This window comes from Ochrobactrum teleogrylli, from assembly GCF_037482325.1.
Taxonomy (GTDB): Bacteria; Pseudomonadota; Alphaproteobacteria; order Rhizobiales; family Rhizobiaceae; genus Brucella; species Brucella teleogrylli.
In genome coordinates, this window is record NZ_JBBHKQ010000001.1 from 3,557,351 (window position 1) to 3,613,728 (window position 56,378).

Sequence of the window (56,378 nt, forward strand, 5' to 3'; positions counted from 1 at the left end):
GGATGTTGCTTCATCGAGCAGCAGCACCGGCGCCTTGCGCACGATGGCGCGCGCAATCGAAATGCGCTGCCGCTGGCCGCCGGAAAGCGTTGCGCCGTTTTCGCCAATCGGTGTGTCGTAGCCCTGCGGCTGTTGCAGGATGAAATCATGCGCATGGGCAAGCTTGGCCGCCTTGACGATTTCATCATCGGTCGCATCCGGGCGTCCATAGCGGATATTGTCGGCAATGGTGCCTTCGAACAGATAGGGCTGTTGCGAGACATAGGCCACGGCGTGGCGCAGCGAGCGCTTGGTGACCTTGGAAATATCCTGCCCGTCGAACAGGATCGTTCCCTTGTCGAGATCGTAGAACCGCTGCACAAGATTGATGAGCGTTGATTTGCCCGCACCCGATGCGCCGATGATCGCCGTGGTTTCCCCTGCCTTGGCGGTGAAGCTGACACCATGCAGAACCGGCGCAAGCTCGCTATAGGAGAAATACAGGTTCTCGAACTGGATTTCGCCGGGGCCGGGGTTCAGCGGCACCGCATCGGCGGCATCGCGCTGGTGCGGCTTGATATCCAGCACTTCATAGATCATGCGGGCATTGACCAGCGCCTTTTCCAGCCCGACCTGAAGGCGGGCAAGACGGCGGGCCGGGTCATAGGCCAGCAACATGGCGGTGATGAAGGCAAAGGTTGCGCCGGGCGGCTGTTGTTCGAGGATGGCGCGATAGCCGCTATAGGCCAGAACGCCGGATACGGCGATACCAGCCAGTATTTCGGAAATCGGTGTGGTGCGTTCGGACACCTTGGCGATCTTGTTGCTGCGCCCTTCCGACAGGTCGATCAGATTGCCGATCTTCGCGCGCAGCTGATCTTCCATCGTGAAAGCCTTCACGACGGCAATGCCCTGCACGGATTCCTGCATGGCGCCGAGAAGATGCGAATTGAGGTGCACCAGATCGCGCGTCACCGAGCGGATGCGGCGCGAAATATAGGCGACCGCCAGAATGAGCGGTGGGCCGATCAGGAAGATCGCAACCGACAGCATCGGGTCCATATAGAACATCATCGCGATCAGGCCGATCAGCGAGATGAAATCGCGCGCAATCGACGAAATCGTCATGTTCAGAAGGTCGCGGATGCCGGACACATTCTGGTTGATCTGCGCCGCCAGATGGCCGGAGCGGGTGTCGTTATAGAAGTCGAGACCGAGCTTCATCAGATGGTCGAAGATGCGCTTTTGATAGCGCGCGACCAGATTATTGCCGATCTTGGCAAGCTCGACGGCCTGCACATAGCCAGACAGACCGCGCAGGATGAAGATCGCCAGAAGCGTGCCACAGATGACCCAGATCAGCGGCAGGTTCTGCTCATAGAAGATCTTGTCGATCATCGGCTTCATCATATAGGCAAGCGCGGCGTTCGATCCGCCGACGATCAAAGATGCGATGATGGCGATGATATAGTTTTTCTTATATTCACCGATGTTTTCCGACATCATGCGCCGGATTACGCGGGTCGCTTCGCCCGTGTCGATTTTCTTCTTTTTCTTTTTGAATAGGCTCACGTGCAAAAGCGCTTCATTCCTGAGCTCGGTATGTCCGAGACTGCCGTTGAAAATGCGTTGGTATTAAAACCAAAAACGCGGCGGTGAAAAGGCCGAAAGCCAATTCCCCGACGCGTTTCTATAGCTTTAAGTCGCGTAATTATCCATCCCTGCTATCTGATCCAAAAGTCGCCATGGCGGTCTGCAAATGGCAATTTCTGCGCTTACCTAGGCTCACGTACCTAAAAGTACGCTCCGCTCCGGTTCTCGAAATCACCATTTTCGCCACGGCCTGCCGCTTTTTGATTCAGACACCCTGATCCTCTTGCTGGCGGAACTTAGCCGATGCGCCAGCGCCGCCCGTCCGTCGAGACTTCGAAGCGCGATGGTGCGCAGGCGAAAGCCGACAAGCCGCTCAGCGCCGCCAGCGGATAAGTGATCACGCGGACCGGAATGTCGTGCATGATAGCCTGATGCGGCGCCTTGTCTTCAAAGGCCGCGCGGAAACCGCCAGCCCGCAAGGCTGGAATAATGCGCTGCGGAATGCCGCCCGACAGGTAAACGCCGCCATGCGCCATGAAGACAAGCGCCATGTCGCCCGCCACACGTCCAAGATAGGTCGCAAACAGGTCGAGCGTTTCGCTGGCTTGCGCATTGCTACCATCGAGACCGGCAGAGGTGATGTCGGCGGGCGTTTCCAGCGTCGGTGTCACACCGTCGGCGGTGCAGATTGCCACATAGAGATTGTGCAGGCCGCGTCCGCTCAAAATCTGCTCGGCGGAAACGCGCCCGTCGATCTGCTCAATATGCGGGAAAATCTGATAGTCGCGTTCGCTGCGCGGGCCGACATCGACATGGCCGCCTTCACCCGGAACCGGCACCCAGGCCTTGCGGGTGCGCACCAGACCGGCCACACCGAGGCCAGTGCCCGGTCCGAGTACGACGCGGGTTGCAACCACCTCGTCGGGCTTGCCGCCGATCTGTTCCATATGGTGACCTTCGAGCGACACCACGGCCAGCGCCTGCGCTTCGAAATCGTTGAGCACGGTCACATCCTTGAAGCCGAGATTGGCGATCAGCTTCTTCGGGCGCACAACCCAATCGCAATTGGTGAGGTCGATTTCATCGCCTTCGACGGGCCCGGCAATGGCCAGAATGACCGAGCGCGGCTGCAGCGACGTCTGGTGGAGAATAGCCGTCTGAATGGCTTCATCGATGGTCGCATAATCCGCCGTCTGAAGAACCGGAAATTCCTTCGGGTCGGAGTTAGCATCGACAAGGATCGCAAAGCGGGCATTGGTGCCGCCGATATCGCCGACAAGGACTGGAAACTGAAAACTCTGTTCGGCGTCGATCATGGCCTGCATTCTCTCTCCCTGTCGTTTCTTGTGGCCCTTGGGAGCTTACCAAAGGCTGTTATTTCTTCGCTCGTATCAGTCCAAAGCCTTGATCAGCTTTTCCGCCGTGGCCGGGTTCAACGCCATCGGAATGTCGTAGACGCTGCCAAGCCGCGTCAGCGCCTTGACATCCACATCATGCGGAAGCGGCGACAGCGGGTCGATGAAGAAGATCAGCACTTCAACGGTGCCTTCGGCTATCATCGCGCCGATCTGCTGATCGCCGCCGAGCGGGCCGCTTTTGACGCGCTGGATCGTCAGGGAAGGGCAGGCTTCGAGGATCAGCCCGCCGGTCGTGCCCGTGGCGACGATATCGAAACGCGACAGCGCCTTTTCATGCGCGCGCGCAAAGGCGACCATGTCGTCTTTCTTCAAATCGTGGGCGATCAATGCGATCCGCAGGCGCTCTGTCATGAAGTTGATAACCTTGTCATTCGGCTCTAAATCGTTTTAAACCTATAGCTGAGGCATAGGCTGGTGAAAAGAGGGCTTAGAGAAAATGCCCCGCCGTCAAGCGTCGGGGCATGATAGTTGTTTACTGCACCCCATAGGTCACTTCGGCGACCGAATTGGGAGCCGGACCATCCAGCACAGCGGCACATGCCTTTGGAAGATCGGATACCATGACGGGGCGGGGCTTCTTCGGCGGTTCCTTCGATGGCTTGGCTGGCTTCCACGGCTCATCGGTAAACCACCATGCAAGTGACTTGTCGCAACCGTCGCCAGCGGCCACCTTGGGCTGCGACTTGCATTGCGGCGAGCCGGGCTGGCAGGTCAGGCGCACATGGAAATGGTAGAAGTGCCCCCAATAGGGGCGAACCTTGCCAAGCCAGCTTCGGTCGCCGGTCACCGTATCGCAAAGCTGCTTCTTGATGCCGGGATGCACGAAGATCCGTTCCACTTCCGGATAGCTCGCGGCATGTTTGATCAGCGCCGTGCGGGCAGGGGTCCATTTCTTTTGATCGACGTAAAGCGAATCCCCTTTCAGCATCGACACAGCGGAAACGCTTTCGCGTTCGGCATCGGTGAAGCGCTTCTTAGGCATCGGCGTCAGCCAGATATCGGCGTCGAGGCCGACCTGATGCGAGGCGTGTCCGGTCAGCATCGGGCCGCCGCGCGGCTGCGAAATATCGCCGACAAGCAGTCCCGGCCAGCCATCCTTGGCAGCATCGCGGGAGAGTTTTTCCAGAAGACCGATCATACGCGGATGGCCCCAGCGGCGATTGCGCGACAGGCGCATCACCTGCCAGTTCGGGCCGTCTGTCGGCAGCGCGACAGCGCCCGCAAGGCAGCCCTTGGCATAAAATCCGATCGATTGTGGCGATTGCGCCAGCACGGGCAGCTTTTCCGCACCGAATGCCTGCTTGGCGGGCCTATCATCCGCCATGGCCACGGGCACGAAATCGGGCGCGATCATCGCCGCCAACGAGGCGACGAGGACAAATTTCTTCAGTTTGTTTGCGATCATGGGGCAATTCCATGGTTTGCCAAAGGGTGCTGCGATTGCGAATCAAACAGCGAAACTGCGGGCATTATGCTGTGTGAAATGCTGGCCAGCAATGCCGGTCGGCGGTTTGTGACAACCGACCGGCTTTTCGATCAGCTCCGTTGCAACCTTGCAAGCATGGTCAGGACCACAAGGGGCATGACGGTGCAGAACGCGATCAGCGGCCATGCCGTGTCGCCGGGCAGCAAAATGACGAGGACCGTTCCCGCCTGACTGACCATCAGGCTCTGTATGCAGAAGTAAAGCGCGACAGCCATGCCCGCACTGTCGTCAAAGGCCGCCAAAGCACCGTTTGCCGTCATGGATGCTGTCAAAACAATGCCGATGGCCCCCAGCCACATCGGCGCTATCAGGCTGGCGAAGGATGGCAGCAGCAGCTGTTCGGTGAGGAGCAAAGCCAGCGCGCTGGCAAGGAGCACGACCATGCCCAGCGCCACGCTTTTGCGCACACCCCATTTCCGCGTGTGACGCGACAGGAGGCGCGTGGCGGCAATCATGACAAGGGCAACGCTTGCAAATGCTAGGCTGAATTCCGTTTCCCCGTAGCCGCCTTTTTCGATCAGAATGCGCGGCGCCGTGGAAAAGAAAACGAAGAAGGTGCCCATCGCGGTGCCGAAACCCAGCGTGTAAGTCCAGAACGGGAAATCCTTCAATATTTTCAAGGTATTTGCGTTGTTCGCGCCAGTGCCCTCCGGGCGCGTTTCCGGCCAGTGGCGGTAGGCCCGTCCTGTTGCGATAAGGCCAAGTAGACCGAGTGTCATGAAGATCGCGCGCCAGCCGAAACCGCTGGCGATCAGTGCACCAGCAATGGGGCCAATCGCCGGAACGAAGGACAGCATGGCACTGAAAAGGCCGTAGATCGTCGCGCCTTCCGGGCGGTTGGCATAGACGTCGCGCACCGTGGCAAAAGTTGCGACAAGTGCTGCCGACGCGCCGACAGACTGGGTGAACCGCAAGGCGACGAAAAGCGTGGCGCTATCAGTCGCTGCCAGCGCGAAGGAAGAAAGCGCAAAGACGACCCCGCCGCCAAGCAGCACCGGCTTGCGCCCGATGCGGTCCGACAATGGGCCGAAGATGAGTTGCCCGACGCCCAGCATCACCATGTAGAAACTGAGTGTCAGTTGCACCATGGAAGGCGTCGTTTGCAGAATTGCGGGCATGGAGGGCACCACCGGCAGGTAGATATCCATGGCCAGCGAGGCAAGAATGTCGAAGGGAGCCATCAGCGCAAGCGCGAATGGCAAGGTGAAGCTCCAGGATGGAGTTTTCTGAGGATCAAATGGCATGACAAAGCATCCGCTCGAAGACAATCGGGCGGCAATCTGCCTGCAATGGAAGAAATTGGTCCGGAACAGATGCCGCAACAGGTTGGAAAAGCTGTTGCGGCTTATTTATCTGCTGACTTGCTGTTACCCATCGTTCTTGTCCCGGTTTGAAATTTGTATCAGCGCTTTTACCCGAAGGTGCGCGCGCATGCAATCAGCGCCAGTTTTCGTCGCGCCACATGGCCGAAAAGGCGGTTCTGTAGTCGGGATAAGCGAAGGAATAGCCCAGCGCTTCAATACGCTTATTGGAGACGCGCTTGTTCTCACCATAGAAGGAGCGCGCCATCGGTGTCAGTTCTGCTTCTTCGAACGCCACTTCCGGCGGCGGCGTGACGCCCATCAGCTCCGCTGCATAGGCAACGACATCCTGCGGCGGCGATGGCTCATTGTCGGTAATGTTGAAAATACCGCCCGTATCGGTGCCCGCGAGAAAGCGCAAAGCGCCCGCAATGTCTTCCACATGGATGCGGTTGAAAACCTGATCCTGCTTGACGAGACGTCGCGCCGTGCCACGCTCCAGATTGACGAAAGCATTGCGACCGGGACCGTAAATGCCCGACAGCCGCAGAATAGCCAGCGGCGTTCCATGCCGCTCGCTCAATTCTGTCCAGGCCTGCTCCGCCTCGACGCGTTCTAGGCTGCGGCGCGAAACCGGCTTGCAGGGCGTGGTTTCATCCACCCAAGCGCCCTTGTGATCGCCATAAACGCCGACGGTGGAGAGATAGCCGATCCAGCGAATCGTATTGTCTGGGCGGCGCAGCGCTTCCTCGACCCATGCGAGCGTCGGGTCGCCCGCTTCGCCGGGCGCAATTGAGATCACCACATGGGTTGCCCTGGCAAGCCGTTCCAGAAGGTCGGGCGAGGGCGTTTCACCATCGAACAAGACCGGCGCAATGCCGGATTTCTCAAGGATCGGGAATTTCTGTTCATGACGGGTGGTTCCGTCGATGCGCTCTGTTTCTCCCGTCATCCGCTTGGCAAAGGCTTGCGCCGAATATCCGGCCCCGAACAGGAAAATGCGCATATCAGACTGTCTCCGTATTCCACTCTTCCTGCACCGTAGCATCCTCCTCCGTGGAGGCCAGACGTTTTTGCAAGGCATCGACATGGCCCGGCTCGGCCAGTTGCTTCAAGGCCCAGACTGCGGCACCGCGTACGACAGGTGCGGCATCGCCAAGCAGCGCTTCGATCTGTGGCAAAAGCGTTGTATCGCCGGAATTGCCCGCCGCGATCAGCACATTGCGGATGAAGCGGTCGCGCCCGATCCGCTTGACCGGCGAGCCGGAAAAAAGCGCGCGAAACGCCGGATCGTCGAGCGCCAGCAGGTCGCTGAGACGGGGCGCTTTCAGATCGTCGCGCGCCTTCAGCTTCATTTCGCTGGTTGCCTGCGCAAATTTGTTCCACGGGCAGACCGAAAGGCAGTCGTCGCAACCATAGATGCGGTTGCCCATCACCTTGCGGAACTCCGCCGGAATGGGCCCCTTGTTCTCGATGGTGAGATAGGAAATGCAGCGGCCTGCATTGATGCGATAGGGTGCTGGAAAGGCCCTGGTCGGGCAGGCGTCGAGACAAGCGCGGCAGGAGCCGCAATGATCCCGGTCTGGCTCATCTGGCGGGATTTCCGCCGTGGTGAAGATCGAGCCGAGAAACAGCCATGACCCCAGTTTGCGGCTGACCAGATTGGTGTGTTTGCCCTGCCAGCCAAGCCCTGCGGCTTCCGCCAGCGGCTTTTCCATGACGGGGGCGGTATCGACAAAGACTTTGACATCCTGCCCGGCCCGCGCGGCAAAGCGGCTGGCCACATGCTTCAGCTTGCCCTTGATGATGTCGTGATAATCGCGGTTCTGCGCATAGACCGATATGGCCGCGCGATCCTTCTGGTCGAGGATAGCCAGCGGGTCGGTGTCCGGCCCGTAATTCATGGCCAGCATCATGATGGAGCGCACTTCGGGCCACAGCACGCCGGGATTGGCGCGGCGCTCTTCGGTCTCTTCCATCCAGAGCATATCGGCGTGATGGCCGTCGGCAATATATTGCCGCAGGCGTTCAGGCGCCTGCGGGATAGCATCGGGCGTGGTGAAGGCGACGGCGTCGAACCCCACGGCTTTGGCTTCTTCGATGAGGAAGCGCTTCAGCTTTTCTGTTTTCGAATTAGAAGTCGAGGTCGCCATAATGGGCCACCGGGGCAAGCCCGCGCACGCGATCAGACAGAAGCGGGCGGAAAGCGGGACGCGACTTCATGCGCGCATACCAGTCGCGCGCCGCGCGCGTTTCGCCCCATTCGATTTCGCCGAGATAATCCAGCACGGAAACTGCCGCTGCCGCCGCCATATCGGCATAGCTTGGATGCGCGCCTGCCAGCCAGTCGCGGGTGGCGGCCAGCCAGTCGATATATTTCATATGCTGGCGGATATTGGTGCGGGCTGCGCGGATCGCGGTCGAATCCGGTGCACTGCCACCCATTTCAGCCGCCATCTGCAATTTATAAACGCGCTCGCGGGTGATGTGGCGCGTGACTTCGTTTTCGAATTTCAGCAGGAACCAGTCTACCAGACGGCGCACTTCGGCGCGCTCCATCGGGCTTTCCGGCAAAAGGCGACGGTTGCGCTTCAATGCGCCGCGTGTCTCATCGAGATATTCGGCAATCACCGTTGCGCCCACGACCGGCAGGTCGTTTTCCGCCAGCAGCACCGGCAAAGTGGCGGCAGGATTCAGCGCCAGGAATTCCTTGCGGCGCGACCACGGCCTCTCCTCGATCAGTTCCGCTTCCACGCCATATTCGCCGAGGATAAGCCGCACATAACGCGAGCCTGAAGACATGGGATGATGAAACAGCGTAAGCATGATCGACGCGGTACTCTCGACTGACACAGCTTGAATTGAACGTCCGGAGATTGGCATGGCGTTTGCGCATGCAGCAGGCTATTTCTGCTGCCAAGCGATTCGGCGCCGCCTCAACGGAATATAAAGTCTATAAGACCTATGTTTGCGGGAGACAAGCAATCGCTGGACGTGCTCGTTTTCACCTCAACACCCGCAATCGCGGGCCAGTTCAGATGCCTCCATTGTGCTCATCATTCTAAGGTACTGACTTCATGGATATTTTTAATCTGCTGGAAGCCGCGTTTCTCGGTCTGATCGAAGGTTTGACCGAATTTATCCCGGTTTCCTCTACGGGGCATTTGTTGCTGGTCGGGCATTTTCTGGGCTTTGAATCCACAGGAAAGACGTTCGAGGTGCTGATCCAGCTCGGCGCTATTCTGGCCATTCTGACCGTTTATTCGGCGAAATTGCTCAAGCTTCTGGCGGATTTTCCGCGGGACGCACGCACGCGGCGTTTTGTTTTCGGTATCCTGATCGCCTTCCTGCCCGCCGCTGTCATTGGCGCGCTGGCGCATGGCTTCATCAAAAGTGTGCTTTTCGAAACGCCGATGCTGGTCTGCATCATGCTGATCCTCGGCGGTCTGATCCTTCTCTGGGTAGATCAGCTCAATTTGCGCCCGCGCTATCATGATGTGATGGATTATCCGCTGCCGATGTGTCTCGCCATCGGTTTTATCCAGTGCCTCGCCATGATCCCCGGCGTATCGCGTTCGGGTTCCACGATTGTCGGCTCGCTGCTGCTCGGCGCCGACAAGCGCTCGGCTGCTGAATTCTCGTTCTTCCTCGCCATGCCCACCATGGCCGGTGCCTTCGCCTATGATCTTTACAAGAGCCGCGACATGCTCACGGTCAATGATGGCGCGTTGATCGGCGTCGGCTTCGTGATGGCCTTCATTTCGGGCGTGTTCGTCGTGCGCTACCTGCTCGATTATGTCTCGCGTCACGGCTTCAAACTATTTGCCTGGTGGCGCCTGATTGTCGGCTCGGCTGGTCTTGCCGCACTCCTCATTTGGGGATGAGCAAAAGAAAAGGGGCCGTGAGGCCCCTTATTCATTTCCGACTATCGATATCTCACGCAAAACCGGTCTTGGTATACTGACCGGCCACGCGATAGCGCCAGAGATAGGCGGGCAGAATGGCGTCGACGCCTTCCGGGGTAATGCCCATGCCCTGCAATGTACGACCTTCCTTGATGGCGGCTTGCGAAACCACATTGTCGGATTTCAACAGCCGTATCTGATCCTTGGTGATCGGCGGATTCGGCAGCACGCTGAGAACGGTCGCCTGAAGACCGGCAGCCCACCATGGCAGCGAAATGAGGATGCGCTTGCGGTCGATGACGCGCAGCATGTCCTTCATCCAGTTCTTGAACGGTTGCACATCCGGGCCGCCGAGTTCGTAGATGCCGCCCGGCATCAGCTTGCCATCGACGGCGCGGGCAACAGCTTCCGCCACGTCGCCGACATAGACCGGCTGGAGCTTCGTTTCGCCGCCGCCGATGACCGGCAGGAAGGGCGAGAAGCGCGCCATATTGGCGAAGCGGTTGAAGAAGCGATCCTCGTGACCGAAAATGATCGACGGACGCAGGATAACGCTTTCCGGCAGCACGGAAAGCACGGCGTTTTCGCCTTCAGCCTTGGTGCGCGCATAGTCCGAAGCCGAGTTTACATCGGCAGCGAGCGACGAAATGTGGGTCATCGGAATACCGGCGGCCTTGGCGGCTTCGGCGATGTTCTTCGCGCCCAGCACCTGAACCGTGTTGAAACGCTGGCGACCGCCTTCGGCCAGAATGCCGACCAGGTTCACGACATGGTCGGAACCCTTGACGACCAGATCGACCGAAGCGCGATGGCGGACATTGGCCTGCACCATCTGGATCTGCCCGACATTGCCGAGCGGCGCCATGTAATAAGCCACTTCGGGCTTGCGCACGGCAACGCGCACACGATAGCCACGCTTGGTGAGACTTGCTACGACCGCGCGTCCGACAAAGCCGGAGCCGCCGAAAACGGTGACCAGTTTCGGCCTGTTGTGGACTTCGTTCGGTTCGGTCTTCATCCTAAACTCCTGCATGAAAGCCAGTTGCGCCGCTTGTGAGCAGCAGCCGCAATGTGTCTGTATTGCCGGTGATTTATCGCCTTTTTGCCACAAGGCAAAGGGGACTTGTTGTCACGATCATGATAGCAGGGCTTTTTCCCGCAATTAAAGCGCAATAGAGCTTTGAGATTTCGCTGCTTGCTGTTAAATCGCGCGCATGAGCACACCACTTGACCATATTCGCAATTTTTCGATCGTCGCCCATATCGATCATGGCAAATCGACGCTGGCCGACCGCCTCATTCAGTTGACGGGCGGTCTGGATACGCGCGAGATGAAGGATCAGGTTCTCGACTCGATGGATATCGAGCGCGAGCGCGGCATCACCATCAAGGCGCAGACCGTTCGTCTCAGCTATAAGGCGAAGAACGGCGAAGATTATGTGCTGAACCTGATCGACACCCCCGGACATGTCGACTTCGCCTATGAAGTCTCGCGTTCGCTGGCGGCATGCGAAGGTTCGCTTCTGGTGGTGGATGCTTCCCAGGGCGTGGAAGCGCAGACGCTGGCCAATGTCTACCAGGCCATCGACAACAACCATGAAATCGTGGTCGTGCTGAACAAGATCGATCTGCCCGCTGCCGAGCCTGAGCGCGTCAAGGAGCAGATCGAGGAAGTGATCGGCATCGATGCGTCGCAGGCCGTTCATATTTCCGCCAAGACCGGCCTCGGCATCGAAGATGTGCTGGAAGCCATCGTCACCCAGCTTCCAGCACCGAAGGAAGGCGATCGCAATGCACCGCTCAAGGCGATGCTGGTCGACAGCTGGTACGATTCCTATCTCGGCGTCATCGTTCTGGTGCGCGTCATCGACGGCGTGCTAAAAAAGGGCCAGACCATCCGCATGATGGGCACGGGCGCGAAATATCCGGTGGAACGCACCGGTGTCTTCACGCCGAAAATGGTGCAGATGGACGAACTCGGCCCCGGCGAGCTTGGCTTCATCACCGCTTCCATCAAGGAAGTGGCCGATACGCGCGTCGGCGATACGATCACCGAAGATCGCCGCCCGACCGAGAAAATGCTGCCCGGCTTCAAGCCTGCGCAGCCGGTGGTGTTCTGCGGCCTGTTCCCGGTCGATGCGGCGGATTTCGAAGATCTGCGCGGTGCCATGGGTAAGCTGCGCCTCAACGATGCTTCGTTCTCGTTCGAAATGGAAACCTCCGCAGCGCTGGGGTTCGGTTTCCGTTGCGGTTTCCTCGGCCTGCTGCATCTCGAAATCATTCAGGAACGCCTTGAGCGCGAGTTCAATCTCGACCTCATCACGACCGCACCTTCGGTTGTCTATCGGCTGAACATGATCGACGGGTCGCAGAAGGAGCTGCACAACCCCGCCGACATGCCGGATGTGGTGAAAATTTCGGCCATCCAAGAGCCGTGGATCAAGGCCACGATCATGACGCCGGATGATTATCTCGGCGCGATCATGAAGCTCTGTCAGGAACGTCGTGGCATTCAGGTGGACCTTACCTATGTTGGACCGCGCGCCATGATCACCTACGAACTGCCGCTCAATGAAGTGGTGTTCGATTTCTACGACCGCCTGAAGTCGATCTCGAAGGGGTATGCCTCGTTCGATTATAACCTCTCGGAATATCGCGAGGGCGATCTGGTCAAGATGTCGATCCTCGTCAACGAAGAGCCGGTCGATGCGCTGTCGATGCTGGTGCACCGTTCGGCTGCAGAAAAGCGTGGCCGCGCGCTTTGCGAGAAGCTGAAAGAGCTGATCCCGCAGCACATGTTCAAGATTCCGATTCAGGCAGCGATTGGCGGTCGCATCGTGGCGCGCGAGACCATCTCGGCGCTGCGCAAGGACGTGACGGCCAAGTGCTACGGCGGCGACGTGACGCGTAAGCGCAAACTTCTGGAAAAGCAGAAGGAAGGCAAGAAGCGCATGCGCCAGTTCGGCAAGGTCGAAATCCCGCAGGAGGCCTTCATTCAGGCGCTCAAGATGGGCGATGATTGATTGCCTGCCTTTGCGGGCAGGCAAGTGCGCGCTTTAATGCAAGAACGGTGGTGTTGGATGGTCGCCAGTATCGTAAGGCTTTCCATCACCGCCTTCGTTTAAGTCAGTAATAATTTTATCGACTTTCTTAATTAGCAGAATTCCAAGTCCTTGTATTTTTGGATCGGGTTCGCCTAGCCGAATGAGCCGCTTTGACCTTAGGCAAAGAACGGCAAGATCATCGGGCTTGTTCACTGTATATAGCGCCGGGAATACAGATAATACCGCTCTGACAAGATGATCATCGAGTGCTGGCCGGGCAGTATTCCAAATATGGACCGCAGCAACCTTGTCATCAGTAATCAAACTGAAGTTTGGTTTAAATGTCAGTTTAAACAGAGATTTAGGGCTGTTGTAGATAACGTTGTTGGCCATCACAAACTGCGCTGGGTATTCATTCTTCCATTTTATAAACGCTTGAAGACCGGTTCGAGCCGAATCTCTCTCTGATGCTTTTTTAATATCTTTGAGGCGTTCAATGACCGCCCTTGGATCAGCGTTATTCAGCGCCAACTCTGCACAAAGTCTCCGAACGCTTCCGTGAAAGTCGTAGCCTCCTCCGTCACTAGGATTCAGGCGCTTGCGAATTTCTGTCTTTTGAGGTTTTTCGTTTAAGTGTAGAATTTTAAGAAATGAAGAAATTCCGAAATTGGGCATGAGTGCTCCGTTCTAATATAGATATAATAATAATATAGGGGTGAATTTTACATATTAAAGAGGCTATATTTATATTAAATAGTTCTAATATGTGATATACTAACAGGAGTAAGATTCTAATTGAAGTTAAGCAAGGTGAGATAAGCAGTGTCCGCAAATCCCCGCATCTCCATCACCTACTGCACCCAATGCAATTGGCTGTTGCGCGCTGCTTGGATGGCGCAGGAGCTGTTGCAGACTTTCGGGCAGGATCTGGCGGAAGTCGCATTGCGTCCGGGCACTGGCGGGGTTTTTGAAATCCGGGTGCTGATGCCCGATGGCAACGAGGAACTCATCTGGGAACGCAAGCGCGATGGTGGCTTTCCGGAAGCCAAGGTTCTGAAACAGCGCGTGCGCGATCTCGTCTGGCCGGAACGCGATCTCGGTCATTCAGATCGGCCAGTTAATTCGTGAGGGGATTTTTACCCGATCCTTCGATGAACTCAGGATGAGGTGTCGCTTTGCTCCGCACCTCAGGATGAGGGCGGCGGCGGCACCTCTATTGTAAGCTTCCCTCGTCCTTCGAGACGGTGCTTCGCACCTCCTCAGGATGAGGGAAAACACGGTCAGTCCTCATCCACCACGCGCAGGCGCATTTGGGTAGGCGCGCTTTCCGCCGGTCTTGGCTGCGGGCGTGGCGTTTCCTCGGCTGGCTTTTCGCCAAATTCCAGCGCTTCGATTTTCGCGCCGCGCCGGGTAACCTTGTTGGACGACACCAGAATATCGTCAATATCCTTGTTGGCCTGCACAAAGTGGGTTTGCAGCTTGCGCACACGTTCGTCCAAACGGCCCACATCTTCAATCAGGCGGATCACTTCGCCCTGAATGACATGCGCCTGTTCGCGCATGCGGGCGTCTTTCAGGATTGCCTGAATAACCTGAATGGACAGCATCAGCAGCGATGGCGAGACGATCACGATCCGCGCCCGGTGCGCGCGCTGGATGAGCGCTTCGAAATGCTCGTGAATATCGGCGAAGATCGACTCTGACGGCACGAACAGAAACGCCGTGTCCTGCGTTTCGCCGGTAATCAGATATTTGTCGGAAACATCCTTGATATGGATTTCCATGTCACGGCGGAACTGCGCGACGGCAGCTTTGCGGGCGTCCGGATGTTCCGTCTCGCGTATGGCGTTCCATGCTTCGAGCGGGAATTTGGCGTCGATCACCAGTGACGGCGCTTTATTGGGCATGCGCACGAGGCAGTCGGGGCGGGTGCCGTTGGACAGCGTCGCCTGAAATTCATAAGCGCCTTGCGGCAGGCCGTCAGCGATGATCGCTTCCATGCGTGACTGGCCGAATGCGCCGCGCGTCTGCTTGTTGGCGAGGATCGCCTGCAACTGCACCACCTGTCCGGCGAGCGACTGGATATTGTTCTGCGCCGTGTCGATGACGGCAAGGCGCTCCTGCAACTTGGCGAGGTTCTCATGCGTCGAGCGCGTCTGCTCGGTCATGGTCTGGCCGATGCGATGCGTCATGCCGTCGAGCCGTTCGCGGATCGACTGGTTCAACTCCGCCTGCCGCGAGCCGAAAACCTCCGCCATGGTCTGCATGCGGCCCTGCATCTCTGCCTGTGCCTTCAGGATTTCCGCCATGCGATATTCGGCATCGCGGGCGCGGTCTTCGGCCTGCACTTCGGCAACGGCACGCAGGCGCGCAGAGCGCGACACGGTGATCAGGAAAATGACTAGGCAAAGCACGACCACCACGATGCCAGCCAGAAGAATATCTCCCAGCGTGAGCGATGTGGCACCAAGCTGCAAAAGCGGCTCATTCAGGAGGTTCTGGTTTTCCATGCAACAAGCTTAGCTGATTCGTACTGCCTTGAAGAGATCAAAACGAGAACATTTTGCAAAGCACAATTGACGATTCTGTCTCAAGCGATTACGTGAAGCGCATGTCAGTAAAACCGCTTGTCATCCTTCCCGATCCTGTGTTGCGCCTGGTTTCCAAGCCAGTGGAGCGCTTTGACGATCAGCTGCGCAAATTTGCCGGCGATATGTTCGACACCATGTATGACGCGCCGGGCATCGGCCTTGCCGCCATTCAGGTGGGCGAGCCGATCCGTATGCTCGTCATCGACCTTGCCAAGGAAGGCGAGGAAAAAGCGCCGCATGTCTTCGTCAATCCCGAGATTGTCGGTGTGACGGATGAAGTCAGCACCTATGAAGAAGGCTGCCTGTCCATTCCGGATTATTATGCGGAAGTGGAACGGCCAGCCGCCATTCAGGTCAAATATTTCGATGCCGATGGCAAGCCACATGCGATGGAAGCCGATGGGCTGATGGCCACCTGCCTGCAGCACGAGATCGATCATCTCAATGGCGTGCTTTTCATTGATCATATTTCAAAGCTGAAGCGCGATATGGTCATCAAAAAGTTCAAGAAGCTCGCCAGCCAGCGGGCGTCGAAGAAGGTTCTTTAATGCGTATCGTCTTCATGGGCACGCCGGATTTTTCCGTGCCGATCCTGACCGCTATTATCGGGCAGGGCTATGATGTGGTCGCGGTCTATTCGCAGCCACCGCGTCCGGCAGGGCGCAGAGGGCTGGAGCTGACCAAGTCGCCTGTCCATGAAAAGGCCGAGCAGTTCGGCATTCCCGTCTTCACGCCGAAGAGCCTCAAGGGCGCGGAAGAACAGGACGTCTTTGCGAGCCTTGAAGCCGATGTCGCCATCGTTGTGGCCTATGGGCTGTTGCTGCCGAAGGCCATTGTCGATGCGCCGCGGCTCGGCTGCTATAACGGCCATGCCTCGCTTCTGCCGCGCTGGCGCGGTGCAGCGCCTATCCAGCGGGCCATCATGTCGGGCGATAGCGAAACCGGCATGATGATCATGAAGATGGACGAGGGGCTCGATACGGGCCCGGTCGCCATGGCCGAAAAGGTGGCGATCACGCCGGATATGACGGCGGGCGAATTGCATGATCGCCTGAGCATGATCGGCGCCGATCTGATGGTGCGGGCGCTGGGAGCGCTCGAGCGCGAAAGTCTGGCCTTGCAGCCGCAGGCCGAAGAAGGCGTTACCTATGCCGCCAAGATCGACAAGGCCGAAGCGCGCATTGACTGGTCGAAGCCAGCGAAGGACGTGCATAACGCCATTCGCGGCCTTGCGCCTTTTCCGGGTGCTTGGTGCGAAATGGAAATCAACGGTGCGGTCGAACGGGTAAAGCTTCAGCGCTCGACGCTGGCCGAAGGTTCCGGTGCGCCGGGTACGGTGCTGGACGACCGGCTGACAATTGCCTGTGGCGAGGGCGCGGTGCGGCTCGTCACTTTGCAGCGCTCGGGCGGCAAGTCTTTGCCTGCGCAGGAATTCCTGCGCGGCGCAACGGTTACGAAGGTTTTGTAGGCCCGTGCCGCGCTACAGACTTCTGGTCGAATATGACGGCACGCCCTATGCGGGCTGGCAGCGTCAGGAAAACGGCCACACGGTTCAGGGCGCTATTGAGCAGGCGTTCAAGAAATTCTGCGGTGAAGATCTGGCGTTAAGTGCTGCGGGCCGCACCGATGCGGGCGTTCACGCGACGGCGCAGGTTGCGCATGTCGATCTGACGAAGGATTGGGGCGCGGGCAAGGTGCGCGATGCGGTCAATGCGCATCTGGTCATGGCCAATGAGCGCGTAAGCATCCTCAATGTCGAGAAGACGACCGAGAGTTTCGATGCGCGTTTTTCCGCGCAGGGACGACATTATCTCTATCGCTTCCACAATCGTCGTGCCCCGCTGGCCGTCGATTATCAGCGCGCCTGGTGGGTGCAAAAACGCCTCGACCACGAGGCGATGCATGAAGCAGCGCAGCTGCTTCTGGGTGAACATGATTTCACCACGTTTCGTGCTACGCAATGCCAGGCCAAAAGCCCGGTCAAGACGCTTGATCGGCTCGACATCACGCGCCATGGCGAGATCATCGAAATGCGCGTTTCGGCGCGCTCTTTCCTGCATAATCAGGTGCGATCCTTCGCGGGCAGCCTGATGGAAGTGGGCGTCGGTCGCTGGACGGCGGATGATTTGCAGGCGGCGCTTGAAGCAAGAGACCGCAAGGCCTGCGGACAGGTCGCGCCACCTTACGGTCTCTATCTGATCGGCGTCGATTACGCGTTTCCGTTTTAGAGCGGCTCCGTTAAAACGGAATCGTGAAACCGCTCTATCTATTTGTTTTTACGCATTATCCTGCGTATCGAAGCGGGATCAGAAATCAGTCCAGTGAACTGATTTCCCCGCGTAGGCGCTTCGCACTTTTGCTGGAAATGCTCTAATAAGCATGCGGGTCGAAGCCGATGCCGAAAATCTGCTGAAGCAGCACGGTAAGGAACAGCGACCCGAAGAAGACGCAGGCGAAGAATGGCGCGACAAACGCGTGCTGGCGTTGTAGCGCCACATGGGTCAGCCGATAGCTCAGCACAATCGAAGCGCCGAACATGATCAGCGCGAACAGCGTCGCCACATCGAAGCGCCCGGGAAAAAACAGCTGTAACAGCGTGATCGGCGCAAAGAGCCAAGCCAGCAACGCGCTGCCCCAGTTGGTGGCGATCACATAGGCTGCATAGCGTTTGACGATACCGATCCGCTTGGCCAGCATGCCGATGATGGCCAGTGGTACCATCCACGCCGCCACATCGACGAAGGCGGCCCGCAGCACGATGGCAAAGCGGATGCCCGCTTCCTCGCGTCCGGCGGTGAGGTCGGCGGCATAGGCCACCCAGCTGGCAAAAAGCGGCGGCAGAGCCACCGCTATTGCGAAAAACGAAGACCAGAACCCCTCGGCGGTTATATCGAGATAATCGAGACCGTCGCGGCGACCGAGCATCATTTTCCAGACGCCCCGAAAATATCTGAAAATATCGTCCAGGCTCGGCATGAAGAACCTTATTTACCCAAAGAAGTCAGCGATGAAGCGCTCATAAATCTGTGTCAGTCCTTCGAGGTCGGCAAGGGCCACACGTTCATCGACCATATGCATGGTCTGGCCGACAAGGCCGAACTCCACCACCGGGCAATAATCCTTGATGAAGCGCGCATCGGACGTGCCGCCGGACGTCGACAGTTCCGGTCGCTTGCCAGTCACGGCCTCGACGGAAGCGGTCAGCGTGCCGATCAGCTTTTCATCGCGGGTCAGGAACACATGGCTTGGGCTTTCGCGCCATGTCAGTTCATAGCTGATCGGCGTGTCGCGGCCCGGACGCAGGCGATTGTCGCGCGCTGCCTTTGCGAGGCGCGCGCTGATCTCGGCCTGCAGGCTTTCCGCGGTCCATGTGTCGTTGAAACGGATATTGAACGAAGCCGTTGCCTTGTTCGGAATGACATTGGTGGCCTTGTTGCCAACATCAATGGTGGTGACTTCCAGATTGCTGGCCTGAAAATCCGCCGTGCCCTCATCGAAGGCGGGGTAAAGCAGGCTGTCCACCAGCGTGGTGATGCCGCGCACCGGATTTTCCGCCAGATGCGGATAGGCCGCATGGCCCTGCACGCCCTGAACGGTGATCGTGCCGGAAAGCGAACCGCGACGACCGATCTTGATCATATCGCCAAGCGTGTTGGGATTGGTCGGTTCGCCGACGATGGATGCGTCCCAGCTTTCGCCGCGTTGCTTTGCCCAGTCGAGCAGTTTCACCGTTCCATTGACTGCCGGGCCTTCTTCGTCACCGGTGATCAGGAAGGAGACGCTACCCTTGAGGCTGCCGTGCTTTTCGATATGGCGTGCCACAGCGGCAACGAAACAGGCAACGCCGCCTTTCATGTCTACAGCGCCGCGCCCATACATGATGCCGTTTTCGATGGCGGCTGAGAAGGGCGGGTGCTTCCAGTCGTTTTCATCGCCGGGCGGCACCACATCCGTATGACCGGCAAACATCAGATGCGGCCCATTACCGGATTTGCGCGCATAGAGATTTTCGATGTCGGGCGTGCCCTCTTCGCTGAAGACGGGGCGTTCGACGGAAAAGCCCAATGGCTTCAGCATCGCTTCGAGCGCCGTCAGCGCGCCGCCTTCGGCAGGCGTTACGGATGGGCAGCGGATCAGGGCGGCAAGATTTTCGGCGGGATTGACTGAAAGGCTCATGATGTCGGCTTCTTACTCAAGAATCGTCTGTTGTGTGAGACTAGATCGGGATGCGTCCGGATGGAACCACAAACCTTGGCTCTGACCATGGCAGAAAATTCACTCTTCACGCGCTTTTCCAACCTGGTTGCAATTTGGGAACGAAATTTCCTTGACCGGATGGCCCCTGTCATCGTTAGTTAAAAAAGAGTTGATAACGAGACCCGGGAAACGGGCCGGTCAGCGGGAACTTTTTTCAAAATGGGAAACTGTGTATGCGTTTAATCACCACAACTGTAGCAGGCATGATGGCGCTCTTCGGAGCAACGATGGTTCCAGCCAAGGCTGCACAGTGGAGTGAAGCGGGCGGACTGACAAGCATCCCTTACGGACACAAAGACTATTGCGGGCGCAATCCACGCGATTGCCGCAGCCATAGTGTATTGCCCCCGATGCAGCTGACACCGCAGCGCCTGAAGCTTTTGCAAAGCGTAAGCAGCTCCGTCAATCACCGTATCAAGCCGGTTTCCGATCAGGATAATTACGGCAAGCGCGACTACTGGACCATGCCGGTCAACGGCAAGGGCGATTGCGAGGATTATGTTCTGATGAAGCGCGCGCAGCTGATGGCGCGCGGCATCAGTGCCTCGCAGCTTCTGATTACCATGGTGCAGGGTAGCGAGGCGCATATCGTGCTGACCGCCCGCACCGATCATGGCGATTATATTCTCGACAATATGCGTGACGAGGTTCTGCCGCTCGAGAAGACGTCCTATCGTTATATCAAGATGCAGTCGCCTTCCAATTCCGGCCAGTGGGTTTCCATCGCCGGACGTTCGGTTGCCGTTGCCAATAATTGAACGTTGCCGGAGAGCTCGCTGAGCCTCTCGCAATGAGAGCCGTCGCTGAAGCCGCATCTTTGATGCGGCTTTTTGTTTGCGGGGTTTGCGGTGGATCAAGCCGTCTTTTACCGGCCCCGTTAAAGATTGGGAGCATTCGTACGAACCGGTCTGATGCGGAAGGACAATGCCTTGCTTCATTAAAAATCGCTCATTGTTCACGTTTATTATACAATAAGCTCAAACACACTGTTCGAGATTGGTGAACAAATTAAGGGCTGTAACACGGCCGTGATGGAGAAATCGTAATCCATCATTTTGTTTTTAATTATTTTTTTTGTATTAATTGCAACGATTGTGGCGGGCGATGTGCACAAATCTGTGAAGTTTTTAAAATTTTCGTGACTGGAACTTTTCCCCATTGTTACCCATTTGGGATGTATCGGAACGACGAATTCATACGCCGCTCCATTTTGTTAGGAGATAGAAAATGAAGAAGCTTGTTCTTACCGCTGCTGCCCTTGCCCTGAGTGCCGGTGCTGCTTTCGCTGAAAACCCACGCGTAGGCGAACCTGAAAATCTCTATGCAAATGACCGTACCCCGGTCGCATCGCAGTCCGTTGATTATACCGCGCCCGCAGCGATCAGCGCTCCGGTTTATCGCGATGGTTCTGCCAACCGTTTTGGCGATGCGAACCAGGGCTAATGGCTCTCCGGAGCTATAGCCCGCCCGGTTCTGATGGAGCGGGATCTTTCAAAACACCCGCTTTGCATGTCGTCCCAAAGGTGTCGCCGGTGCAGGTTTTGAAGATCTGCCGGACACCGGAAGGGAAAGCCTCGAAGGCTTAGTCCAACTTGAAAGTCCCTGTTGCCTGAAACAAGGCTTCGAACGGCCAGATGCCGATGATGGGACAACATGATGCGAAGGAATAGGAAAATGAAAAAGCTCGCTCTTGCCGCCCTTGCTGTCGCTCTAAGCGCTGGTGCAGCCTATGCCGAAAATCCTTATGTCGGCATGCCGGAGTCCCAGGTTATACAGGAGAAGGCCTTCAAGACCCCGAATACGGGTCCGCTCTTCGGCACGAAGGGTGATGTCGATTACACCGCAACGGCGACCATTCGCCAGTCGACTCCGGTTTATCATGATGGTTCGGCCAACCGCTTCGGTGATGCTTCGCCTTCCAGCTATGAAAATTAATGCCCCGGTAGCTTAGCAATCTCCCCGGAGGATGGCTGCGAGGCCTCCCCGGACCACGGCCCGGACCAGAGGCTTTGCGCCATCCGAAGGGGCGACCCATCTTGAAGCGCAAATGCTGAAATAAAAAAAGGCGAAGCACCAGCTTCGCCTTCTTGCTTTGTATTAGTCGCGCATCAGTCGCGCAGCAATTCATTGATCGAGGTCTTCGAGCGGGTCTTTTCATCGACGCGCTTGACGATCACGGCGCAATAGAGGCTCGGGCCCCAGTTTTCACCGGGTACGTTCTTGCCGGGCATGGTGCCGGCGACGACGACCGAATAAGGCGGGACTTCGCCATAGAAGACTTCGCCTGTGGCGCGATCGACGATCTTGGTCGATTTGCCGATGAAGACGCCCATGCCGAGCACCGAGCCTTCACGCACGATGCAGCCTTCCACGACTTCCGAACGTGCGCCGATGAAGCAATTGTCTTCGATGATGGTCGGTCCGGCCTGCATCGGTTCCAGGACACCGCCAATGCCGACGCCGCCGGAGAGATGCACATTCTTGCCGATCTGCGCACAGGAGCCGACGGTTGCCCAGGTGTCGACCATGGTGCCTTCATCGACATATGCGCCGAGATTGACGAAGGACGGCATCAGGATGGCGTTCGGCGCGATATAGGCCGAGTGGCGCACGACGCAGTTCGGCACGGCGCGGAAACCGGCCTTTTCGAATTCATTCGCAGTCCAGCCGTCGAACTTGGACGGCACCTTGTCCCACCAGGATGACTGGCCGGGGCCGCCCTTGATGACTTCCATCGGGTTGAGACGGAAGGAGAGCAATACTGCTTTCTTCAGCCATTGGTTGACTTGCCAGTTGCCGTCCGCCTGTTTTTCTGCGACACGGGCCTCGCCGCGATCGAGCAGGATAAGCGACTGTTCGACGGCATCGCGGATTTCGCCACGGGTTGCCGTGCTGATACCGTCGCGCTCGTCAAAAGCCTTGTCGATGGTCTTTTCGAGGGAGGCGAGGTCTGGCTTGGTCATGGGGTGCAGTCTCCGTGAATGGGCAGCGGATGGCAGGCCGGTAGGTGATCCGGCCGATTGTCATGAAAGTGATTAAGCGAAGGCGCCAAATGGGTCAATCATGATCACGGCGCAATTGCGCGCTCTTGATCTCATTCTCGAACAATGTCTGACATGTTTGAGACAGATTAAACATTTGGCCTGAGAATGAGTTTGGTAACAGGTTTTAAGGAGCAGGTGAGAAGCATGAACCCGATGGAGAAGTCTGGCTGGACGCCTTTCCCGAATTCCGAGGAAGCGATCAAGCAGGCAAAAACCGTACCGCAAACGCCCCAGACGGAAGCGCCTGCCTATCGCCTTGCTTTCACGGATGACGATTTTCTGACGCGTCGCGACTTGCGCCCCGTGCGCCTGCAACTTGAACTGCTCAAGCCGGAGCTGATCCTTGCCGACCGCGGCATCAAATCGACGGTGGTGATGTTCGGCGGCGCGCGCATTCCAGAGCCGGGTGGCGAGGCATGGGCGGCCAAGAACGAGGTGCAGAAAAAGAATCTCGAAGCCAATTCGCATTATTACGAGGAAGCGCGTAAATTCGCGCGGATTTGCTCAGAATATTCGGCCACGACCTATTATCGCGAATTCATCGTGGTGACGGGCGGCGGACCGGGCGTGATGGAAGCAGGCAATCGCGGTGCCGCCGACGTCGGTGCACCGACCATCGGCCTCAATATCGTGCTGCCGCATGAACAGGCACCGAACCCTTATGTGACGCCGGAGCTCTGCTTCAACTTCCATTATTTCGCGATCCGCAAGATGCACTTCCTGATGCGCGCAAAGGCGATCTGCGTGTTTCCGGGCGGCTTTGGCACAATGGACGAACTATTCGAGGCGATGACGCTGATCCAGACCAACCGTATGGAACGCATGCCGCTGATCCTGTTCGGCAAGGAGTTCTGGACCAAGGCGATCAATATCGAATTTCTGGCCGAGCAGGGTACAATCTCGCCAGCCGATATCGAGCTTCTGAATTTTGTCGAAACGGCGGACGAAGCCTGGGAGCAAATCAAGGATTTTTACAAGCTCTGATCGAAGGTTAGACAGAGTTTTAAGGCAAATAGAAGGCCCGATCTGTTTTCAGGTTGGGCCTTTTTGTAATGAAAGAATGCTGCCGTAGATGTGTATATTATTTAAAAGTAATTATAAATAATAATCATATGTTCTAATATGGAACAATTGATATTGCTGGAGTTAAAAATAAATTTATAATAAAAATACATGGTTTTGTGAGGGGTATCATGTATTCTAATATTATAATTAAAGGATCTATTCCCGTAACATATCCTATTTGTATTTAAGAGGTCGCAATGGAAGCGATCCTTAAGAATGTTTCCGGGTTGCTGCTCGGGATGATGGTCTTTGTTTGCCCGGCGCATGCCGCTGATGTGAAACAATCGGGTCTGCCGCTTGATTTCGGTGCGCTTGCTGGCGATGCCTTCGCCACTGCCGTGTCTGCGAATGGGGCGGTCATAGCGGGCAGGGCGCAGACATCCGGTGGCATTTCGGCGGTATCGTGGGCCGGGGGGATCGCCACGCCGACCGTCCTTTCTGTGACGGGCGGCAGCAATTCCGTCGTCAATGCCGTCTCGGCGGATGGCACATTCATTATCGGGCGGGCGACGATTGGCGCTGCGCAACACGCTGTGTCGTGGGCGGATGGCGCGACAATGGCCACCGACCTTGGAACGCTGGGGGGCGATTTTTCAGATGCTGTTGCCTTGTCCGCTGACGGCAGCATCATTGTCGGCAATTCCACAACGTCGGATGGCAAGAACCGGGCAGTGAAGTGGACGAACGGTGTAACATCTCCAGTCGATCTTGGAACGCTCAACAACAACACATCCTATGCCAAGGCCGTTTCCGCCGATGGGATGGTAATTGTCGGTTATGCGGAATATGCGCCCAATGTTTCTCATGCCGTGTCCTGGATGAACGGGGCGCTGACGCCGACCGATTTGGGAACGCTTGGTGGTGCAACGTCGACCGCAAATGTCGTATCCGCGAACGGGCGCGTCATCGCAGGACAGTCGGAGACGAGCAACGGAGAACTCCACGCCGCGTCATGGACTGATGGTGCCTTGTCGCCGTCTGATCTCGGCACGCTTGGCGGCTACTATTCTGATGTTCTCACCCTGTCAGCTGACGGTTCCGTGCTTGCGGGCGTATCCAACAATGAGTTCGGCGAATTCCGTGCGGTATCCTGGCGGAACGGCGCGACCACGCCGACCGATCTTGGCACGCTCGGCGGGTATTCATCCGACGTTGCGTCTATCTCGGCTGACGGTTCAATCATCGTCGGGTCTTCGACCACAACGGAGGGCAATTCCCGCGCGGTTTACTGGGCAAATGGCGCCACCGTACCAACCGATCTCGGCACACTTGGCGGTGTGTCGTCGACGGCCATGGCCATGTCGGCTGATGGCACGGTCGTGGTGGGCACCTCGACGCTGGCATCCGGAGTGTCGCATGCGGCAGTCTGGAAACTGCTGATTTCGTCTCCGCCGGTGACGACACCAAAGCCCGATCCAGACCCGGGCGAGACGGGGCCGCCGCCTGTTACCGGAACGCCAACACCGGAGCCGGGTTCGGGCGGAACCGAGCCTGAAACCCCAGGGTCGGAAACCGGGTCCGGTTCTCAGCCGGGATCGCCACCCGATGGGCAAAATCCTCCGCCATCGGTTACCGAAACGCCTGCGCGAGAGACCGGCGCGGGAGGTTCCGAACAGGAGGCACCGGCGGCAGAAACCGGGTCGCCGCCGATACAATCGGTCGCCGTTGATGTGACCAACACGGCGAAAACTGTTGCTGCGCTGGCCGGGGATACATTTTCGGTGATGGAATCGCAGCGTGGAAAACTGGGGCGCTTGCAACGCTCTTGCGACGTCGCAAAGGCGGGGGAGAGCTGCTACTCGCTGTCAGCGGATATCGGGCGTTCGGGCGAGACCACCGATGCGCTTGACTGGATTTCCATGGCGCATGCCTTTACCGATAATTTTCTGGCGGGCATCACCGTGGCGCATTCTTTTTGGCGCGATATGCCGGATAGTTTCGACCGGGATAATGACAATATTGGCGGCGGTTTCTATGCCCGCTGGCGTGCGCCGACGACGACGGGCCACTGGTATCTGCAAGGTTCGGTTGCCGCCAGTCGCTACGATGTCGAGCGCACGCGGCAGATGCTGGATTATACCGAGGCTGGCATGGGCGAGAGCACGATCAAAGGCTGGGGTGCGTCGCTGGAAGCCGGGCGCTCGCATGAACTCTCCAGCGGTGCCGTCTTCGGCTATTATGCCGGACTGCGTTACAGCGATCTGAAGATGGACGGTTATACGGAAACCAACGCTTATTTCCCGTTCACCTATTCGGCTGTGAAGTCGCGCCGCACTGCGGTCTATCTCGGGGCAAACTATGCCATGCCGTTAAGCGACAAGGTGCGGTGGCTGATCAATGCAGAGATCGAACAAGACATCGCGCATGATGATCCGAGCGTGACGGCAAGTGCCGATTATATCGGGGCGCTCAGCTTCGATGCTGATGTGGCGCATACGCGTGGCAGCCTGTCGACCACTTTATCCTATGCGTTCAGCGAGGTTTTAAGTGTGGGCGTGACGCCTTATCTCGCGCGCACCGTAAACCGGGATATGGCCTATGGTGCGAGCATCGATGTTACGGGCAGATTCTAACCGGGAGGCAGGGGCTATGCTTCCGCCTTTTCCGGAACGGGAGACCGAGTGTCCTCCTCTCCCTGATAGGGGCGAGGGCGATGAACCAGCGTGACCAGCACCACCGAGATGATCATCAGAAGATACCATGAGCCGAGCTTGCCGAGCGAAACCGGCACCCAGCCATTGTGCTGGTTGGGGTAGAGCCAGGCCTTCGACCATGTGCCGATATTTTCCGCAAACCAGATGAACAGCGAGGTCAGCAGGAAGGCGACGAGCAGAGGCATTTTGTGCCGAAAACGAAACACGCGATAATGCATGCTGGTGCGCCAGAACAAGGCGAATGTCAGCGCAAACAGCGGCCAGCGAATATCCCAGATGAAATGATGGGCGAAGAAATTGACATAGATCGCGGCTGCCAGCACCAGCGTTGTCCAGAGCGGCGGATAATGGTTCAGTCTGATATCGAAGATGCGGTTGATGCGCGCCATATAGGAGCCGACCGCCGCATACATGAAGCCTGAAAACAGCGGTACGCCGCCAATACGGAAGAAGTTTTCTTCAGGATAGACCCACGAACCCGCATGGGTCTTGAACACTTCCATCGCCGTGCCGACGACATGAAAAATCAGGATGACCTTGGCTTCCTCCCATGCCTCCAGCTTGAAGACGAGCATGGCAAGCTGGATGGCGACAGCGGAAAGGAACAGAAAGTCATAGCGGGTGACGATACTGGCGATACCGCCGATGCCGCTTTCCGGCCAAAGCCAGCGGGTGAGGATGATAAGGCCGAGCATGGCACCGCCGAACAGGCATGCCCATGCCTGTTTCAGCCCGAAGACCAGAAATTCGATCAGCCCGTCGGTCAGGTGATTGCGCGGCAGCCGGTCGAGGACGCGGTGGGCCGCCGCATCGATTGATTTTTCGAGGCCGGTAAAATGCCTATCTGCCTGCAATAATTTGTTCCAGAAATTGGGTCAGGTTATCCGTCACATAATCGACCTGATCGGTAAATTCCGGGTCGCTTTCCCATATTTCCGAGAAGGTCGGCTCAAAATTATTCGGCACCACCAGCACGGTTTTCATGCCAAGCGCTTTCGGCACGACGAGATTGCGCGCCAGATCTTCAAACATCACGGCCTTGCCAGCATCGACGCCGAAAGCGCCGAGGAAGCGGTCATAGGTGACGCGTTCAGGTTTTGGCATCAGCCCCGCAGCAACAATGTCGAAGATATCGTCGAAATTATCCAGAATGCCGAGCTGGCGCGCCGCGCGTTCCGCATGGCCGCGATCGCCATTGGTGAAGATGAAGCGACGGCCCGGCAGCGACTTGATCGCTTCGCCGAGCGCCGGATCGGGCTTCAGCCAGCTATAGTCGATATCGTGAACCTTTTGCAGAAAGTCGTCCGGGTCGATCTGGTGGCATTCCATCAGGCCTTTCAGCGTGGTGCCATAGTCGAGATAGAACTGTTTCTGGATGCGGCGAGCTTCCTCGCGTGGCAATTGCAGCAGGTTTTCGACATAGCTCGTCATCTTCACGTCGATCTGCGAGAATAGATTGGCGGCGTGGGGATAGAGCGTGTTGTCGAGATCGAACACCCACTCAGTGACGTGCTCAAAGGCTGGGGTGAAGGCCGAAGGATTGGAACTATTGGTCATGGGTCTTTATGGCACGATGAGCGTGCCGGCGCCATGTTCGGTGAAGAGTTCCAGCAGGACGGAATGCGGCGTCTTGCCATTCAGGATGACAACGCCTTCCACGCCACGGCGGATTGCTTCGATGCAGGTTTCGACCTTCGGGATCATGCCACCGGAAATCGTGCCGTCCTTGATGAGCGCCTGCGCATCGGCAACGGAGAGTTCCTTGATCAGCTTCTTGTCCTTGTCCAGCACGCCCGGAACGTCGGTCAGGAACAGAAGACGGGTTGCGGCCAGCGCGCCTGCGATAGCGCCTGCAAAAGTGTCGGCATTGATGTTGTAGGTGTGGCCATCACGGCCCGGAGCGACCGGTGCGATGACCGGGATCATCTCGGAACGCGCCAGAAGGTCGAGCAGGGTGCGGTCGACTTCCGCCGGCTCGCCGACAAAGCCCAGATCAAGCACTTTCTCGATATTGGAATCGGGGTCGATGACGGTCTTGTGCGCCTTCTGCGCGAAGACCATGTTACCGTCCTTGCCGCACAGGCCGATGGCCCATTCGCCTTCGGCATTGATCAGAGCGACGATTTCCTTGTTGATGGAACCGGCCAGAACCATTTCCACCACTTCGACGGTCTTTTCGTCGGTGACGCGCAGGCCGCCCTCAAAACGGGATTCGATGCCAAGCTTGGTGAGCATGGCCTGAATCTGCGGGCCGCCGCCATGCACCACAATCGGGTTGATGCCCGATTGCTTCAAAAGCGCAATATCGCGGGCAAAGGCCTTGCCGAGCTCCGGATTGCCCATGGCGTGGCCGCCATATTTCACGACGACATGCTTGTTCTCGTAGCGCTGCATATAGGGCAGGGCGGCGGAGAGGAGTTGTGCTTGCATTTCGGGATTATCAAGGGTCGTCATCGCGGGCTCCATGGCTGGCGACAGGGCAGAAGAGGCAGGCTTTTCTAGACCGGTTTTGATTCAAATGGAATCCGCGAAAACGGTCTCGCTGCTTATTTTTCACGAATAGTTTGCTGGAAACGGCTTCTTATGTATGTGCCTATGTTCTATCCAAAATATGATTTTATAGTTTCACGGTTCCATGAAGAAAGTTGTTTCGATGCGCCGATTTATTTTGACCGCTGTGGGGTCACTCTTTGCCCTCAATGCCGCCCAGAATATTGCGATGGCGGCATCCTCCACTCAAACCGTGGTCTTTGTTAGACACGGCGAAAAGCCGGAAAACGGGTTGGGCCAGTTGAACTGCCGTGGCCTGAATCGCGCGCTGAAACTGCCCGCGATCATCGCAAAACAGTTCGGCAAACCGGCTGCGATTTTCGCGCCCAATCCGTCGGAGGAGAAGGACGACAAGGGCGGAACCTATGCCTATGTGCGTCCGCTCGCCACGGTCGAACCGACCGCGATTTCGCTTGGCCTGCCGGTGGATACGCGCTTCGGTTTCGAAGATATCGACAAGCTGGAAGAAGCGCTGGAAGCGCCTGCCTATCGCAATGCAACTGTTCTGGTTGGCTGGGAGCATAAGCAGATCGTCAAGCTGGTGCGCGACATCGTCAAGGAGAACGGCGGCGACAAGCATAGCGTGCCCAAATGGTCGGGCGACGATTTTGACAGCATCTATGTGCTGCGCATTACCCGCGACGGGGCAAAGACCAATGTACAGTTCGAGCGCCGCAATCAGGGACTGAACAACCTGCCGGAAACCTGTCCTCTCTGAGGACAGGTCAGGCTGAAATCATGACTCTTTGATCACCAGAGCCACAGCTGCGCGCAAATCGTCGAGGCCGAGGCCCTTTTCCGACGAGGTGGCGATAATGCCGGGGAAGCAGGCTGCACGACGGAAGGTGAGCTTGTGCGTATCCGCCATCAGGCGCGGTACGCCTGCCGGTTTGATCTTGTCGATCTTGGTCAGCACAATCTGATAGGACACGGCGGCCTTGTCGAGAAGGTCAAGCACTTCGGCGTCGTTCTTCTTGATGCCGTGGCGTGCATCGATCAGCACATAGACGCGCTTCAGTGTGGTACGTCCGCGCAGATAGTCGAAAACGAGTCGCGTCCAGGCATCGACATGGGCTTTTGGCGCTTCGGCAAAACCGTAGCCCGGCATATCCACGAGGGCCAGCGGCGGCAGGTCGCCGTTTTCGCCGGAATAACCGTCCGGCACGAAATAGTTCAGTTCCTGCGTGCGGCCCGGCGTATTGGACGTGCGCGCAAGGCCCTTCTTGTTGACCAGAGCATTGATCAGCGATGACTTGCCGACATTGGAGCGTCCGGCAAAGGCGATCTCCACCGGACCTTCCGGCGGCAGGAATTGCATCGACGGCACGCCACGGATGAAGATCCATGACTTCTTGAACAGCGCACGGCCTTGCTCGACCAGTGCCGCCTGTGCCGCGCGGGTCGCATCTGCCGCTGCCTGAGCCGCATTGATTGCCGCCTGCTTCTTATCCTGCTCGCTCAATGTTCTTATCCTGGTCGCTTTATTCTGTCAGTGACACGCATCAATGGTATGGGCCGCATTGTCAACATGACGGCATAAAAAACCCCGCCTAAGCGGGGTTTTTCAGATTTTACTTTTTGGCCTCTTTCGGCTTTCGCTTGAAGAGGTCCCTCAGATTGTCCCAAAGCTCGATCTTGACGCCCTGACGCTTCATGATGATGCCCTGCTGGGTGATCGAGAGCAGGTTGTTCCATGCCCAGTAGATCACGAGACCAGCCGGGAACGAAGCCAGCATGAAGGTGAAGATAATCGGCATCCAGGTGAAGATCGCAGCTTGCGTGGGGTCTGGCGGCGTCGGGTTCATGCGCATCTGCAGGAACATTGTGATGCCCATCAGCAGCGGCCAGACGCCGATCATCAGGAAGTGCGGCACGGCGAAAGGCAGAAGGCCGAACAGGTTGAAGAGCGATGTCGGATCGGGCGCTGCAAGATCCTGAATCCAGCCAAAGAACGGCGCATGGCGCATTTCGATGGTGACGTAGAGAACCTTATACAAGGCAAAGAACACCGGAATCTGCACCAGCACCGGCCAGCAGCCTGCAAGCGGATTGATCTTCTCTTCCTTGTAGAGCCGCATCATTTCCTGCTGCTGCTTCATCTTGTCGTCCGCGTATTTCTCGCGGATTTCCGTCATCTTCGGCTGAACCAGCTTCATGCGCGCCATCGACTTGTACGACTTGTTGGCGAGCGGGAAGAACAGGCCCTTGAGCAGAACGGTGACAACCAGAATGGCGACGCCGAAATTGCCCGAGAACTTGTAGATCCAGTCGATGAGGTAGAACATCGGCTTGGTGATGAAGTAGAACCAGCCCCAGTCGATCAGCAGTTCGAACTGCTTAATGCCGAGCTGCTTTTCGTAAGCCTGAATCTGGGTGACGACCTTTGCACCGGCGAAGACCTGGTTCTTCAGCGAATGCGACTGGCCAGCCTCAATGGTCATCGGCGCGCCGAGGAAATCGGTCTGGTAGCGCGGGCGATCATTGGTGAAGTGCGAGAAGCGGCCGGTGAACTTTTCGTCCTGCGGCGGTACGAGCGTTGCAGCCCAATACTTGTCGGTGATGCCGAGCCAGCCGCCCATGACGTCCTTGAACGAGATGTCCTTGTCGTCTTCGACCTTGGAATATTTGATTTCCTGCAGGCCGTCCTGACCCATAACGCCGATCAGGCCTTCATGCAGAACATAGGTAGCGCTGGCATGTTCCGGCTGGTTGAAGCGGGTTACGCGGCCATAAGAGGCCAGCGAAATCGGTGCGCCGGTATTGTTGGTGATCGTGTCGTCAACGGAGAACATATAGGCGTCGTCAACCGAGATGACGCGCTTGAAGGTGATGTTCTTCTCGTTGGTATAGGTCAGCGTGACCGGCGTGGATGGAGTCAGCTTGTTGTTGCCTTCCACGGACCAGACCGTGTTCGGACCCGGAACCGGGCCGGTCGTGTCATTGCCGGTGAAGCCGAGCTCAACGAAATAGCCCTGCTTCAGCGCCGATGGCGCGAGCAGTTCGATATTCGGAGAATTGTTGTCGACGGTTTCGTGATAATTCTTGAGGAAGAGATCGTCGAGACGCGCGCCGGTCAGGTTGATCGAACCGCGCAGAGAAGGCGTGTCGATCTGAACGCGCTCAGTCTGAGCGATTGCGGCTTCGCGGGTCAGCGTGCCGCCTGCGGCTGCCACATCACCATGGCCGGGAATTGTGCCCGAAGCGGCTGGCGCCTGTGGCGTATCGCCCGCACCGTTGCCTGCCTGGCCACCCTGGGCTGCCTGCTGGGCCTGCCGCTGCTGCTCCTCAATGCGTGCCTGCTCCCGCTGGGCTTCCGTTTTCGGACCCAGATAAAACACTTGCCACAGCGTCAGTATGAGGATGGACAGGGCAATGGTGATGAAGAAATTGCGTTTATTTTCCATTGACGGGTCCTGATTCCGGTCTTTCCGTTCGGCGTTTCCCTTCGCCTTTCCGCTCGCCCTTCGCCTTGATGCGGCGGGTGAGTTCATCGGTCAGTCGCGAAAAGGGCGCAGTGAGAGCTTGCTCGCGCGCTACGATCACATAGTCGGTCGAAGGCGCCATGTCACGCCCTGCGTGACAACGTACCGCTTCTCTCAGCCTGCGGCGGATGCGATTTCGTATCACGGCGTTGCCGTTCTTCTTGGTGACGGTGAAGCCGGCGCGGGGCTTGTCGCCAATTTTGGCGGCTGCCGATTCCTCTTCCGTCCGCACGCGGACTTCGAGAAGAAATAGCGGGCCACGCCGCTTTTCACCGTTCCTTAAAGCCAAAAACTCCGCTCTCTTACGAAGGCGGAGTATTTGTTTCGGCTTTTTCATGTCTTTGTTCACCGCGCTTGGCCCTGCTGTTATTCAGGCTCTGGCGGCCTGCAAATGGCTGCTTTCTGCGCTTCCGGTGCTCATGTACCTTAAAGTACACTCCGCTCCGGTCCTCGCAAGCCGCCATTTTCGTCTCGCCATAGCCAGAATCTCAACAGGCCCGGATTGCGCGGGCAAAGATTAAGCGGAAAGCCGCTTACGGCCGCGCGAACGGCGAGCGGCGAGAACCTTGCGGCCGCCGGTGGTAGCCATGCGTGCACGGAAACCGTGACGACGCTTGCGGACGATCTTGGATGGCTGATAAGTGCGCTTCATTTTTTTAATACCGCGGTGTGCGGCCCTTCTTAATTCTGTTTTTCAGTGGAACATGATCTGGTCCGAGACCGGTTACCCTTATTCGGGATCATGCTCTATTGAACAGGAGCTGGTTCTTTTCCCTGCGGCGGACAGCATAAACCATCCGTAGACCCGCGCGGGCGAACGTGACGCGGCTTATAGGGGGAGGGGCCTCAAGAGTCAATCCGCAGATGCGATCAAAGCTGTGCTTCGATAGAAGCTTTGTCGATGATCGACCAGACCCCTTTGATCAGTCCCTTCTCGAAGGTGTAAAAGACGTTTTCGGCGAAGCTGATCCTGCGGCCATTGACCGGCAAGCCGAGAAAGACGCCAACGGGCGTGCAATCGAAAGCCAGACGGACTGCAACTGTCGGTGGTTCGCAGACCAGCAGGTCTATACTGAATTGGAGATCGGGGATCGCCTTGAAATCCTGCTCCAACATGGCGCGATAGCCCGCCAGTCCGAAAGCTCTGCCATTATGCGAGACCGCCTGATGGACAAAGTGGCCGAGATTTTCCCAGTCCTGTCCGTTCAGGCAGGCGATGTAATCGCGGTAGATGTCGGCAAGCGGCTTCTCCATGGTCGGTCCTCCTGTTTTCGAATTTAAGCGATCACGCATGGCAACGCCATTGCCAAACGGCACTTGGGCTTCCATAAGAGAGCGCACATTTTTTCCAATGCGGAACACTTTCCGCAGCAGCATTCAGAGGAGTTCACCATGAGCATCCGTCGCATCGGAGTTGGTCCACGCATGAGCCAGGCCGTGGTCCACGGCAACACCGTTTATCTCGCCGGTCAGGTGGGTGAGCCCGGCGCAAGCGTGACCGATCAGACCAAGGCCGTTCTGGCCGAAGTGGACCGCCTGCTCAAGGAAGCCGGTTCGGACAAGTCGAAGATTCTTCAGGCGATCATCTGGCTCGCCGACATGAAGGATTTCGCCGAAATGAACGCTGTCTGGGATGCCTGGGTCGATCCGGCCAACACGCCAGCTCGTGCAACCGGTGAAGCAGCCCTTGCAACGCCGGACTACAAGGTCGAAATCATCATCACCGCTGCGATCTGATCCCAGCGCGAATGCTTGAGAAAGCCCCGCTGCGAAGCGGGGTTTTTTATTCGCGGATGCGTTGCGAGAAGCCGTCGCGTCCGCCTGCCTGCGCTTTTGCGTCGATGGATGCGCGCTGGCGTACTTCTTCCAGCGAACCGCCATTCTCGATCCAGCCATTGTCGAAAAGATAGCCGGGCAGAAAGCCTGACAGCAGAATGCGATAGTCGAACGGGAATGTTGGATCGAGCAGCCGCGCCATGTCGAAGATCATGGTCGTGCAGTTGGTGGTCAGCGTGTTGTAGAATTCCGCCTTTGCGGCCAGCTGGTTGCCGCGCTCGACATAGGACAGGAACAATTGTCTGGCCGGGCCGGGCGGCAGTTTGACCTGATAGCGGTAGACGTCTTCCTTGCGGATATTGGTGCGCAGATAGATGATGTCCCGTTCCTCGGCAGCGATCATCGCCAGCTCGAATTCCCGGAAAAAGCCGCCAATAGACGAGAAGACCTCATGATGCTCGCGGCGGATTTCGCCGGAGAAGACCACATGACGCCCATCCGCAAAGCCGAATGAAAGCAGCGTGTGAGCGATGGCCGGGCTCGACCAGTAGGACAGGTAGATATCAACCGAAGTGATCTTGCTGAGATCGTAGGTTTCGTCTTTCCAATTTTCGGTAAAGTCTTCCGTCGTGCGCCATTCGAAATCGCGAACATTGGTGAGCGTGACGATATCGCCATCCACCTTGCCGGTAACGATGCGCGCGACGTCCGGCGCCCACATGCGGTCGAGGGAAGGGCGGATGGTCGTCCACCAGCCGAGGATGATGAGCGCGAGGAGGCAGAAGAACAGCCGTTTGCGCCAGCAGGAGAAGCGCCTTTCCCCGGCTATGGTCCAGAGGGTGAAGAGCAACCACAGCGCGATGATCGCCTGGCGAACAACGCTGCCGAAGGGCAACTGATACCACATCGCCAAACTCGCCCAGATCGCAAAGATAAGAGCGAAAAGGATGAAGATAAACTTGCCTGCGATGCGAACGGGCGCCGATTTCAAAATAGACGTCATGGGCCTCAGTGCTCGCCAGTTGTGGTAATCAATGTGGAATTGGCGGCGATACTGACATGATTTGCGGCGCAATGTCATTGCTTATCCAAAAAATGGATAAATTTAGTTCAGTACATTGGAATCTGTAAAAAGAAGCTCTTCTATTAGCCGTTACTTCTTTAAGGCGACAGCCTCTCCACGCGGGCGCGGCGCGGATGTCTTTCGATTGCGCCTGTAGGGACGCACCAGCCGCCACAGCAGCAGCGCTGCGACGATGGCGGCATAGATGATCGGCTCTGCGGGCCAGCTTTTCACGGATAGGATGAAATGGATCGCACCGCCTGCAATGGCGACATAGACGAGCTTGTGCAGGCTGGTCCAGCGGCGTCCGAGCCGACGGATCGACCAGTTGTTGGATGTCAGCGCCAAAGGCACCAGCAGCACGAGACTGATCATGCCGATGGTGATGAAAGGGCGGCGGAGAATATCGGCGACGATAACCGGAAAATTCAGCGCCTGATCGAGCACCATATAGGTCGCGAAATGCATAAGCGCATAATAGAAGGCGAGAAGACCGAGCGCCCGGCGATAGCGCAGCAGGCTGATGCCGGTCAGGTCGCGGATCGGGGTGACGAGCAATGTCAGGATCAGCAAGCGCAGCGCCCAGAGACCGAGCGTATGTTCGAACGTCTTGACCGGATCGGCACCAAGGCCGCCGGTCGCGCCAAGATAGAAGGTCCAGACAGCCGGAACAAACCCCGCCGCATACAGCAACCAGACCTTCCAGCCATCAGTCTTGCGACGCGTCGGCTTTTTCGCGCCCCCTTCGGTTGCACCCATTCTCTCGGCTGCCATGTCAGTAATTCGCCTTCAGGTCCATGCCGGTATAAAGCGACGCGACTTCGTCCGCATAGCCGTTGAAGGGCAGGGTCGGGCGGCGGCTGGAAGCGAAGAAACTGTCCTCGCCGATGCGCCGTTCTGTCGCCTGGCTCCAGCGGGGATGATCGACCGCCGGGTTCACATTGGCATAGAAGCCATATTCATTGGCGGCCTGCTGCTGCCACGAGGTGGGCGGCTGCTTCTCGACAAAGGAGATACGGGTAATGGCCTTGATGCCTTTGAAACCATATTTCCACGGTACCACGAGCCGGATCGGCGCGCCATTGGCGTTGGGAAGCGTCTCGCCGTAAAGGCCGACCGCCAGGATGGTCAGCGGATGCCGGGCTTCGTCCAGTCGTAACCCTTCGACATAGGGCCAGTCCAGCACCTGAAACAGCCCCTTCTGGCCGGGCATTTCCTCCGGGCGCACGACACCGGTGAAGGCGATATATTTGGCAGAGCCGAGTGGCTCCACCTGTGACAGCAGGCTTGCCAGCGGAAAGCCGATCCACGGGATTACCATCGACCACGCCTCGACACAGCGCATACGATAGATGCGCTCTTCCATTGGCATCTTGTCGATCAACTCGCGCATGTCGAATTCTTTCGGCTGCTTAACCAGCCCATCGATGGTCAGCTTCCAGGGCAGCGGCTTGTAATCGCTGGAATTGGCGGCTGGGTCGCTCTTGTCTGTGCCGAATTCATAGAAATTATTGTAGCTGGTGACATCGGCCTTCGGGGTCAGCTTTTCATCGACCTTATAGGCGGATGCGACAGCCTTGAGCGGGTCTGCAAATGCCGACGACGCAAAACCTGCGGTAGCGAGCGCGCCGAGGCCCGCCATAAACTGCCGACGGTGCAGATAGAGGTTCTTCGGTGTCACCGCATCATAAGTGAGACGGGCATGCGAAAGACGGCTGAATTTAAAGCTGCTCATGGGCGTTGATCTCTTTCTCCCGCATAATAGCTGATTTTCTCGCCAAACACGTGAAAAGCAAGGAGTTTTCATCGCTTCGGTGTGGCTCACGCTTTAGTGATGGCGAATAAGTCTCGCAATGGAGATGTAACAGAATTGTAACAGGACGTAATTTTTCGTGCATTTCGCCACATTCCTGCTAAATCTCTGCTGTTAAGAGAGTTCCATTCGCCGCGAAGGCCGTGCTCAATCGCCTTGTTGAGGGGCCACTTTCAAACCTTCGTTAACGTCTCGTTGGCTATGTAGAGATCATGGTAAAGAAGATGTTTATTGCCGCTTTGGCGGCTGCGCTTATGGTATCGACCGGCTCGGCTTTCGCTGAGGGGCAGCCTGTGGCTGTTTCCACGAAAGGTCAGGGCAAGGCACTGAGCGGTATTGCCGCTTCAATGAAAGAAGAAGAAGGCGCCCCGAAGCTCGGCGAAGGCGTCACCATGCGCGAGAAGAAGATGGATACGGAAATTACGCCGGAACAGAATTTCTCCCGCAGCAGGCAGTTCATCCACCGCTTCTATACGCCGGAAAAAGCGTCCAACGAACTGGTTATCCTGCTGCACGGTTCGGGCGGCAATGAAACCAGCCTTGTCCCGCTGGCGTCTAAGATCTGGCCGCGCGCCACGCTGCTCGGCATTCGTGGTCGTGTCATGCAGGACGGCGGCACGCGCTGGTACAAGCGCATCACGCCTGTCAAGTTCGACCAGAAGGATATCAAGCTCGAAGCCAATGCCTTCGTGACGTTCCTGACGCGGCTTGCCGACGACAAGGACCTCGACCTTACGCACGCGACTTTCGTGGGCTATTCGAACGGCGCCAATCTCCTGGCGGCAACCATGATGCTGCATCCTGATCTGGTGAAGCGTGCCGTGCTGATGCGCTCGATGCCGGTGCTGGACAATGCGCCGGTTGCCAATCTGAGCAAGACGCGCGTGCTGACGATCACCGGCGAGGAAGACAAGCTCTACTCACCCTTTGCGCCCGCGCTTTCCGCGCTTCTGCGCTCCAGCGGCGCGCGCGTCGATGCGCGCACGATTGATGCCGATCACATGCTCGGCGACAAGGATGCCGCCGCAATCAGCCAGTGGGTCGCGTCGCTTGGACCAGACGGTGCGCCTGCGGTGTCAATGCGCAGACCGTGAGTTAGGGGAGTAGGGGAATAGGGGAGTATGTTGGGCGAGAAGCGCCTGACACTCTTTTAAAACCTATTCCCCTACTGCCTTACTCCCTTATTCCCCTAATCCCTTAAAGAGACGACGCCACAATCCCCCACTTCGGAACCGAAAGCGAGGCGGTGGCCCTGATCGTCCCAGCCCATGCTGGAGATGGCCCCCTTGCCGGGGCGGCGCAGCAGAACTTCCTTTTGATCGGCAAAACGAACTAGCATGATCATGCCGTCATTATAACCAATGGCGACGATATCCTCGACCGGATGGCAGGCAACCGCCGTTACCATGCTGTCGCCGCGCAGGCCAAGCTCAAGCGGGGCCTTACCCATCGGGCCGTCCTTGCCCGCAAAAGGCCAGACGATGGCCGCAGGCGCGCCGGATGTTGCAAGCCACTTGGCCTTCACGCTCCACGACCAGTCCTTCACCTTTGCCGGATAGCCGGTCATGCGCATGTGCTTGGCGTCTTCCAGACGCCAGCCATGCAAGGCATTTTCCTGCATCGAGGTGATCAGAAAGCGGCCATCGGGCGAGAAAATGACGCCGATATGCGCGCCTTTCCATTCCAGTTCGACGGGCTTGGCGGCGGTGCCGGTCCAGATCAGTGTCGCCCCGTTGTAGCGGGCAATCGCAAGCCGCTGGCCCTTCGGCGCAAAGGCAATGCCTTCAACGCTGCGTTCCTGCGTGTATTCCTGCACCTTGCCGTCAGAGCTGCGCACCCAGGCCGAACGGCCCGATGCAAAGCCGACCGTACCGCCGGGACCGGCTGCAACAGCCGTCATCCATTTGCGCGGGACCTTGGCGAGTTCGGTCACCGTGCCGCTGGCATCGGTGCGGCAGACGCGACCGTCTTCGCCGCCGGTGATGAGCGACTTGCCGTCAACGGCAACCACAGCGCTCAACAGTCCGTCATGGGCCGTCGAACTCTGGTTGCCGTTATCCAGCCGATGGATCGTCCCATCAGCCATGGCAAAGAAAGGAACGTCGCCGATGAAGCGCGCATGAAGACAATGACCTTCGAGGTCAAACGGGGCAACTGTAGGCATCAGTGTCCAGTATTTCTTATTTGACTTGGCAGTTTTCGAAACCGGCTTTCAATTCTGCCGGGTCGAGTTCGCGTCCGATGAAGACAAGACGGCTTTCCCGCTTTTCTTCCGGCTTCCATGCGCGCTGGTGATCGCCTTCGATGATCATGTGAACGCCCTGAACTACATAGCGGTCCGGATCGTCCTTGAAAGCGATAATGCCCTTGAGGCGCAGAATGTTCGGCCCCTGCGTCTGGGTGATGTTCTGAATCCACGGGAAGAATTTCGCCGGATCGATATCACCGGCCCGCAGCGAAACAGACTTAACCGTCACATCGTGGATCGGCGAGGCATGATCGTGGTGGTGATGATCGTGGTCACAGTCCGGGCCGCAGACATGATCGTGGTCATGGTGATGATGATCATGGTCGTGATCATGCGCATGGTGGTGGTGCCCGTGGTGGTCATGATGATGGTGGTCATGCCCGTGATCATGGTCGCAATCCGGGCCACAGACATGATCGGGATGATCATGGTCGAGGAAATGCGGATCGTTTTCCAGCACGCGCTTCAGGTCGAAGGCGCCACGGTCCAAAACGCGCTCAAGCGGGATCGAGGCGCGCTCGGTGCGATGGATGATGGCATGCGGGTTGATGGCGCGGACCGTTGCTTCGATCGTGGCCAGTTCCTGCGGCGTCACCAGATCGGTCTTGTTGATCAGCACCACATCGGCAAAGGCAATCTGGTCTTCGGCTTCGCGGCTGTCCTTGAGGCGCAGCGGCAGATGCTTGGCATCCACGAGGGCGACAACGGCGTCGAGGCCGGTCTTGGCGCGCACGTCGTCATCCATGAAGAAGGTCTGCGCGACCGGAACCGGATCGGCAAGGCCGGTGGTTTCCACGACGATGGCGTCGAAACGGCCCGGACGGCGCATCAGACCTTCCACCACGCGGATCAGGTCGCCGCGCACGGTGCAGCAGATGCAGCCATTGTTCATTTCGTAGATTTCTTCATCCGACTCGACGATCAGGTCGTTGTCGATGCCGATCTCGCCGAATTCGTTGACGATAACGGCATAACGCTTGCCGTGATTCTCGGTCAGAATGCGGTTGAGAAGGGTGGTTTTGCCCGAGCCCAGATAGCCGGTCAGAACGGTAACGGGAATGCGGCCAGCTTCAGTGGTCGCCTCTGCTGTGGTTTGGGCTTCAGCCTGGCTCATGATCATGCCTCTAGACGTTGCGGCCCCGGATCGGTCGGTGCGCAAAGGCGCATGCCGGGACTTCGGATCGGACATTTCATATAAGGGAACGACGACAGTAATGCCATATGCAATGCTATATTATTACATATGCCCCTTCACATTCGCGCCATCGGTATGAACCCTAGGATTTGAACCGCACCAGATCGAAGCGATGGACATCGCGCAGCAGTTCGACAAAGCCGGATACGGCATTGGCGATCAGCTTTTCGCCTGCTTCCGCCGTTGCTGCGGCAGCGTTGCCTGCAACGCCTTCCGGGTTGAGATCGTGCATCTTCCAGCCAAATGCGTGCGGACCATAGGCGCGCAGGAACTTGAATTCCTCGGCGTAGCGTGACTGGGCGTTGCTGAAATTGCGTGCTTTCGACATATCCACCAGATCGGGCCGCAGCGCCAGCATCACCGAGGTTTCGATAAAGCCGCCATGAATATCGAGCGCCTTTTCTTCCGGCGTGATCAGGCCGTCCGGCAGGCCGAAGCGGGTCCAGCTGGTCGCGACTGCGAGCATGCCGAGCCGGACGCGCAATTCGGTCGCCACGATGGTCATCAATGGCGAGTTGCCGCCATGGGCGTTCAGCATGACCAGCTTGCGGATGCCGCCCGCATGCAGGTTTTCGCCGATGCCGATCCACTGGTTGACCGCTTCCGAAAAGGCAAGGCTCTGTGTGCCTTCGGTATCCATGTGTTCGATGGAATAGCCGACTGGCTGCACCGGCAGGAAATTGACGTTTAGACCAGCCGGTATCGCCTCGCCAACCCGCGCGGCAATGCCTTCCGCGATGATCGTGTCCGTCTCGAACGGCAGGTGAGGGCCATGCTGTTCGTGTGCGCCAAGGGGCAGGACGACAATCATATCGCTGTTCTGATCGCGCAGTTCCGTCATATTTTCCTCACTGTTTTTTTCTGGTGGTCGAACCTAACGTCGGTTCGCCGGGGGGGCAACCCAAGCGGTAAAAACACCGCCCCTCACTTCAGCGAAATGTTTTTAACCTTGTTGTTTCATAAGTCGGACAATATTTTACGCTATAAACATCTCCGGCAATGTCGATCGAGCGACAGAATGAAGTCGCAACAAAGGGTGAGGTGGCGATGAACAAGGACAATAAAGCGGTTGTACTTTATCGGCTGCAATCCGTGGCGCGTCTTTCAAGAACAGTTCTGGCCACACGGCTTCTGGAACAGGGACTTTATGCCGGACAGGATGCGGTCATGCTGCAACTGGCCGCTGAAGACGGTCTCACACCCGGCGTGCTTGCGCAGCGGCTTGGCGTGCGCCCGCCAACCATCACCAAGACGATTGCCCGCCTGCAAGGACAGGGTTTTGTCGCCAAGCGTGCTTCCGATACCGACCAGCGCCAGTCGCATGTTTATCTGACGCAGGCGGGACTTGAGACGATCAAGGCCATCGAGAAATCCATTCGCAAGACCGACAAGGACATGCTGAAGGGCCTCGACAAGAAAGAGCGCAAGACGTTCCTGAAAATGCTGGGTCGTATGGAAGGCAATCTGGCGCTGCGCGGTCTGTCGCGTGTGGCGGAAGAACCGTCCGCCGATGCCATTGACGACGACGAAGCTGAATAAGCGGCGGCGGTTTCAGCTTGATGCCAAAAATACTTTCAATTCAATAATTGCAATGGCATAACCGTTTTAATGATGACGCCCTTGTGACATGTGACGCGGGGCTTTCGTGGCATGGACCGTTGGGGGAGGCGACTTGGCCCAGAAAATCAAGCTTTCGACCATCGCTGATGCGCTGGGTGTTTCGACGGCTACCGTTTCGCTTGCGCTGCGCGACAGTCCGCTTGTTGCCGACCAGACCCGTGAGAAGATCAAGGAACATGCCCGCGCCATCGGTTATATCTATAACCGCAGGGCAGCGAGCCTGCGCACGTCGCGGTCGGGGATTGTCGGTGTCGTGGTGCACGACATCATGAACCCGTTTTTCGCGGAAATTCTGAAATCCATCGAATCGGAACTCGACCGGTCCCGCCAGACCTTCATTTTGTCCAACCATTACGATCAGCTGGAAAAGCAGCGCACCTTCATGGACACGCTTTTGCAGCTTGGCGCCGACGGGGTGATCATGTCGCCCGCCATCGGTACGCCGCCGGAAGATATCCAGATCGCCGAGGATAACGGCCTGCCGGTCGTTTTCATCGCGCGCAGTGTCGAGGGCGTTCATGCGCCGGTGTTTCGGGGCGATGACGCTTATGGCGTCGGTCTTGCCACCAATCACCTGATTTCGCTTGGTCACAAGCGCATCGCAATGATCGGCGGCACCGACCAGACTTCGACCGGTCGCGACCGTTATCGCGGTTATGTTCAGGCGATGGAGAAGGCCGGGCTTGAAGTGCGCGACGACTGGCGCATCGCGGGTCCGCGCACCAAACAGGGCGGGTTTGAAGTCGCGCCGCAGTTCCTCGCCTTGAAGGACAAGCCGACGGCTGCCGTGTGCTGGAACGACCTGACCGCAATCGGCCTGATGAATGGCATCGCGCGCGCCGGGCTTGTGCCGGGCGACGACATATCGGTCACCGGCTATGACGATCTGGAAGAGGCGGCGATTGCAACGCCTGCGCTTACGACCGTCTGGAACGGCCAGCGCGAGGTCGGACGCCGCGCCGCCCGCGCTTTGCTCGATCAGCTGAACGGTGTCGAGGTTGCCTCGACGCAGGAACTCATCAAGCCGGAACTGCATATAAGGCAATCGACGTCCAAGCCCAAACAGCCCTGATTTCCACGCTCCGGGTCCGGTTCAAGCTGACCGGCTACCGGTCTCCCACGAACTGCGAAATGCCCAGAGGAATATTGTCATGACCAAGCGCGACGCAACCGTTCTGGTGCTCGGTAACTTCAACGATTATGCCGTCGAACGCCTGTCGGGTGAGTTTTCGGTACGCCGCATCCCGCGCGGCGACGCGGCGCTCGTTGATGCGGCCTGGGCTGGCGATGTGCAGGGCATTGCCAGCATGTCCACCGTGGATGCCGCGCTCATCGACGCTTTGCCCAATCTGAAGATCATCGGCAATTTCGGCGTCGGTTATGATGCCGTCGATGCCAAACATGCCGCCACCCGCAACGTGATGGTCACCAACACGCCGGACGTACTGACCGACGAAGTGGCCGACACGGCGCTCGGCCTTTTGATCGATACGGTGCGCGAATTGTCGAAGTCGCAGGAATTCCTGCGTGCGGGCCGCTGGGAAAAGGAAGGCCGCTATCCGCTGTCGAAGCTTTCGCTGCGCGGACGCAAGGTCGGCATTTTCGGCCTTGGCCGTATCGGCAAGGCGGTCGCCCATCGTGTGGAAGCGTTTGGCCTGCCGGTTTCCTACCATAACCGCCGCAAGGCGGAAGGTGTCGCTTACGATTATTATCCAAGCCTGCTTGAGCTGGCCAAGGCGGTCGACACGCTTATTCTGGTTGCACCGGGTGGTGCGGAAACGGCCAAGGCGGTCAATGCTGACGTGCTGCAAGCACTCGGTTCCGATGGCGTTCTGATCAATGTCGGTCGCGGCTCGCTGGTCGATGAAGACGCGCTGGCCAAGGCTTTGAACGACGGCACGATTGCGGCTGCGGGACTGGATGTTTTCTCCAACGAACCATCCGTGCCGCAGGGCCTGCTCGATGCACCGAATACGGTTTTGCTGCCGCATATCGCATCCGCATCGCACAAGACCCGTCAGGCCATGGCCGATCTGGTGATCGATAATCTCATTGCGTGGTTCGATACCGGCAAGGCGATCACGCCGGTGCCGGAGACGGAATCCGTTAAGGGAGTAGGGGAGTAGGGCAGTAAGGGAGTATGTGAAGAAAGTGCTTGATAGACGCCTCGGCGTCACGCACCCTATTCCCCTATTCCCCTATTCCCCTATTCCCCTATTCCCCTATTCCCCTATTCCCCTATTCCCCTATTCCCCTATGCTCCCGCACCGCCTCGCCAAACGCCTCGAATATCTTCCGCGAGGGGGCATCGGACTGGACCCAATATTCCGGGTGCCATTGGACGCCGACGACAAAACCCTTGGCGTCCTTGACGGAGACGGCTTCCACGGTGCCGTCTTCGGCCACGGCTTCCACTTCAAGGCGCGGCGCAAGCCGGTCGATGGCCTGACGGTGCACCGAGTTCACCTTTACGCTGTCTTCTTTCAAAATTGCGCCAAGGCATGAATCCGGCTTGATCCGGATCGGGTGCTGGATCGCGAAACGCTCGGCCTGGCTTTCGGATTGCGGCGCACGGTGATCCATCCGGCCCTGCAATTCCTGAATTTCGGTGGCCAGCGTGCCACCCAGCGCCACATTCAATTCCTGAATGCCGCGGCAGATCGCCAGTACCGGCACGCCTTTTTCAATGGCCGCGCGGATCAGTGGCAGCGAGGTCGCGTCACGCGCATCGTCATAGGGTTCGAAGGCCGCACTCGGCTCGACACCGTAGAGGGCAGGGTTGACGTTGGATTTCGAGCCGGTGATCAGCACGCCATCCACCGCGTCGAGAATGGCGTCGAGATCCATCTTGTCGCCGAAGCTTGGCACCAGAAGCGGCGTCACTTGCGCGACATCGATGGCCGCAGCCAGATATTGATCCGGCGCTGCATGCCAGGTGTAATTCTCGAAAGGTTTGACGTCAGTCGGTACGGCAATGAGGGGGCGGGACTTCGACATAGCACTCAAATCCATGAATTTGGCTCTCAGCCTTCTGCAATAGAGCACATCCTCAAAACTGTGAAACAGTTTTCGGATAAGATGTGCGTGAATGAAGGCTTCTGCAATTGGCAGGAAGTGTCGTCTTTTCATCACGCTCGCGCGGCTTTTGTGTATTGTCTTGATTTGAAGCGTTTTTTGCCTCTATGCACGGGTTAAATGCCGTTATGAATGTCCTGGAGCGGTTCCGGTTAAGACGATTTGTGGAACCGCTCTATCTATTTGTTTTTGAGCATTATCCTACGCATCGAAGCGGGATAAGAAATCAGTCCAGCGAATTGATTTCCCCGCGCAGACGCTACGCACTTTTGCTGGAAATGCTCTAATAGGGGTGAAAATGGATTGGCAGTTGAGGGGATGCATGACTGACGATCAGCTTTTTTCCGTCCGGGGCAAGGTCATTGCCGTGACGGGAGGTTCCTCGGGTCTGGGCCTGCGCATGGTGCATGTGCTGGCGGGCCATGGAGCAAAAGTGATCTCCATTTCGCGCACGCATGCCGGTGAAAGCCTGTGTCCGTCGGGCGGCGAAGTTTTGGAAATCATGGCGGATGTAACCCATCCTGACGAAATCATACGCGCCTTCGATGAAGCCGAGCAGCGTTTCGGGCCGATTACGACCCTGTTCAACAATGCCGGTGTGGCCCATATGGCGCGGGCGCTTGATACGACACGCGATATGCTGGAGCATATTTTCGAGGTCAATGTGGCTGGCGCTTTCTTCGTGGCGCAGGAAGCCGCGCGCCGCATGATCGCTCATGGCGCAGGCGGTTGCATTATCAATACGACCAGCATTCTGGGCGACAGGCCGCAGAAGGGTGCGGCGGCTTATTCCATGTCCAAAGCCTGCATTACCCAGATGACGCGCGCGCTCGCGCTTGAATGGGCCGGGCACGATATCCGCGTCAATGCGATCTCTCCGGGCTGGTTTCCGACCCGAATCAACGAGGAACAGCTCAGCGGACCCGCCGCAGGCTACTTCAAAGGGCGTAATCCACTGCGCCGCCTTGGCGAACCGCAGGATCTCGACGGCGTGGTGCTGATGCTGGCCTCGGATGCCAGCCGCTATATGACCGGCACAATCGTCAATGTGGATGGTGGGCACAGTCTCTGAATGTGTCCATCCGAGCTAGCGATTTATCCGGCTCTGGCGGGCTTTCATCCGGGTTTCCTCCAGTGCCTGTGAAATCCCGGCGATATTCTCTAGTTTTGCTGTAGATCACCCGTGAAGAGCTGATGCCGGGAAAGGCGAAATACAGCCCGTTTTCGCGCTCTGCTTTCGCGGTCAAATTGTTTGAGGCTCGTCGCTTTAAAAGCTTATGGTTGTATTGCTGTTCTCCAGCTTGCAGATAAGTTGTTCCCGTAAAAATAGTTGGGATACATCTTATGGTGGCGGTGGTAACAGCTTGTGGTTTCATTTCGCGAAAGATATTTTTAAGTCATTAGTGCAATAATCGCCCTCACGATACGGACACAAGCAAGGACATGTGGCGAAGCCGTAAACCTGACATACCTGCAGACGTGCGGCTTTCTTTCATGCGATCACTTTATGGTAATCGCACTACGCTCTGGTTTGGCTTGCTGGCCCATGTGGTGGCCTGTGTCGTCATTTATGTAAAAACACTCGACTGGCATTTCATCGGCTTTGCCGGGCTTTTTGCTGTGGTCGCTCTCGGTCGTCTCTACGACATGCGGCAGTTCGATCGCGCCAGGCTCACCCAACTCACATCCGCCGATCTCGACCGCTGGGAATTGCGCTATCTCATAGGCGCTTCGCTGGTCTGCGCAACGCTCGGCATGTTGTGCTTCTTCTCGATCTTCGTGCTGCGCGATCCCTTTGCCGAACTGGCGAGCCTGACCATCTTGCTGGCTTCCGTCGTTTCCATCGTCGGGCGCAATTATGCCTCGGCGAAGGCGGTCGTTCTGATGTCGATCTGCACGCTCATTCCGGTTCTGGCCGGGCTCGTGCTTGCGGGGACTCCCTTTCACATCATTATCGGCCTGCTGCTGATCCCGTATTTCCTGTCCAATATCGAGATGGCGAACGGCCTGCGCGAATTTCTCTTCGCTGCCGTCATGGGCAAGCGGCGCCTGTCGATTGTGGCCGGTCGGTTCGATGCCGCGCTCAACAATATGCCGCAGGGCCTTCTCATGCTCGACGGCCAGAGCCGCATTGCGGTCATCAACAACAAGGCCAAGGCGATGCTGCGGATCGCCGAACACACCAAGCTGCACGGGCGCAGGTTGGAAGTGCTGCTGCGCTATTGCGCGCGGGAAGGGCTGTTTCCGCACAACGACATGACCAATGTGCGCGCCCGCATGACCGATCTCGTTGCCGGGCGCAAGACACGCGACATTTTTCAACTTTCCGGCGAGCGCTATATAGAATGTATCGGCAACCAGACTGTTGGCGACGGCGCGGTTCTCATGTTCGAGGACGTGACGCAGCGTGTCGAGGCAGAAGCCCGCATTCAGCATATGGCGCGGTTCGATGGTCTGACCGGCCTTCCGAACCGTAATTATTTCGAGACCATGGTGCGCACGCTGCGCGCCCACCAGCCGTCGGACAGTTTTGCCGCTCTGGTCGTCATCGACATCAACCACTTCAAGCATGTCAACGATACGCTTGGCCATCACACGGGCGATGTGTTGTTGCGGCTGTTTGCGGAGCGGCTTTATTCGCTCGACCAGCAGCGCTTTGTGGTGTCACGATTCGGCGGCGACGAGTTCGTGGTGTTTGTGTTCAATCTTCAGACGCAAGCCGAAATTACCGGCGTGATGGATCATATCACCTCGGTCGTGTCCGGCGTTTATGATCTTGATGGCGATCATGTGCATATCGAGATCAGCGCCGGTATCGCGATTGAGAATATCGCAAGCTGCGATGTCGGAAATATGCATATCAATGCCGATCTGGCGCTTTACGAAGCAAAAGGTCATGAAGACCGGCAGTGGGCGGTTTTCGTCGGCGCGATGGATACCAAATATCGCAGCCGCCAGAAGCTCAAGGCCGATCTCCGACAGGCCATCGGGAATAATGAAATCAAGGTCGTCTATCAGCCCATCGTCAGTGCGCAGTCTCTGCGCATTGTTGCTTGTGAAGCACTGGCGCGCTGGGAGCATCCGGAGCTGGGCAATGTGCCGCCTGCGGAATTCATCCCGCTGGCTGAGGAAATGGGGATTATCACCGATATCACCCGCTTCATGCTGGAACAGGCCTGCATGGATTGCCTGACCTGGGGGGACCGCATCGGTGTTTCCGTCAATCTGTCGGCCATCGACCTGAAAAGCAGCGAGATTGCCCGCGATATCGCCGCCGCCTTGCAGAAATCCGGGTTGCCTGCACACCGTCTCGAAGTCGAGGTGACGGAAAGCGCGATCATTGCCGACCGCAACAAGACATCCATGGTTCTGCAGCGGCTGAAGAATGCGGGCATCAACATTGCGCTCGACGATTTCGGCACGGGCTATTCCAGCCTGAGCTATCTCAACACGCTGCCGCTGACTAAGGTGAAGGTGGACCGTTCCTTTGTGCGCGACATCACTACCGACCGCCGGTCGCTGATGCTGTTGCGTGGTGTGACGCAGCTCTCGCACGAGCTTGGTCTCGGCGTGACCGTCGAAGGCGTGGAGACCGAAGAACAACTGGCGCTGATCCGCGTTGCCGCCGGTGCCGATCTGGTGCAGGGTTATCTTCTCGGCATGCCGCTGCCCGCCGACACGATCGGCTCGATGACGACGAAATCCGTCACATGGCGCGAGGGCGGCCGTACGGTTGCCTGATCCTTTTTAGGTCGGGACCGTGCGCCCCGTGACAATTGCGCGCGACGGATGCGCTGAACTTCGCTTCAAGAATGAAAAACAGGTTGCCGGACCGGTCATCGAATTATGGCAAACACGGCAAGAGGCCCTGAAATGCGCTTCAACGCGCATTTATCATCCGGTGGCCCACAAAAACGCTGTCTCGATGTGGCGAATCTGTGGCAATATTATGTCTCAAAAATGGCGCGGGGGCGTATATGCGGTTGAACTTATACCTTTACATGAAGGGAAAGCTGCTTATTCTGCGCGCTGAATTGAAGTGCATGATTTGCATGATTTGGTGGTGCGGAAATCGCTTATATGACTGATTCAGCTGTTTCGGGGGAGAAGCCGCCGCTATCCAATTTTGCGCGACAGCTGCTGCATTTTCTGGATCGTGTCGAGTATCGGCGAATTGTCCATGCGGAGGATCTGGAAGAGATCGGTCGGCTTCGTTATCGTTCCTATCGTACCCGCAATGTGATGGACGAGGCCGAAGTACCGTCCATCATCGATGATATCGACCGGGACAGCCACGCTTTCGTCTATGGCGTGCATGTTGACGGGCAGCTTGTCAGCACATTGCGCATTCATCACATCACGCCCGATCATCGCAAGGGAACGAGCTATGCTCTGTTTCCCGATATTCTCGATCCGCTGCTCAATAGCGGCATGCATTTCGTCGATCCGACCCGCTTTGCCGCCGATCCCGAATTGCTGAGCGAATATCCGGCCATCCCCTATATCACACTGCGCATCGCGGCGATGGCGTCAGAATTCTTCGTGGCAGATCAATGCCTTGCCTCGGTGAAACCTGAGCATATGGCCTTTTACAAGCGCATCTTCGGCACGACGATGATGGCCGATGCGCGCGAACATGCGGGCTATGGCATCAAGGTCGGGCTGGGTGCAGCGCCGATCCGCAATATTCGCGATGCGGTTGCGGTGCGCTTCCCGTTCTTCAAGTCATTACCACGCGAGCGGCAGGCGATGTTTGCCGATATGCGGGGCGGCTCCGTGCCGCTGACCATCATGGCGACCGCGAAATATACCGGCCTCGGCGCATAAACTGTTCTAAATATTTAAATGTAGCGCATCGCGTGAATTCGATTTACGAACACTACGGAACCGCTTCACGCGGAGAGAGGGTTGGCTGCGACGAAAAGACTTGCCGTAGAGGCCGGGCTTTTATTGCAGACACGTTGAAGATTGCAGGTGTTTTCGCTTAACATCATGGATGTTGGGTGGAAAATCTGAATGGGTGGAACGAAAATGGCAGAACATCATACGACGGCTCCGGCTGAACTTGGCGCACCGATGGACTATGCTGAGCATGAGAAAACTTATGCCGGTTTCACGGGCCTGGTTAAATGGGGCACGGTGGCGCTTGTCGCCCTTATGATTGCCATGGCGTTCGGCTTTTTCGCTGGTGGTTTCTTCTCCGCGACCATTCTATTTGTCCTAGTCTGCGTCGCCGCCTGGTTCATCCTCTAGCGCATTGACGCGGGCTGGATGACGACATCCGGCCTTGCGAAAATGCAGCAAGATCTAAGAGCGAACCGGGATTAACCCCGCATGATTTGATCGAATGCCTTGGCGTGGGTTACCATGCCGAGGTTTTATGCATGTCTTAGCACTACAGTCGCATTCTTCGCCATGCCGGGCTGCAACCCGCAATTTCCTGCGCACCGGTGCTCGCGTACCCAAAAGTACGCTCCGCTCCGGTGCTCGAAAAACACTCGTTTCGTCACGGCCTGACGAATTTGCAACTGTCGCGTCAATATCAGTTCTTATGAAAGAGTCTCATTTGAGAGGCTCGCAATTCTGCCCGACCGCAAGGCCGGATCAAGCCCGGATCAAGACCATGAAAGGGAAACCAGCTTGGCCCAGACGTTATTTATCCCGCTAGAGAGTGACCCCAACGAGACACGCGTTGCGGCATCGGCGGAGACGGTGAAGAAATTCATCGCGCTCGGCTTCGATGTCGTTGTGGAAAAAGGCGCCGGTGAGAAATCGCGCATCCCCGATGCCGAGTTTACGGCAGCGGGCGCCCGCATCGGCACGGCGGCGGATGCCAAAACGGCAGACGTTGTCCTCAAAGTGCGCCGTCCTACGGATACGGAACTCAAAGGGTATAAATCGGGCGCGGCGCTTTTTGCCATGCTGGACCCTTATGGTCATGAAGACGCGGTGGCAGCACTTGCCAAGGCTGGCATTTCGGCTTTCACGATGGAATTCATGCCGCGCATCACCCGTGCGCAGGTGATGGACGTGCTATCGAGCCAAGCGAACCTTGCCGGTTACCAGGCGGTGATCGACGCGGCGGAAGTCTATGACCGCGCCATGCCGATGATGATGACGGCAGCGGGTACGGTTCCAGCCGCCAAGGTGTTCGTGATGGGGGCAGGCGTTGCGGGTCTTCAGGCCATCGCAACGGCACGACGTCTCGGTGCGGTCGTGACGGCAACCGACGTTCGCCCGGCCGCCAAGGAACAGGTCGCCTCGCTCGGCGCGAAATTCATCGCCGTCGAGGATGATGAGTTCAAGGCTGCCGAAACCTCTGGCGGTTATGCCAAGGAAATGTCGAAGGAATATCAGGCGAAGCAGGCCGCACTCGTCGCCGACCATATCGCCAAGCAGGATATCGTCATCACCACGGCGCTCATTCCGGGCCGTCCGGCCCCGCGTCTGGTGTCCAAGGAAATGGTTGCTTCCATGCGTCCGGGTTCCGTGCTGGTCGATCTCGCGGTCGAGCGCGGCGGCAATGTCGAAGGCGCTGTCGCCGGTCAGATCGCCGAGGTCAATGGCGTCCGGATTGTTGGTCATCTCAACGTTTCGGGCCGCATTGCCGCGAGTGCCTCGCAGCTTTATGCACGCAACCTGATCGCTTTCGTGGAAACGCTGGTCGACAAGGAAACCAAGCTTCTCAAGATCGATCCAGAAGAAGAACTGGTCAAGGCGACGCTTCTGACCCATCAGGGCAAGATCCTGCATCCGGCTTTCGCCAAGGCCGATGCCGCGCCTGCTGCTGTCGCTGAAAAACCGGCTGCAAAGCCGAAAGCCGCACCAAAGCCGAAGGTCGCCAAGGCAGAAGTCGTTGGCGATGCAGCGAAACCTGCTGCGCCGAAAGCGGCGAAAAAAGCGCCTGCAAAAGCACCGAAGGCTGCTGCAAAGTCTTCGTCTTCCCCCAAGTCTCCAGTTGATGGAGGAGAGGCATAATGGCCGAAACTAGTCTCGATAAAGCTCTTGAGAGCTTGAACCAGGCCGCGGATGCCGTCCGTCAGGCTGCGGAAAATGCCGGTGGTCTGGGCGATGCTGCGGCGGCTGCCGCGCATGCCGCATCGGGCGGCGCGATCGATCCGTTCGTGTTCCGCTTTGCGATCTTCATCCTGTCGATCTTCGTCGGCTATTACGTGGTCTGGTCGGTTACGCCTGCGCTGCATACGCCGCTGATGGCCGTGACCAATGCCATTTCCTCGGTGATCGTGGTGGGTGCGCTTCTGGCGGTTGGCCTTTCTCTTTCGGGCTGGGCAACCGGCTTCGGTTTCATTGCGCTCATTCTGGCGAGCGTCAACATTTTTGGCGGCTTTCTGGTCACCCAGCGCATGCTCGCCATGTACAAGAAAAAAGAAAAGTGAGGCTGAACCATTATGAGCGTTAATCTCGCAGCCTTCCTTTATCTCGTGTCCGGCGTGCTGTTCATTCTGGCGCTGCGCGGCCTGTCGCATCCGACGACCAGCCGTCAGGGCAATATGTACGGCATGATCGGTATGGCGATTTCCATCGTCACCACGCTTCTGCTAGCGCGTCCAAGCTTCGGCGGTCTGGCACTCATCGTCGTCGGCATCGCCATTGGCGGCGGTATCGGTGCGGTCATCGCGCGCCGTATCGCCATGACGGCCATGCCGCAGCTTGTTGCCGCGTTCCACTCGCTGATCGGTCTTGCCGCCGTTCTGGTGGCCGCTGCCGCACTTTACTCGCCGCATTCCTTCGGTATCGGCGAAGTGGGCCAGATCCATGGTCAGGCGCTGATCGAAATGTCGCTGGGCGTCGCCATTGGCGCGATCACCTTCACCGGCTCGATCATCGCCTTCCTCAAGCTTGACGGTCGCATGTCGGGCAAGCCGATCATGCTGCCGGCACGCCATGTCATCAACGCGGCTCTTGCCGCAGCCATCGTGCTGCTGGTTGTTGTGCTGGTGAATACCGAAAGCCATTTCGTGTTCTGGCTGATCGTGCTTCTGTCGCTGGTGTTCGGCGTGCTGATCATCGTGCCAATCGGTGGCGCGGATATGCCGGTCGTGGTCTCCATGCTCAATTCCTATTCGGGCTGGGCAGCGGCAGGCATTGGTTTCACGCTTGGCAACTTGGCGCTGATCATCACCGGCGCGCTGGTCGGCTCTTCGGGCGCGATCCTGTCCTACATCATGTGCAAGGGCATGAACCGTTCGTTCATCTCGGTCATTCTCGGCGGCTTTGGCGGCGATACGTCTGGCGGCTCGGCTGGCGAGGTTGAACAGCGTCCGGTCAAGCAGGGTTCTGCCGACGATGCGGCCTTCATCATGAAGAACGCTTCCAAGGTCATCATCGTGCCGGGCTATGGCATGGCGGTGGCGCAGGCCCAGCACGCGCTGCGTGAAATGGCTGACAAGCTCAAGGCGGAAGGCGTGGAAGTCAAATACGCCATCCATCCCGTGGCTGGTCGTATGCCGGGCCATATGAACGTGCTTCTGGCCGAGGCCAACGTGCCTTACGATGAAGTGTTCGAGCTGGAAGACATCAATTCGGAATTCGCGCAGGCCGATGTGGCTTTCGTGATTGGCGCCAATGACGTCACCAATCCGGCGGCGAAGACCGATCCGAAGTCACCGATCTTCGGCATGCCGATCCTTGATGTCGACAAGGCTGGCACGGTTCTGTTCATCAAGCGCGGCATGGGCTCCGGCTATGCGGGCGTGGAAAACGAACTCTTCTTCCGCGACAACACCATGATGCTCTTCGCCGATGCGAAGAAGATGGTGGAGAGTATTGTGAAGGCGTTGGATCATTAAGGGAAGGGAATAGGGGAGTAGGGGAATAGGGGAGTATGTTTGACTTGCAAATATACGGACCGTATTGCCTTACTCCCTTACTCCCTTACTCCCTTACTCCCTTACTCCCTTAACATCGCATCCTGCAAAGCGCGCAGTTCGGCGATCTTCGATCCGGGCTGCGGGGCAGCATTGGCGTAGGTGATGAGTTCGCCCTTCTTAATGGGCGCGATGACCGAGCCGTTCTGGAGCAGGCCGCAGGGAATGGCCTTTGCCGCACGTGCTTCCGGCGTCGTCATGATCCACGAGCGATAGCAATATTGACCAATGGCATCGAGATGGTCGCCGGGCCGCAAATCCTTCTTGGCAACCGCGCAGACTTCCGCCACCGGCTTCGGCAGCGGCACCATGTCGGTTTTGCCGTGCAGCACCACGCGCGCCACGGTCAGAGGCACTTCCAGCGAGGTGAGGTGGAAAGGGCGGTGGAAGGTGAAATACGGGCCTTTTCCCATTTTCAAATCTTCCAGACGCTCGACAAGGCGCGGATGCTCCATCTTGGCAATGACGAAGACGCCGGGCGACACGCCGCGCCCGATGGAATAATCGACCACACCTGATTTGTTGAGAACGCCGCCGTCTTCCTTCGGGATCAGGGTGCGATTCAACTCGTCGATTGCGGCCTTGGGGCCGTGCATGCCCGCAATGTCGGGCACAAGCCCGGTGGCGTTGGCGATGGCCGCCATTTCAACCATGGTCTTGGAACCGTCGACGAATTCGACCAGCAGGCGGACATTCATGTTCCGGCGGTCTGCTTCTTCCTGATAATCGTCGGGGATCGCATCGAAATTAAGCGGATTGTTCTTGCCCTTGCCAGCCGCGACAACCTTGTGCCCCATGGCGGAAACGAATTCGATCAGTTCCATGCAGGAAGAGGGTTCGTCGCCGGCGCCCAGCGAATAAATCACGCCCTGCTTGTCGGCCTCGGCCTTGAGATAGGGGCCGATGGTGACATCGGCCTCGACATTCATCATCACGAGATGCTTGCCGTTGCGAATGGCCTTGATGCCGGTTTCAGCGCCCACTTCCGGAATGCCGGTGGCGTCGATGACGACATCAATCAGCGGGTTGGAGAGGATCAGGTCATTGTCGCCGGTGACGGCAATCTTGCCGCTCTCAATGGCGCGGGTCATCGCGGCTTCGCTGTTGGCTTCCTGCGCATTGTCTTCATCGCCATAGGCGGTGCGCACGGCCTTGAATGTGTTGGGCAGCCTGCGGGCGGAAAGTGCGCCGACTTCGATGCCCTGCATCCGCGCCACCTGCGTGACGATATCGGTGCCCATTTCGCCAGCGCCAATCAGACCGATGCGGATCGGCTTGCCGGTTTCAGCCCGCGCTGCAAGATCGCGTGCCAGTCCAACCAGTGCCACATTTGTCGTCATGAAACTCTCCGCAAAATGTCAAAGCCACACAGGCGAGATAAATTTGTCACGCTTGTGTTGATATAGGTGCGTAATAGACGAACAGTCTCTATATCAACACCGACAGGCGCGCACCCCCAATCAGCGCGACAAAATATGCATCCCTTTATAGGGCCACTGGAGCCAAAATGAGCAGTGTATCCCCCTTTGATCTTGTGATCTTCGATTGCGACGGCGTTCTCGTCGATAGCGAAGTTCTGTCCTGCCTCGCTTTCGAGCGGGTCTATGCCAGCCACGGCATGGAGCTGCCGCAGGGCACGGTGGCCAAGGGCATCGGCATGAAACAGGCCGATATCATGAAGATGATCGAGGATATGACCGGCCATCGCCTGCCAGATGGCGTCGATGGCGAGTTCTGGCCAGCAACGCGCACACTTTTTGCGGAATCGCTGGAGCCGACCGTGGGTATCGCCAATTTCCTGCGCGAACTGCCGCAGAAGCGTTGCGTGGCATCGTCCTCGCACCCGGAGCGTATTGCGTTCAGTCTGGAGAAGACCGGCATCAGCCATTATTTCGGCGATGCGGTTTATTCGTCCAGCATGGTGAAGCGCGGCAAGCCTGCGCCCGATCTGTTCCTGTTCGCCGCCGACAAGATGGGCGTCGATCCGGCGCGCTGCGTGGTGATCGAGGATTCGCCCTTCGGTGTCGAAGGCGCGATTGCAGCGGGCATGACCGCCTTTGGTTATACAGGCGGCGCGCATACCTATGACGGCCATGCCGAGCGTCTGTCGTCCAAGGGTGCGCATCAGGTTTTCACGCATTGGGATGATATCGCCCGGGAAATTCTGGTTGCTGCCTGAAGTTTATAAGGTAAACAAAGGGCAAATCAGTTCAGCAGGAATAGCCAGCCAATGAAAGACGCAATCACGCTCGACCAGTTGCGCGAAGCAATCGGCACGGAAATCGGATGTTCCGAGTGGCGCGAAGTCACGCAGGAAATGATCAACCAGTT

56 protein-coding genes (2 of these 56 running past the window's edge) are annotated in these 56,378 nt (G+C 57.6%); 26 read left to right on the forward strand and 30 right to left on the reverse strand.

Going from position 1 to position 56,378, the window contains the following annotated elements; genetic code table 11:
- The 8 genes from WIX40_RS16655 to WIX40_RS16690 all read right to left on the reverse strand — a co-directional run.
- Positions 1-1,551: the 5' portion of an ABC transporter ATP-binding protein gene (locus tag WIX40_RS16655; RefSeq protein ID WP_339440724.1), read on the reverse strand. It extends 306 nt beyond the left edge of the window; 1,551 of the gene's 1,857 nt are visible here — the first part of the coding sequence; it begins with the start codon at positions 1,549-1,551; its stop codon lies off the left edge, out of view.
- Positions 1,552-1,868: 317 nt separating this feature from the next.
- On the reverse strand, positions 1,869-2,897 hold the full coding sequence (locus WIX40_RS16660) for a glucokinase (protein ID WP_339440725.1): 1,029 nt from the start codon (positions 2,895-2,897) through the stop codon (positions 1,869-1,871).
- Positions 2,898-2,963: 66 nt separating this feature from the next.
- Entirely contained in the window at positions 2,964-3,341 is a 378-nt protein-coding gene (locus WIX40_RS16665) for a methylglyoxal synthase (RefSeq protein ID WP_109369659.1), read from the reverse strand.
- 121 nt (positions 3,342-3,462) lie between these two features.
- Positions 3,463-4,395 (reverse strand): penicillin-insensitive murein endopeptidase, encoded by a 933-nt coding sequence (gene mepA, locus WIX40_RS16670; RefSeq protein ID WP_339440726.1) that lies wholly within the window; start codon positions 4,393-4,395, stop codon positions 3,463-3,465.
- A gap of 131 nt (positions 4,396-4,526) precedes the next feature.
- Positions 4,527-5,720 carry a CmlA/FloR family chloramphenicol efflux MFS transporter gene (cml, locus tag WIX40_RS16675; protein ID WP_339440727.1) on the reverse strand — a complete coding sequence of 398 codons (1,194 nt, stop codon included), beginning with the start codon at positions 5,718-5,720 and terminating at the stop codon, positions 4,527-4,529.
- Between the two features lie 193 nt (positions 5,721-5,913).
- Positions 5,914-6,783 carry an SDR family oxidoreductase gene (locus tag WIX40_RS16680; RefSeq protein WP_339440728.1) on the reverse strand — a complete coding sequence of 290 codons (870 nt, stop codon included), beginning with the start codon at positions 6,781-6,783 and terminating at the stop codon, positions 5,914-5,916.
- 1 nt (position 6,784) lies between these two features.
- Positions 6,785-7,930, reverse strand: a complete 1,146-nt coding sequence (gene queG, locus WIX40_RS16685; protein WP_339440730.1) for a tRNA epoxyqueuosine(34) reductase QueG — start codon at positions 7,928-7,930, stop codon at positions 6,785-6,787.
- On the reverse strand, positions 7,911-8,603 hold the full coding sequence (locus WIX40_RS16690; protein ID WP_140026149.1) for a glutathione S-transferase family protein: 693 nt from the start codon (positions 8,601-8,603) through the stop codon (positions 7,911-7,913). Before WIX40_RS16690 ends, queG begins: the two co-directional genes overlap by 20 nt.
- A gap of 251 nt (positions 8,604-8,854) precedes the next feature.
- On the opposite strand from WIX40_RS16690, the gene WIX40_RS16695 reads away from it, so the two are divergent.
- Positions 8,855-9,661, forward strand: coding sequence for an undecaprenyl-diphosphate phosphatase (locus tag WIX40_RS16695; RefSeq protein WP_109369654.1), 807 nt, complete (start codon positions 8,855-8,857; stop codon positions 9,659-9,661).
- A 52-nt stretch (positions 9,662-9,713) separates the two neighbouring features.
- Here WIX40_RS16695 and WIX40_RS16700 read toward each other — a convergent pair whose 3' ends face one another.
- Positions 9,714-10,700 (reverse strand): complex I NDUFA9 subunit family protein, encoded by a 987-nt coding sequence (locus tag WIX40_RS16700; protein WP_339440732.1) that lies wholly within the window; start codon positions 10,698-10,700, stop codon positions 9,714-9,716.
- A 196-nt stretch (positions 10,701-10,896) separates the two neighbouring features.
- Here WIX40_RS16700 and lepA point away from each other — a divergent pair, with 196 nt between their 5' ends.
- The gene (gene lepA / locus WIX40_RS16705) at positions 10,897-12,705 is read left to right on the forward strand and encodes a translation elongation factor 4 (RefSeq protein WP_339440734.1); all 1,809 of its coding nucleotides are present in this window, start codon (positions 10,897-10,899) and stop codon (positions 12,703-12,705) included.
- Between the two features lie 33 nt (positions 12,706-12,738).
- On the opposite strand, the gene WIX40_RS16710 is transcribed toward lepA, so the two are convergent.
- Complete coding sequence (locus tag WIX40_RS16710) at positions 12,739-13,401, reverse strand: hypothetical protein (RefSeq protein ID WP_339440735.1); 663 nt, start codon at positions 13,399-13,401, stop codon at positions 12,739-12,741.
- A 147-nt stretch (positions 13,402-13,548) separates the two neighbouring features.
- Here WIX40_RS16710 and WIX40_RS16715 point away from each other — a divergent pair, with 147 nt between their 5' ends.
- Positions 13,549-13,854 (forward strand): Rdx family protein, encoded by a 306-nt coding sequence (locus WIX40_RS16715; RefSeq protein WP_140026145.1) that lies wholly within the window; start codon positions 13,549-13,551, stop codon positions 13,852-13,854.
- A gap of 152 nt (positions 13,855-14,006) precedes the next feature.
- On the opposite strand, the gene WIX40_RS16720 is transcribed toward WIX40_RS16715, so the two are convergent.
- Complete coding sequence (locus tag WIX40_RS16720) at positions 14,007-15,236, reverse strand: DNA recombination protein RmuC (protein ID WP_339440736.1); 1,230 nt, start codon at positions 15,234-15,236, stop codon at positions 14,007-14,009.
- Positions 15,237-15,337: 101 nt separating this feature from the next.
- On the opposite strand from WIX40_RS16720, the gene def reads away from it, so the two are divergent.
- From def to truA, 3 genes are read left to right on the forward strand one after another with little or no spacing between them, the layout of a single operon-like run.
- A complete protein-coding gene (def, locus tag WIX40_RS16725; RefSeq protein ID WP_109370294.1) occupies positions 15,338-15,865 on the forward strand; it encodes a peptide deformylase in 528 nt (175 codons plus the stop codon).
- Entirely contained in the window at positions 15,865-16,785 is a 921-nt protein-coding gene (gene fmt / locus WIX40_RS16730) for a methionyl-tRNA formyltransferase (RefSeq protein WP_339440737.1), read from the forward strand. The genes def and fmt overlap by 1 nt, the downstream gene beginning before the upstream one ends.
- A gap of 4 nt (positions 16,786-16,789) precedes the next feature.
- The gene (gene truA, locus WIX40_RS16735; RefSeq protein ID WP_109369647.1) at positions 16,790-17,545 is read left to right on the forward strand and encodes a tRNA pseudouridine(38-40) synthase TruA; all 756 of its coding nucleotides are present in this window, start codon (positions 16,790-16,792) and stop codon (positions 17,543-17,545) included.
- 142 nt (positions 17,546-17,687) lie between these two features.
- Here the strand turns inward: truA and WIX40_RS16740 are convergent, their stop codons facing one another.
- Together WIX40_RS16740 and dapE are read right to left on the reverse strand one after the other, a co-directional pair.
- Complete coding sequence (locus WIX40_RS16740) at positions 17,688-18,293, reverse strand: hypothetical protein (RefSeq protein WP_339440738.1); 606 nt, start codon at positions 18,291-18,293, stop codon at positions 17,688-17,690.
- 12 nt (positions 18,294-18,305) lie between these two features.
- Entirely contained in the window at positions 18,306-19,493 is a 1,188-nt protein-coding gene (gene dapE / locus WIX40_RS16745; protein ID WP_339440739.1) for a succinyl-diaminopimelate desuccinylase, read from the reverse strand.
- A 287-nt stretch (positions 19,494-19,780) separates the two neighbouring features.
- Here dapE and WIX40_RS16750 point away from each other — a divergent pair, with 287 nt between their 5' ends.
- From WIX40_RS16750 to WIX40_RS16760, 3 genes are all read left to right on the forward strand, one after another.
- The gene (locus tag WIX40_RS16750) at positions 19,781-20,332 is read left to right on the forward strand and encodes a transglutaminase-like cysteine peptidase (protein ID WP_109370293.1); all 552 of its coding nucleotides are present in this window, start codon (positions 19,781-19,783) and stop codon (positions 20,330-20,332) included.
- A gap of 469 nt (positions 20,333-20,801) precedes the next feature.
- Positions 20,802-21,017, forward strand: coding sequence for a hypothetical protein (locus tag WIX40_RS16755; RefSeq protein WP_109369644.1), 216 nt, complete (start codon positions 20,802-20,804; stop codon positions 21,015-21,017).
- 231 nt (positions 21,018-21,248) lie between these two features.
- Complete coding sequence (locus WIX40_RS16760) at positions 21,249-21,509, forward strand: hypothetical protein (protein WP_109369643.1); 261 nt, start codon at positions 21,249-21,251, stop codon at positions 21,507-21,509.
- A 173-nt stretch (positions 21,510-21,682) separates the two neighbouring features.
- On the opposite strand, the gene dapD is transcribed toward WIX40_RS16760, so the two are convergent.
- Positions 21,683-22,537: a 2,3,4,5-tetrahydropyridine-2,6-dicarboxylate N-succinyltransferase gene (gene dapD, locus WIX40_RS16765; protein WP_109369642.1), complete on the reverse strand. Its 855-nt coding sequence runs from the start codon at positions 22,535-22,537 to the stop codon at positions 21,683-21,685.
- Positions 22,538-22,762: 225 nt separating this feature from the next.
- On the opposite strand from dapD, the gene WIX40_RS16770 reads away from it, so the two are divergent.
- A complete protein-coding gene (locus WIX40_RS16770; protein ID WP_109369641.1) occupies positions 22,763-23,602 on the forward strand; it encodes an LOG family protein in 840 nt (279 codons plus the stop codon).
- Between the two features lie 278 nt (positions 23,603-23,880).
- On the forward strand, positions 23,881-26,256 hold the full coding sequence (locus tag WIX40_RS16775; protein ID WP_339440741.1) for an autotransporter domain-containing protein: 2,376 nt from the start codon (positions 23,881-23,883) through the stop codon (positions 26,254-26,256).
- Between the two features lie 14 nt (positions 26,257-26,270).
- On the opposite strand, the gene WIX40_RS16780 is transcribed toward WIX40_RS16775, so the two are convergent.
- Genes WIX40_RS16780 through argB form a run of 3 tightly spaced genes read right to left on the reverse strand, consistent with a single transcriptional unit; the run spans position 26,271 to position 28,791 of the window.
- Positions 26,271-27,191, reverse strand: coding sequence for a DUF817 domain-containing protein (locus WIX40_RS16780; RefSeq protein WP_339440743.1), 921 nt, complete (start codon positions 27,189-27,191; stop codon positions 26,271-26,273).
- Entirely contained in the window at positions 27,178-27,894 is a 717-nt protein-coding gene (locus WIX40_RS16785) for a pyrimidine 5'-nucleotidase (RefSeq protein ID WP_339440745.1), read from the reverse strand. The genes WIX40_RS16780 and WIX40_RS16785 overlap by 14 nt, the downstream gene beginning before the upstream one ends.
- A gap of 6 nt (positions 27,895-27,900) precedes the next feature.
- On the reverse strand, positions 27,901-28,791 hold the full coding sequence (argB, locus tag WIX40_RS16790; RefSeq protein WP_109369636.1) for an acetylglutamate kinase: 891 nt from the start codon (positions 28,789-28,791) through the stop codon (positions 27,901-27,903).
- A gap of 199 nt (positions 28,792-28,990) precedes the next feature.
- Between argB and WIX40_RS16795 the strand changes: the two genes are divergently transcribed.
- Positions 28,991-29,605 carry a hypothetical protein gene (locus WIX40_RS16795; RefSeq protein WP_339440746.1) on the forward strand — a complete coding sequence of 205 codons (615 nt, stop codon included), beginning with the start codon at positions 28,991-28,993 and terminating at the stop codon, positions 29,603-29,605.
- A gap of 18 nt (positions 29,606-29,623) precedes the next feature.
- On the opposite strand, the gene yihA is transcribed toward WIX40_RS16795, so the two are convergent.
- The 5 genes from yihA to WIX40_RS16820 form a co-directional block, all read right to left on the reverse strand.
- Entirely contained in the window at positions 29,624-30,268 is a 645-nt protein-coding gene (gene yihA, locus WIX40_RS16800) for a ribosome biogenesis GTP-binding protein YihA/YsxC (RefSeq protein WP_235858999.1), read from the reverse strand.
- A gap of 190 nt (positions 30,269-30,458) precedes the next feature.
- On the reverse strand, positions 30,459-32,291 hold the full coding sequence (gene yidC, locus WIX40_RS16805; RefSeq protein WP_339440747.1) for a membrane protein insertase YidC: 1,833 nt from the start codon (positions 32,289-32,291) through the stop codon (positions 30,459-30,461).
- Positions 32,281-32,706 (reverse strand): ribonuclease P protein component, encoded by a 426-nt coding sequence (gene rnpA, locus WIX40_RS16810; protein WP_121538857.1) that lies wholly within the window; start codon positions 32,704-32,706, stop codon positions 32,281-32,283. Before rnpA ends, yidC begins: the two co-directional genes overlap by 11 nt.
- Before the next feature lie 180 nt (positions 32,707-32,886).
- Positions 32,887-33,021, reverse strand: coding sequence for a 50S ribosomal protein L34 (gene rpmH, locus WIX40_RS16815; protein ID WP_006467565.1), 135 nt, complete (start codon positions 33,019-33,021; stop codon positions 32,887-32,889).
- A gap of 218 nt (positions 33,022-33,239) precedes the next feature.
- On the reverse strand, positions 33,240-33,623 hold the full coding sequence (locus WIX40_RS16820) for an ester cyclase (RefSeq protein ID WP_140026321.1): 384 nt from the start codon (positions 33,621-33,623) through the stop codon (positions 33,240-33,242).
- 138 nt (positions 33,624-33,761) lie between these two features.
- Between WIX40_RS16820 and WIX40_RS16825 the strand changes: the two genes are divergently transcribed.
- Entirely contained in the window at positions 33,762-34,106 is a 345-nt protein-coding gene (locus WIX40_RS16825; RefSeq protein WP_140026322.1) for a RidA family protein, read from the forward strand.
- Between the two features lie 46 nt (positions 34,107-34,152).
- Here the strand turns inward: WIX40_RS16825 and WIX40_RS16830 are convergent, their stop codons facing one another.
- The 3 genes from WIX40_RS16830 to msrP all read right to left on the reverse strand — a co-directional run bounded on the left by WIX40_RS16830 (position 34,153) and on the right by msrP (position 36,943).
- Positions 34,153-35,148, reverse strand: a complete 996-nt coding sequence (locus WIX40_RS16830; RefSeq protein ID WP_339440758.1) for an Lnb N-terminal periplasmic domain-containing protein — start codon at positions 35,146-35,148, stop codon at positions 34,153-34,155.
- 150 nt (positions 35,149-35,298) lie between these two features.
- Positions 35,299-35,967, reverse strand: a complete 669-nt coding sequence (gene msrQ / locus WIX40_RS16835; protein WP_140026342.1) for a protein-methionine-sulfoxide reductase heme-binding subunit MsrQ — start codon at positions 35,965-35,967, stop codon at positions 35,299-35,301.
- Between the two features lie 16 nt (positions 35,968-35,983).
- A complete protein-coding gene (msrP, locus tag WIX40_RS16840; protein WP_339440760.1) occupies positions 35,984-36,943 on the reverse strand; it encodes a protein-methionine-sulfoxide reductase catalytic subunit MsrP in 960 nt (319 codons plus the stop codon).
- Between the two features lie 290 nt (positions 36,944-37,233).
- Here msrP and WIX40_RS16845 point away from each other — a divergent pair, with 290 nt between their 5' ends.
- Positions 37,234-38,115, forward strand: coding sequence for an alpha/beta hydrolase (locus WIX40_RS16845; protein WP_109369629.1), 882 nt, complete (start codon positions 37,234-37,236; stop codon positions 38,113-38,115).
- A gap of 95 nt (positions 38,116-38,210) precedes the next feature.
- On the opposite strand, the gene WIX40_RS16850 is transcribed toward WIX40_RS16845, so the two are convergent.
- The 3 genes from WIX40_RS16850 to WIX40_RS16860 all read right to left on the reverse strand — a co-directional run bounded on the left by WIX40_RS16850 (position 38,211) and on the right by WIX40_RS16860 (position 41,305).
- The gene (locus WIX40_RS16850) at positions 38,211-39,185 is read right to left on the reverse strand and encodes a WD40 repeat domain-containing protein (RefSeq protein WP_339440762.1); all 975 of its coding nucleotides are present in this window, start codon (positions 39,183-39,185) and stop codon (positions 38,211-38,213) included.
- Between the two features lie 16 nt (positions 39,186-39,201).
- A complete protein-coding gene (locus WIX40_RS16855) occupies positions 39,202-40,383 on the reverse strand; it encodes a CobW family GTP-binding protein (protein WP_180918096.1) in 1,182 nt (393 codons plus the stop codon).
- Positions 40,384-40,546: 163 nt separating this feature from the next.
- Positions 40,547-41,305 carry a creatininase family protein gene (locus tag WIX40_RS16860; protein WP_339440763.1) on the reverse strand — a complete coding sequence of 253 codons (759 nt, stop codon included), beginning with the start codon at positions 41,303-41,305 and terminating at the stop codon, positions 40,547-40,549.
- Between the two features lie 206 nt (positions 41,306-41,511).
- On the opposite strand from WIX40_RS16860, the gene WIX40_RS16865 reads away from it, so the two are divergent.
- The 3 genes from WIX40_RS16865 to WIX40_RS16875 all read left to right on the forward strand — a co-directional run bounded on the left by WIX40_RS16865 (position 41,512) and on the right by WIX40_RS16875 (position 44,210).
- On the forward strand, positions 41,512-42,003 hold the full coding sequence (locus WIX40_RS16865) for a MarR family winged helix-turn-helix transcriptional regulator (RefSeq protein ID WP_140026327.1): 492 nt from the start codon (positions 41,512-41,514) through the stop codon (positions 42,001-42,003).
- A 133-nt stretch (positions 42,004-42,136) separates the two neighbouring features.
- Positions 42,137-43,156, forward strand: a complete 1,020-nt coding sequence (locus tag WIX40_RS16870; RefSeq protein ID WP_109369625.1) for a LacI family DNA-binding transcriptional regulator — start codon at positions 42,137-42,139, stop codon at positions 43,154-43,156.
- Positions 43,157-43,235: 79 nt separating this feature from the next.
- On the forward strand, positions 43,236-44,210 hold the full coding sequence (locus WIX40_RS16875; RefSeq protein WP_339440766.1) for a 2-hydroxyacid dehydrogenase: 975 nt from the start codon (positions 43,236-43,238) through the stop codon (positions 44,208-44,210).
- Between the two features lie 112 nt (positions 44,211-44,322).
- Here the strand turns inward: WIX40_RS16875 and WIX40_RS16880 are convergent, their stop codons facing one another.
- Positions 44,323-45,081: a gamma-glutamyl-gamma-aminobutyrate hydrolase family protein gene (locus WIX40_RS16880; RefSeq protein WP_140026330.1), complete on the reverse strand. Its 759-nt coding sequence runs from the start codon at positions 45,079-45,081 to the stop codon at positions 44,323-44,325.
- A 400-nt stretch (positions 45,082-45,481) separates the two neighbouring features.
- Here WIX40_RS16880 and WIX40_RS16885 point away from each other — a divergent pair, with 400 nt between their 5' ends.
- From WIX40_RS16885 to WIX40_RS16915, 7 genes are all read left to right on the forward strand, one after another.
- Positions 45,482-46,231 (forward strand): SDR family NAD(P)-dependent oxidoreductase, encoded by a 750-nt coding sequence (locus WIX40_RS16885; RefSeq protein WP_109369621.1) that lies wholly within the window; start codon positions 45,482-45,484, stop codon positions 46,229-46,231.
- A 371-nt stretch (positions 46,232-46,602) separates the two neighbouring features.
- A complete protein-coding gene (locus tag WIX40_RS16890; RefSeq protein WP_109369620.1) occupies positions 46,603-48,900 on the forward strand; it encodes a putative bifunctional diguanylate cyclase/phosphodiesterase in 2,298 nt (765 codons plus the stop codon).
- A 339-nt stretch (positions 48,901-49,239) separates the two neighbouring features.
- Positions 49,240-49,986 carry an N-acyl amino acid synthase FeeM domain-containing protein gene (locus WIX40_RS16895; RefSeq protein ID WP_109369619.1) on the forward strand — a complete coding sequence of 249 codons (747 nt, stop codon included), beginning with the start codon at positions 49,240-49,242 and terminating at the stop codon, positions 49,984-49,986.
- A gap of 204 nt (positions 49,987-50,190) precedes the next feature.
- The gene (locus WIX40_RS16900) at positions 50,191-50,412 is read left to right on the forward strand and encodes an aa3-type cytochrome c oxidase subunit IV (protein ID WP_109370289.1); all 222 of its coding nucleotides are present in this window, start codon (positions 50,191-50,193) and stop codon (positions 50,410-50,412) included.
- A gap of 387 nt (positions 50,413-50,799) precedes the next feature.
- Positions 50,800-52,137: a Re/Si-specific NAD(P)(+) transhydrogenase subunit alpha gene (locus WIX40_RS16905; RefSeq protein ID WP_339440770.1), complete on the forward strand. Its 1,338-nt coding sequence runs from the start codon at positions 50,800-50,802 to the stop codon at positions 52,135-52,137.
- A complete protein-coding gene (locus tag WIX40_RS16910) occupies positions 52,137-52,556 on the forward strand; it encodes a proton-translocating transhydrogenase family protein (RefSeq protein ID WP_021587083.1) in 420 nt (139 codons plus the stop codon). The genes WIX40_RS16905 and WIX40_RS16910 overlap by 1 nt, the downstream gene beginning before the upstream one ends.
- A gap of 12 nt (positions 52,557-52,568) precedes the next feature.
- Positions 52,569-53,969, forward strand: coding sequence for an NAD(P)(+) transhydrogenase (Re/Si-specific) subunit beta (locus tag WIX40_RS16915; RefSeq protein WP_339440772.1), 1,401 nt, complete (start codon positions 52,569-52,571; stop codon positions 53,967-53,969).
- Between the two features lie 101 nt (positions 53,970-54,070).
- Here the strand turns inward: WIX40_RS16915 and WIX40_RS16920 are convergent, their stop codons facing one another.
- Positions 54,071-55,387 carry a 1-deoxy-D-ribulose 5-phosphate reductoisomerase gene (locus tag WIX40_RS16920; protein WP_339440773.1) on the reverse strand — a complete coding sequence of 439 codons (1,317 nt, stop codon included), beginning with the start codon at positions 55,385-55,387 and terminating at the stop codon, positions 54,071-54,073.
- 167 nt (positions 55,388-55,554) lie between these two features.
- Between WIX40_RS16920 and WIX40_RS16925 the strand changes: the two genes are divergently transcribed.
- Together WIX40_RS16925 and WIX40_RS16930 are read left to right on the forward strand one after the other, a co-directional pair.
- Complete coding sequence (locus tag WIX40_RS16925; protein WP_109369615.1) at positions 55,555-56,226, forward strand: HAD family hydrolase; 672 nt, start codon at positions 55,555-55,557, stop codon at positions 56,224-56,226.
- Between the two features lie 51 nt (positions 56,227-56,277).
- Positions 56,278-56,378, forward strand: partial view of a MaoC family dehydratase gene (locus WIX40_RS16930; RefSeq protein WP_339440774.1) — the 5' portion only. Its footprint extends 376 nt past the window's final position; the window shows 101 of its 477 coding nt (coding positions 1-101); the start codon lies at positions 56,278-56,280; its stop codon lies beyond the right edge, outside the window.

Coding starts and splice junctions, on each gene's coding strand:
- rpmH (WP_006467565.1), bottom strand. CDS start 33,021: ATGAAGCGCACTTATCAGCCATCCAAGATCGTCCGCAAGCGTCGTCAC.
- WIX40_RS16710 (WP_339440735.1), bottom strand. CDS start 13,401: ATGCCCAATTTCGGAATTTCTTCATTTCTTAAAATTCTACACTTAAAC.
- WIX40_RS16830 (WP_339440758.1), bottom strand. CDS start 35,148: ATGACGTCTATTTTGAAATCGGCGCCCGTTCGCATCGCAGGCAAGTTT.
- msrP (WP_339440760.1), bottom strand. CDS start 36,943: ATGAGCAGCTTTAAATTCAGCCGTCTTTCGCATGCCCGTCTCACTTAT.
- WIX40_RS16910 (WP_021587083.1), top strand. CDS start 52,137: ATGGCCGAAACTAGTCTCGATAAAGCTCTTGAGAGCTTGAACCAGGCC.
- WIX40_RS16825 (WP_140026322.1), top strand. CDS start 33,762: ATGAGCATCCGTCGCATCGGAGTTGGTCCACGCATGAGCCAGGCCGTG.
- WIX40_RS16785 (WP_339440745.1), bottom strand. CDS start 27,894: ATGACCAATAGTTCCAATCCTTCGGCCTTCACCCCAGCCTTTGAGCAC.
- mepA (WP_339440726.1), bottom strand. CDS start 4,395: ATGATCGCAAACAAACTGAAGAAATTTGTCCTCGTCGCCTCGTTGGCG.
- WIX40_RS16915 (WP_339440772.1), top strand. CDS start 52,569: ATGAGCGTTAATCTCGCAGCCTTCCTTTATCTCGTGTCCGGCGTGCTG.
- dapE (WP_339440739.1), bottom strand. CDS start 19,493: ATGAGCCTTTCAGTCAATCCCGCCGAAAATCTTGCCGCCCTGATCCGC.
- WIX40_RS16700 (WP_339440732.1), bottom strand. CDS start 10,700: ATGAAGACCGAACCGAACGAAGTCCACAACAGGCCGAAACTGGTCACC.
- fmt (WP_339440737.1), top strand. CDS start 15,865: ATGCGTATCGTCTTCATGGGCACGCCGGATTTTTCCGTGCCGATCCTG.
- WIX40_RS16720 (WP_339440736.1), bottom strand. CDS start 15,236: ATGGAAAACCAGAACCTCCTGAATGAGCCGCTTTTGCAGCTTGGTGCC.
- WIX40_RS16885 (WP_109369621.1), top strand. CDS start 45,482: ATGACTGACGATCAGCTTTTTTCCGTCCGGGGCAAGGTCATTGCCGTG.
- WIX40_RS16850 (WP_339440762.1), bottom strand. CDS start 39,185: ATGCCTACAGTTGCCCCGTTTGACCTCGAAGGTCATTGTCTTCATGCG.
- msrQ (WP_140026342.1), bottom strand. CDS start 35,967: ATGGGTGCAACCGAAGGGGGCGCGAAAAAGCCGACGCGTCGCAAGACT.
- WIX40_RS16860 (WP_339440763.1), bottom strand. CDS start 41,305: ATGACGGAACTGCGCGATCAGAACAGCGATATGATTGTCGTCCTGCCC.
- lepA (WP_339440734.1), top strand. CDS start 10,897: ATGAGCACACCACTTGACCATATTCGCAATTTTTCGATCGTCGCCCAT.
- WIX40_RS16795 (WP_339440746.1), top strand. CDS start 28,991: ATGCGCCGATTTATTTTGACCGCTGTGGGGTCACTCTTTGCCCTCAAT.
- WIX40_RS16660 (WP_339440725.1), bottom strand. CDS start 2,897: ATGCAGGCCATGATCGACGCCGAACAGAGTTTTCAGTTTCCAGTCCTT.
- WIX40_RS16770 (WP_109369641.1), top strand. CDS start 22,763: ATGAACCCGATGGAGAAGTCTGGCTGGACGCCTTTCCCGAATTCCGAG.
- WIX40_RS16880 (WP_140026330.1), bottom strand. CDS start 45,081: ATGTCGAAGTCCCGCCCCCTCATTGCCGTACCGACTGACGTCAAACCT.
- WIX40_RS16920 (WP_339440773.1), bottom strand. CDS start 55,387: ATGACGACAAATGTGGCACTGGTTGGACTGGCACGCGATCTTGCAGCG.
- yidC (WP_339440747.1), bottom strand. CDS start 32,291: ATGGAAAATAAACGCAATTTCTTCATCACCATTGCCCTGTCCATCCTC.
- WIX40_RS16875 (WP_339440766.1), top strand. CDS start 43,236: ATGACCAAGCGCGACGCAACCGTTCTGGTGCTCGGTAACTTCAACGAT.
- WIX40_RS16845 (WP_109369629.1), top strand. CDS start 37,234: ATGGTAAAGAAGATGTTTATTGCCGCTTTGGCGGCTGCGCTTATGGTA.
- def (WP_109370294.1), top strand. CDS start 15,338: ATGTCAGTAAAACCGCTTGTCATCCTTCCCGATCCTGTGTTGCGCCTG.
- WIX40_RS16695 (WP_109369654.1), top strand. CDS start 8,855: ATGGATATTTTTAATCTGCTGGAAGCCGCGTTTCTCGGTCTGATCGAA.
- rnpA (WP_121538857.1), bottom strand. CDS start 32,706: ATGAAAAAGCCGAAACAAATACTCCGCCTTCGTAAGAGAGCGGAGTTT.
- WIX40_RS16665 (WP_109369659.1), bottom strand. CDS start 3,341: ATGACAGAGCGCCTGCGGATCGCATTGATCGCCCACGATTTGAAGAAA.
- WIX40_RS16680 (WP_339440728.1), bottom strand. CDS start 6,783: ATGCGCATTTTCCTGTTCGGGGCCGGATATTCGGCGCAAGCCTTTGCC.
- WIX40_RS16855 (WP_180918096.1), bottom strand. CDS start 40,383: ATGAGCCAGGCTGAAGCCCAAACCACAGCAGAGGCGACCACTGAAGCT.
- WIX40_RS16865 (WP_140026327.1), top strand. CDS start 41,512: ATGAACAAGGACAATAAAGCGGTTGTACTTTATCGGCTGCAATCCGTG.
- WIX40_RS16755 (WP_109369644.1), top strand. CDS start 20,802: ATGAAGAAGCTTGTTCTTACCGCTGCTGCCCTTGCCCTGAGTGCCGGT.
- WIX40_RS16890 (WP_109369620.1), top strand. CDS start 46,603: ATGTGGCGAAGCCGTAAACCTGACATACCTGCAGACGTGCGGCTTTCT.
- cml (WP_339440727.1), bottom strand. CDS start 5,720: ATGCCATTTGATCCTCAGAAAACTCCATCCTGGAGCTTCACCTTGCCA.
- argB (WP_109369636.1), bottom strand. CDS start 28,791: ATGACGACCCTTGATAATCCCGAAATGCAAGCACAACTCCTCTCCGCC.
- WIX40_RS16925 (WP_109369615.1), top strand. CDS start 55,555: ATGAGCAGTGTATCCCCCTTTGATCTTGTGATCTTCGATTGCGACGGC.
- WIX40_RS16820 (WP_140026321.1), bottom strand. CDS start 33,623: ATGGAGAAGCCGCTTGCCGACATCTACCGCGATTACATCGCCTGCCTG.
- queG (WP_339440730.1), bottom strand. CDS start 7,930: ATGGCGACCTCGACTTCTAATTCGAAAACAGAAAAGCTGAAGCGCTTC.
- WIX40_RS16760 (WP_109369643.1), top strand. CDS start 21,249: ATGAAAAAGCTCGCTCTTGCCGCCCTTGCTGTCGCTCTAAGCGCTGGT.
- WIX40_RS16740 (WP_339440738.1), bottom strand. CDS start 18,293: ATGCCGAGCCTGGACGATATTTTCAGATATTTTCGGGGCGTCTGGAAA.
- WIX40_RS16775 (WP_339440741.1), top strand. CDS start 23,881: ATGGAAGCGATCCTTAAGAATGTTTCCGGGTTGCTGCTCGGGATGATG.
- WIX40_RS16895 (WP_109369619.1), top strand. CDS start 49,240: ATGACTGATTCAGCTGTTTCGGGGGAGAAGCCGCCGCTATCCAATTTT.
- WIX40_RS16690 (WP_140026149.1), bottom strand. CDS start 8,603: ATGCTTACGCTGTTTCATCATCCCATGTCTTCAGGCTCGCGTTATGTG.
- dapD (WP_109369642.1), bottom strand. CDS start 22,537: ATGACCAAGCCAGACCTCGCCTCCCTCGAAAAGACCATCGACAAGGCT.
- WIX40_RS16900 (WP_109370289.1), top strand. CDS start 50,191: ATGGCAGAACATCATACGACGGCTCCGGCTGAACTTGGCGCACCGATG.
- WIX40_RS16750 (WP_109370293.1), top strand. CDS start 19,781: ATGGCGCTCTTCGGAGCAACGATGGTTCCAGCCAAGGCTGCACAGTGG.